At 65.1% G+C, this 53,728-nt stretch carries 52 protein-coding genes and 2 tRNA genes; 10 read left to right on the top strand and 44 right to left on the bottom strand.

Annotation, left to right across the window (positions count from 1 at the left end; translation table 11 throughout):
- Positions 1-139 precede the first annotated feature (139 nt).
- The 6 genes from pth to nhaA form a co-directional block, all read right to left on the bottom strand.
- Complete coding sequence (gene pth, locus F8D48_RS07505; RefSeq protein WP_205717352.1) at positions 140-712, bottom strand: aminoacyl-tRNA hydrolase; 573 nt, start codon at positions 710-712, stop codon at positions 140-142.
- A 192-nt stretch (positions 713-904) separates the two neighbouring features.
- Positions 905-1,870: a ribose-phosphate diphosphokinase gene (locus F8D48_RS07500; protein WP_135969821.1), complete on the bottom strand. Its 966-nt coding sequence runs from the start codon at positions 1,868-1,870 to the stop codon at positions 905-907.
- 90 nt (positions 1,871-1,960) lie between these two features.
- Complete coding sequence (glmU, locus tag F8D48_RS07495) at positions 1,961-3,337, bottom strand: bifunctional UDP-N-acetylglucosamine diphosphorylase/glucosamine-1-phosphate N-acetyltransferase GlmU (RefSeq protein WP_151430878.1); 1,377 nt, start codon at positions 3,335-3,337, stop codon at positions 1,961-1,963.
- Positions 3,338-3,401: 64 nt separating this feature from the next.
- On the bottom strand, positions 3,402-6,089 hold the full coding sequence (locus tag F8D48_RS07490) for a heavy metal translocating P-type ATPase (RefSeq protein WP_151430876.1): 2,688 nt from the start codon (positions 6,087-6,089) through the stop codon (positions 3,402-3,404).
- A 9-nt stretch (positions 6,090-6,098) separates the two neighbouring features.
- Complete coding sequence (locus tag F8D48_RS07485) at positions 6,099-6,446, bottom strand: metal-sensing transcriptional repressor (RefSeq protein ID WP_135969818.1); 348 nt, start codon at positions 6,444-6,446, stop codon at positions 6,099-6,101.
- 181 nt (positions 6,447-6,627) lie between these two features.
- Positions 6,628-8,226, bottom strand: a complete 1,599-nt coding sequence (nhaA, locus tag F8D48_RS07480; RefSeq protein ID WP_151430874.1) for a Na+/H+ antiporter NhaA — start codon at positions 8,224-8,226, stop codon at positions 6,628-6,630.
- 422 nt (positions 8,227-8,648) lie between these two features.
- Between nhaA and hpf the strand changes: the two genes are divergently transcribed.
- A complete protein-coding gene (gene hpf, locus F8D48_RS07475; protein WP_135969816.1) occupies positions 8,649-9,233 on the top strand; it encodes a ribosome hibernation-promoting factor, HPF/YfiA family in 585 nt (194 codons plus the stop codon).
- Between the two features lie 3 nt (positions 9,234-9,236).
- A complete protein-coding gene (locus F8D48_RS07470) occupies positions 9,237-9,455 on the top strand; it encodes an acyl carrier protein (RefSeq protein ID WP_028026870.1) in 219 nt (72 codons plus the stop codon).
- Between the two features lie 137 nt (positions 9,456-9,592).
- On the opposite strand, the gene F8D48_RS07465 is transcribed toward F8D48_RS07470, so the two are convergent.
- Positions 9,593-10,942 carry a bifunctional folylpolyglutamate synthase/dihydrofolate synthase gene (locus F8D48_RS07465; RefSeq protein WP_151430872.1) on the bottom strand — a complete coding sequence of 450 codons (1,350 nt, stop codon included), beginning with the start codon at positions 10,940-10,942 and terminating at the stop codon, positions 9,593-9,595.
- A 140-nt stretch (positions 10,943-11,082) separates the two neighbouring features.
- Between F8D48_RS07465 and F8D48_RS07460 the strand changes: the two genes are divergently transcribed.
- On the top strand, positions 11,083-12,006 hold the full coding sequence (locus F8D48_RS07460; RefSeq protein ID WP_170272772.1) for a magnesium transporter CorA family protein: 924 nt from the start codon (positions 11,083-11,085) through the stop codon (positions 12,004-12,006).
- Here the strand turns inward: F8D48_RS07460 and F8D48_RS07455 are convergent.
- From F8D48_RS07455 to F8D48_RS07440, 4 genes are all read right to left on the bottom strand, one after another.
- Positions 11,984-12,613 (bottom strand): uracil-DNA glycosylase, encoded by a 630-nt coding sequence (locus F8D48_RS07455; RefSeq protein WP_276490118.1) that lies wholly within the window; start codon positions 12,611-12,613, stop codon positions 11,984-11,986. The genes F8D48_RS07460 and F8D48_RS07455 overlap by 23 nt on opposite strands.
- A 196-nt stretch (positions 12,614-12,809) precedes the next feature.
- Positions 12,810-14,234, bottom strand: a complete 1,425-nt coding sequence (gene alr / locus F8D48_RS07450) for an alanine racemase (RefSeq protein ID WP_151430868.1) — start codon at positions 14,232-14,234, stop codon at positions 12,810-12,812.
- A 142-nt stretch (positions 14,235-14,376) separates the two neighbouring features.
- Positions 14,377-14,910 carry a MogA/MoaB family molybdenum cofactor biosynthesis protein gene (locus F8D48_RS07445; protein WP_151430866.1) on the bottom strand — a complete coding sequence of 178 codons (534 nt, stop codon included), beginning with the start codon at positions 14,908-14,910 and terminating at the stop codon, positions 14,377-14,379.
- Positions 14,911-14,967: 57 nt separating this feature from the next.
- The gene (locus tag F8D48_RS07440) at positions 14,968-16,224 is read right to left on the bottom strand and encodes a molybdopterin molybdotransferase MoeA (RefSeq protein ID WP_151430864.1); all 1,257 of its coding nucleotides are present in this window, start codon (positions 16,222-16,224) and stop codon (positions 14,968-14,970) included.
- A gap of 570 nt (positions 16,225-16,794) precedes the next feature.
- Between F8D48_RS07440 and F8D48_RS07435 the strand changes: the two genes are divergently transcribed.
- A complete protein-coding gene (locus F8D48_RS07435) occupies positions 16,795-17,916 on the top strand; it encodes a putative NPN-dependent ornithine cyclodeaminase (RefSeq protein WP_151430862.1) in 1,122 nt (373 codons plus the stop codon).
- A gap of 97 nt (positions 17,917-18,013) precedes the next feature.
- Here the strand turns inward: F8D48_RS07435 and eno are convergent, their stop codons facing one another.
- The gene (gene eno, locus F8D48_RS07430; protein ID WP_151430860.1) at positions 18,014-19,306 is read right to left on the bottom strand and encodes a phosphopyruvate hydratase; all 1,293 of its coding nucleotides are present in this window, start codon (positions 19,304-19,306) and stop codon (positions 18,014-18,016) included.
- Between the two features lie 117 nt (positions 19,307-19,423).
- Entirely contained in the window at positions 19,424-21,343 is a 1,920-nt protein-coding gene (locus tag F8D48_RS07425; RefSeq protein ID WP_151430858.1) for an oleate hydratase, read from the bottom strand.
- 275 nt (positions 21,344-21,618) lie between these two features.
- Here F8D48_RS07425 and F8D48_RS07420 point away from each other — a divergent pair, with 275 nt between their 5' ends.
- Positions 21,619-22,584: a DMT family transporter gene (locus tag F8D48_RS07420; protein WP_151430856.1), complete on the top strand. Its 966-nt coding sequence runs from the start codon at positions 21,619-21,621 to the stop codon at positions 22,582-22,584.
- Between the two features lie 72 nt (positions 22,585-22,656).
- Here F8D48_RS07420 and F8D48_RS07415 read toward each other — a convergent pair whose 3' ends face one another.
- The 10 genes from F8D48_RS07415 to F8D48_RS07370 all read right to left on the bottom strand — a co-directional run bounded on the left by F8D48_RS07415 (position 22,657) and on the right by F8D48_RS07370 (position 29,333).
- Entirely contained in the window at positions 22,657-23,352 is a 696-nt protein-coding gene (locus F8D48_RS07415; protein ID WP_170272771.1) for an energy-coupling factor transporter transmembrane component T family protein, read from the bottom strand.
- A gap of 359 nt (positions 23,353-23,711) precedes the next feature.
- Positions 23,712-23,945 carry a BAG1 BAG family molecular chaperone regulator 1 gene (locus tag F8D48_RS07410; RefSeq protein ID WP_135969804.1) on the bottom strand — a complete coding sequence of 78 codons (234 nt, stop codon included), beginning with the start codon at positions 23,943-23,945 and terminating at the stop codon, positions 23,712-23,714.
- A 272-nt stretch (positions 23,946-24,217) separates the two neighbouring features.
- Positions 24,218-24,892, bottom strand: a complete 675-nt coding sequence (gene rplQ, locus F8D48_RS12190; protein ID WP_135969803.1) for a 50S ribosomal protein L17 — start codon at positions 24,890-24,892, stop codon at positions 24,218-24,220.
- A gap of 12 nt (positions 24,893-24,904) precedes the next feature.
- The gene (locus F8D48_RS07400) at positions 24,905-25,855 is read right to left on the bottom strand and encodes a DNA-directed RNA polymerase subunit alpha (protein ID WP_135969802.1); all 951 of its coding nucleotides are present in this window, start codon (positions 25,853-25,855) and stop codon (positions 24,905-24,907) included.
- Between the two features lie 29 nt (positions 25,856-25,884).
- Positions 25,885-26,481, bottom strand: a complete 597-nt coding sequence (gene rpsD, locus F8D48_RS07395; RefSeq protein WP_028026882.1) for a 30S ribosomal protein S4 — start codon at positions 26,479-26,481, stop codon at positions 25,885-25,887.
- An 18-nt stretch (positions 26,482-26,499) separates the two neighbouring features.
- Positions 26,500-26,895, bottom strand: a complete 396-nt coding sequence (rpsK, locus tag F8D48_RS07390) for a 30S ribosomal protein S11 (RefSeq protein WP_028026883.1) — start codon at positions 26,893-26,895, stop codon at positions 26,500-26,502.
- 15 nt (positions 26,896-26,910) lie between these two features.
- On the bottom strand, positions 26,911-27,279 hold the full coding sequence (gene rpsM / locus F8D48_RS07385) for a 30S ribosomal protein S13 (protein ID WP_135969801.1): 369 nt from the start codon (positions 27,277-27,279) through the stop codon (positions 26,911-26,913).
- A 22-nt stretch (positions 27,280-27,301) separates the two neighbouring features.
- Positions 27,302-27,415 carry a 50S ribosomal protein L36 gene (gene rpmJ / locus F8D48_RS07380; RefSeq protein WP_016309305.1) on the bottom strand — a complete coding sequence of 38 codons (114 nt, stop codon included), beginning with the start codon at positions 27,413-27,415 and terminating at the stop codon, positions 27,302-27,304.
- 135 nt (positions 27,416-27,550) lie between these two features.
- A complete protein-coding gene (gene infA / locus F8D48_RS07375; RefSeq protein ID WP_016309306.1) occupies positions 27,551-27,769 on the bottom strand; it encodes a translation initiation factor IF-1 in 219 nt (72 codons plus the stop codon).
- Positions 27,770-28,037: 268 nt separating this feature from the next.
- Positions 28,038-29,333, bottom strand: coding sequence for a hypothetical protein (locus F8D48_RS07370; protein WP_151430852.1), 1,296 nt, complete (start codon positions 29,331-29,333; stop codon positions 28,038-28,040).
- Between the two features lie 241 nt (positions 29,334-29,574).
- Between F8D48_RS07370 and F8D48_RS07365 the strand changes: the two genes are divergently transcribed.
- Positions 29,575-29,650, top strand: a tRNA-Lys gene (locus tag F8D48_RS07365).
- 125 nt (positions 29,651-29,775) lie between these two features.
- Positions 29,776-29,849 (top strand) — tRNA-Gln (locus tag F8D48_RS07360).
- Between the two features lie 203 nt (positions 29,850-30,052).
- Here F8D48_RS07360 and F8D48_RS07355 read toward each other — a convergent pair.
- Complete coding sequence (locus F8D48_RS07355) at positions 30,053-30,484, bottom strand: universal stress protein (protein WP_151430850.1); 432 nt, start codon at positions 30,482-30,484, stop codon at positions 30,053-30,055.
- A 121-nt stretch (positions 30,485-30,605) separates the two neighbouring features.
- Positions 30,606-32,102: a helix-turn-helix transcriptional regulator gene (locus F8D48_RS07350; protein WP_240806272.1), complete on the bottom strand. Its 1,497-nt coding sequence runs from the start codon at positions 32,100-32,102 to the stop codon at positions 30,606-30,608.
- A 268-nt stretch (positions 32,103-32,370) separates the two neighbouring features.
- Between F8D48_RS07350 and F8D48_RS07345 the strand changes: the two genes are divergently transcribed.
- Positions 32,371-34,107 (top strand): FAD-binding protein, encoded by a 1,737-nt coding sequence (locus F8D48_RS07345; protein ID WP_151430848.1) that lies wholly within the window; start codon positions 32,371-32,373, stop codon positions 34,105-34,107.
- A 397-nt stretch (positions 34,108-34,504) separates the two neighbouring features.
- Here F8D48_RS07345 and F8D48_RS07340 read toward each other — a convergent pair whose 3' ends face one another.
- The 14 genes from F8D48_RS07340 to F8D48_RS07275 form a co-directional block, all read right to left on the bottom strand.
- On the bottom strand, positions 34,505-35,104 hold the full coding sequence (locus F8D48_RS07340; RefSeq protein WP_151430846.1) for an HD domain-containing protein: 600 nt from the start codon (positions 35,102-35,104) through the stop codon (positions 34,505-34,507).
- A 241-nt stretch (positions 35,105-35,345) separates the two neighbouring features.
- The gene (locus tag F8D48_RS07335; RefSeq protein WP_151430844.1) at positions 35,346-37,097 is read right to left on the bottom strand and encodes a carbon starvation CstA family protein; all 1,752 of its coding nucleotides are present in this window, start codon (positions 37,095-37,097) and stop codon (positions 35,346-35,348) included.
- A gap of 24 nt (positions 37,098-37,121) precedes the next feature.
- Entirely contained in the window at positions 37,122-37,754 is a 633-nt protein-coding gene (locus tag F8D48_RS07330; protein ID WP_151430842.1) for a DUF8052 family protein, read from the bottom strand.
- Positions 37,755-37,924: 170 nt separating this feature from the next.
- A complete protein-coding gene (locus tag F8D48_RS07325; protein WP_151430840.1) occupies positions 37,925-38,887 on the bottom strand; it encodes a putative manganese transporter in 963 nt (320 codons plus the stop codon).
- A 95-nt stretch (positions 38,888-38,982) separates the two neighbouring features.
- Positions 38,983-40,617 carry a chaperonin GroEL gene (gene groL, locus F8D48_RS07320; protein ID WP_135969784.1) on the bottom strand — a complete coding sequence of 545 codons (1,635 nt, stop codon included), beginning with the start codon at positions 40,615-40,617 and terminating at the stop codon, positions 38,983-38,985.
- A 31-nt stretch (positions 40,618-40,648) separates the two neighbouring features.
- Positions 40,649-40,936, bottom strand: a complete 288-nt coding sequence (locus F8D48_RS07315; RefSeq protein WP_016309324.1) for a co-chaperone GroES — start codon at positions 40,934-40,936, stop codon at positions 40,649-40,651.
- A gap of 208 nt (positions 40,937-41,144) precedes the next feature.
- Complete coding sequence (locus F8D48_RS07310) at positions 41,145-41,849, bottom strand: response regulator transcription factor (RefSeq protein ID WP_135969783.1); 705 nt, start codon at positions 41,847-41,849, stop codon at positions 41,145-41,147.
- Positions 41,842-43,074: a sensor histidine kinase gene (locus F8D48_RS07305; protein WP_151430838.1), complete on the bottom strand. Its 1,233-nt coding sequence runs from the start codon at positions 43,072-43,074 to the stop codon at positions 41,842-41,844. Before F8D48_RS07305 ends, F8D48_RS07310 begins: the two co-directional genes overlap by 8 nt.
- A 64-nt stretch (positions 43,075-43,138) precedes the next feature.
- A complete protein-coding gene (gene nadE, locus F8D48_RS07300; protein ID WP_151430836.1) occupies positions 43,139-43,981 on the bottom strand; it encodes an NAD(+) synthase in 843 nt (280 codons plus the stop codon).
- A 123-nt stretch (positions 43,982-44,104) separates the two neighbouring features.
- Positions 44,105-44,461 (bottom strand): hydrogenase maturation nickel metallochaperone HypA/HybF, encoded by a 357-nt coding sequence (locus tag F8D48_RS07295; RefSeq protein ID WP_151430834.1) that lies wholly within the window; start codon positions 44,459-44,461, stop codon positions 44,105-44,107.
- Between the two features lie 83 nt (positions 44,462-44,544).
- Positions 44,545-45,327, bottom strand: coding sequence for a twin-arginine translocase subunit TatC (gene tatC / locus F8D48_RS07290; protein WP_151430831.1), 783 nt, complete (start codon positions 45,325-45,327; stop codon positions 44,545-44,547).
- A 1-nt stretch (position 45,328) separates the two neighbouring features.
- Entirely contained in the window at positions 45,329-45,982 is a 654-nt protein-coding gene (locus F8D48_RS07285) for a twin-arginine translocase TatA/TatE family subunit (RefSeq protein WP_151430829.1), read from the bottom strand.
- A 21-nt stretch (positions 45,983-46,003) separates the two neighbouring features.
- A complete protein-coding gene (locus tag F8D48_RS07280; RefSeq protein ID WP_135969778.1) occupies positions 46,004-46,216 on the bottom strand; it encodes a CASC3 protein CASC3 in 213 nt (70 codons plus the stop codon).
- A 128-nt stretch (positions 46,217-46,344) separates the two neighbouring features.
- Positions 46,345-47,706, bottom strand: coding sequence for an amidohydrolase family protein (locus tag F8D48_RS07275; protein ID WP_151430827.1), 1,362 nt, complete (start codon positions 47,704-47,706; stop codon positions 46,345-46,347).
- A 149-nt stretch (positions 47,707-47,855) separates the two neighbouring features.
- Between F8D48_RS07275 and F8D48_RS07270 the strand changes: the two genes are divergently transcribed.
- Both F8D48_RS07270 and F8D48_RS07265 read left to right on the top strand, forming a co-directional pair.
- The gene (locus tag F8D48_RS07270) at positions 47,856-48,620 is read left to right on the top strand and encodes a class I SAM-dependent methyltransferase (protein ID WP_151430825.1); all 765 of its coding nucleotides are present in this window, start codon (positions 47,856-47,858) and stop codon (positions 48,618-48,620) included.
- A gap of 82 nt (positions 48,621-48,702) precedes the next feature.
- A complete protein-coding gene (locus tag F8D48_RS07265; RefSeq protein ID WP_151430823.1) occupies positions 48,703-49,569 on the top strand; it encodes a DUF5685 family protein in 867 nt (288 codons plus the stop codon).
- Between the two features lie 313 nt (positions 49,570-49,882).
- On the opposite strand, the gene F8D48_RS07260 is transcribed toward F8D48_RS07265, so the two are convergent.
- The 5 genes from F8D48_RS07260 to F8D48_RS07240 all read right to left on the bottom strand — a co-directional run bounded on the left by F8D48_RS07260 (position 49,883) and on the right by F8D48_RS07240 (position 53,624).
- Positions 49,883-50,638, bottom strand: a complete 756-nt coding sequence (locus F8D48_RS07260) for a TorD/DmsD family molecular chaperone (RefSeq protein WP_240806271.1) — start codon at positions 50,636-50,638, stop codon at positions 49,883-49,885.
- Positions 50,639-50,689: 51 nt separating this feature from the next.
- Positions 50,690-51,163, bottom strand: a complete 474-nt coding sequence (locus F8D48_RS07255; RefSeq protein ID WP_170272770.1) for a DUF4405 domain-containing protein — start codon at positions 51,161-51,163, stop codon at positions 50,690-50,692.
- A complete protein-coding gene (locus F8D48_RS07250) occupies positions 51,160-51,549 on the bottom strand; it encodes a hypothetical protein (RefSeq protein WP_151430817.1) in 390 nt (129 codons plus the stop codon). The genes F8D48_RS07255 and F8D48_RS07250 overlap by 4 nt, the downstream gene beginning before the upstream one ends.
- Before the next feature lie 64 nt (positions 51,550-51,613).
- Complete coding sequence (gene nrfD / locus F8D48_RS07245) at positions 51,614-52,891, bottom strand: NrfD/PsrC family molybdoenzyme membrane anchor subunit (RefSeq protein ID WP_151430815.1); 1,278 nt, start codon at positions 52,889-52,891, stop codon at positions 51,614-51,616.
- 112 nt (positions 52,892-53,003) lie between these two features.
- Positions 53,004-53,624: a 4Fe-4S dicluster domain-containing protein gene (locus F8D48_RS07240; RefSeq protein WP_151430880.1), complete on the bottom strand. Its 621-nt coding sequence runs from the start codon at positions 53,622-53,624 to the stop codon at positions 53,004-53,006.
- Positions 53,625-53,728: the final 104 nt, after the last annotated feature.

Genomic DNA, 53,728 nt, shown 5'->3' with positions numbered 1-53,728 from the left:
GCGCGGGCGGGATGACGGGGCTCCCGAGGAGTACGGGTCCGGCATCGACTGGAACGAGTTCCACATGCCAACCCGGTACAGACAGTGAATAATGCTAAGAGCACACTTTTTGAGCCTTAACCCGCAAGGGGGCCCTTCGCTAGTTGTACTTCTGCTGGGTCTTCTCCAGGCCGTTGCCCATGAGGAAGAGCACCGCCTCGGCACCAAGGGCCACGGCGTGCTGGAAGGCCTCGGCGTCGTCCTTCCGCGGCTGGGAGAGCACCCAATCGACCACGGGCTTGCGCCCCGGCGGCCGCCCGATGCCGATGCGCACCCGATACCAGTCGCGGGTGCCTAGCTTGTCGCCGATGGAGCGCAAGCCGTTGTGTCCGGCATGCCCCCCGCCGAACTTCACCCGAATGGTACCCGGATCGATATCCAGCTCGTCGTGGATGACGATAAGATGGTCGGGCGTCACTCCGTAGGTTTTCATGAGCGTCTTCACCGGACCGCCCGAGGTGTTCATGTAGCTCTGGGGCTTGGCGAGCACCACCTCTTCCCCGCGCCACTTCCCCTTGGCCGTGAGCGCCCCGCCCTCGGTCTTCCAGTAGCGACAGCCCAGCTCATCGGCCAGCGCGTCCACGGTGTCGAACCCGGCGTTGTGCCGCGTATGCTCATATTCCGCGCCTGGATTTCCCAGGCCAACGATCAGGAATGTTTTCTTTTCTTCCACTTTTTCTCGAATCTTTTTGTCGCACTGGTGGCGCTGAAAACAGCGAGGGTCCGATAGGTGCCTGGAATTGTGCTGAAGCGCGGCCGAGCGGCCTTCGCGCCGCGAGGGAAAGCGCTAAAGTGCAAGGCCAGGTGCCTGTCGGAGCCGCAGCGTCGGCCCGTCCGCCTGTCCGCCAGGACGGGCGGAACTACGTTATTCGAACAACTTACCGATGGAGCCGTTGTTGTACACCACATTGATGGTGCGGGCGAACAGCGGGGCGATAGAGAGCACCTTGATCTTGCCGGTCTGGCGCGCCAGCGGTACGGGCACGGCGTTGGTGACCACCACTTCCTCGATGCAGGAGTTCTCCAGGCGCTCGTAGGCCGGACCCGAGAACAGGCCGTGGGTAGCGCAGGCGTACACCTCGGCGGCGCCCTTGGCCTTCAGCGTGGCGGCCGCGGCCACGAGAGACCCGGCCGTGTCGATCATATCGTCGTTCAGGATGCAGATCTTATCGGTCACATCGCCAATGAGCGCGGTGATCTCGGCCTGGTTGTGCTTGGGTCGATCCTTGTGCATGATAGCCAGGGCGCAGTCCAGAGCCGAGGAGAACTTCTTCGCCGCCTTGGCGCGTCCCACGTCCGGGGACACCACGCAGAGGCGCTCGGGGTCGAAGTTCTTCGCGCGGAAGTAATCGACGAAGATGGGCATGGCCGTCATGTGGTTCACCGGAATGTCGAAGAAGCCTTGGATGGCATCCTGGTGCAGATCCACCGTGATGACGTTGTCGATGCCCGACACCGTGAGCAGATCGGCCACGAGCTTCGCCGTGATGGGCTCACGCGGAGCGGCCTTGCGATCCTGGCGGGCGTAGCCGTAATGGGCGATGACCGCCGAAATGGAGCGAGCGCTCGCGCGCTTGGCGGCGTCGGCCATGATGAGCAGTTCCATGAGGGCGTCGTTCACATCGAAGCCCTCGGCGGCGCAGACGGACTGGATGAGGAACACATCGGCCCCACGGACGGATTCCTGGTAGCGGGCGTAGATCTCGCCGTTGGCAAACTTCTCGTGCTTGATGTTGCCAAGGTTCACGTTCAGATTCTTGGCGATCTCCTCGGCCAGCTCCGGATTTACCGAGCCAGAGAACAGGGCCATGCGCTTGGTCATCTCGGTCATGTCAGAATGTCCCTTCTGCAACAGATTTCGACGGTTGGGCCTATTGTAGTACGGCCGGACGCCCCCGCCGAGGCAAAACCGGCCCGTACCCTATTTCTTCTTCTCGATGGGATGGGCCGCCACCCACCCTTCGATCTCGGACTGGCGGGCGCGGCCGAGAGCGAGGGCCCCCGGGCTCACGTTCTTGGTGATGGTGGATCCGGCGCCCACGAGCGCCCCCTCCCCGATGGTCACCGGGGCCACGAGCATGGTGTCCGATCCCACAAAGACCCCGTCCTCGATGACAGTGGCGTGCTTGTTGGCGCCGTCGTAGTTGCAGGTGATGGTGCCGGCGCCGATGTTCACGCCCTCGCCGATGGTGGCGTCGCCGATGTAGGAGAGGTGCGGCACCTTGCTGCCCTTTCCCACCGTGGACTTCTTGATCTCCACATGGGTGCCGGCCTTGGACCCCTCGCAGAGGTGGGCGCCGGGGCGCAGATAGGCCCGCGGCCCGCAGGAGGCGCCGTCGTCGAGGCGGGCGCTCACGGCCACGGTCTCGTCCACCGTGCAGCCGGCACCCACGCACGTGTCGGTCAGGCGCGTGTTCGGGCCGATGAGGCTGTCTTCGCCGATGGCGGTACGGCCCATGAGAATGACGTTGGGCAGCACCTCCACATCGGCGGCAATGGTCACCTCGGGGCCGATATAGGCCGTGGCCGGGTCCCACAGGGTGACGCCGGCGGCCATATGGGCCTCGTTGATGCGGCGCTGCATGACACGGGTGGCCTCGGCCAGCTGCCCGCGCGAGTTCACCCCCAGGCACTGCTCGGCGTCGTCGGTCTTGTAGGCCAGCACGGGCCGTCCCGCCTCGCGGGCGATGGCCAGCACGTCGGTGAGATAGAACTCGCCCTGGGCATTATTCGCGTCCACCTGGGCCAGGGCCTCGAAGAGGGCGGCGGCATCGAAGCAGTAGAAGCCCGAGTTGCACTCGGTGATGGCGGCCTCCTCGGCCGTGGCGTCCTTCTGCTCCACGATGCGGGCCACCTCGCCGGCCCCGTCGCGCACGATGCGGCCGTAGCCGAAGGAGTTCGCAAGCTCCATGGTGAGCACCACCACCGCGGCGTTATGCTCGGCGCGCAGGGTGCACATCTCGCGGATAGTGTCGGGGCGGATGAGGGGGCTGTCGCCGGAGAGCACCACCACGGCGCCGTCGAAGCCGGCGAGCGCGTCCTTGGCCGCCAACGCTGCGTCGGCCGTGCCCCGCTGCTGCGTCTGCACGACCACCTCGGTATCGCCCTCCACAAGCGGTGCCACCTGCTCGCGGCCATGGCCCACCACGGTGACAACGCGGTCGGCCCCTGCCTTCTTCGCCGCCTCCACAGCCCAGCGCACGAGCGGCCGGCCGAGCACCTCGTGAGCCACCTTCGGCTTCTTCGACTTCATGCGGGTACCGGCCCCCGCCGCCAGGATAATCGCAGCAGTTTCCATGCAACGCCTTTCTATGTCCCCGGGCCTTCCCGCCCGCACTTTTCGCATAGGGCAAAGTATAGCGCTATTTGAAGCGCTTCAAGAGCAGGGAGTTGCTCACCACGGACACGCTGGACAGGGCCATGGCGGCGCCAGCCAGGGCCGGGGCCAAGATGCCCACGGCGGCCAGCGGGATCATGATGCAGTTGTAGATGAGGGCCCAGAACAGGTTCTGCTTGATCTTGCGCATGGTGGCACGCGACAGGCGCAGGGCCACGACGAGGTCGGACAGGCGGTTGCGCATGAGCACCACGCTTCCGGCGTCCAGCGCCACATCGGTGCCGCTCGCCATGGCCACGCCGATATCGGCGGCAGCGAGCGCCGGGGCATCGTTGATGCCGTCGCCCACGAAGGCCACGACGGCGGCCTTTCTCGGCGCGGTCCCAGGCTCATCTTTGCCGGCCGCTCCCGCGACAGCCTCCAACTCGGCCACAGCGGCTGCGCCCTTCACGTCGCGCACGCAATCGGCCTTCTCAAGGGGCTTCACGCCGGCGAACACGTGGCCGGGCGCAATGCCCACTTCCTCGGCTATGGCGCGGGCCGTGGGCGCGGCATCGCCGGTGACCATGTAGGAGGTCACGGAGAAGTCGCGCTGCAGGGCAGCCACCGTGGCGCCCGCATCGGACTTCGGCTCGTCGCGAAACTGGATACGACCAGCTGCCGCGCCATCGATGGACACCACCGAGCCGGCACCGTCGCCGTTCGCGCCCACGAATACCTCGCGACCTTCCACGGCTCCGCGCACGCCCTCGCCGACCACGGCCTGAAAGCTTTCGGCCGGGGGAAGAGGGGCCAGCCCGCGCTCCTCTGCATAGGCCACCACGGCGCGGGCGAGGGGGTGCTCGCTCTTCGCCTCCAGCGCGGCGGCCAGCCGCAGAGCATCGTCGGGCACGTCGCAGGCCACCACCGCCGGCTCGCCCACCGTGAGCGTGCCCGTCTTGTCGAACACAGCGGCCGTGAGGTTGCCCATGGTCTCAAGCACCGTGCCGTCCTTGATGAGCACGCCGAGCTGGGCACCCTTGCCCATGCCCACCGTGAGCGCCGTGGGCGTCGCCAGGCCGAGCGCGCAGGGGCAGGCCACACAGATGACCGCGATGGCCGGCATGAGCGCCCGCACCACGCGCTCGTCAGGGGCAACTGGCGCGGCGAAGAACCATACGGCGAACGTGATGGCCGCGATGATCAAAATAGCCGGCACGAACACCGCCGCGATGCGATCGGCAATGCGCTGGATGGGCGCCTTGGTGCCCTGGGCGTCCTCTACGGCCCGTACGATGCGAGCGAGAGTGGAATCGGCCCCTACACGCAAGGCGCGCACCGTCACCGACCCCGTGGTGTTCTGGGTACCGCCGGTTACGGCATCGCCCGCGGCCTTCACCACCGGCAGCGCCTCGCCGGTGAGCATGGACTCGTCCACCTCGGTGGACCCCTCGGTCACCACGCCGTCCACGGGCATCTTCTCGCCGGGGCGCACGAGCACGGTATCGCCCGCCACTACCTGAGCGAGCGGCACTTCGCGCTCCTCGCCGCCGCGGAGCACGCGGGCCGTGGGCGGGGTTAGGTTCATGAGCGACTCGATGGCCGCATTCGTGGCCCCCTTCGCGCGGCTCTCCAGCATCTTGCCCAAAAGCACGAAGGTAATGAGCATGGCGCAAGTCTCGAAATAGGGCATGCCCTCGTTGATGGCCAGGGCCTCGTGGCTCGACCAATCGCCCGTCACCACGGGCAAAAACGTGATCCACAGCGAGAAGAGGAACGCGATGGAGGTGCCCAAGGCCACGAGCACGTCCATGTTCGCCGAGCCTCCCTTGAGCGAGCCCCACGCGCCCTTGTAGAAGCGCGCGCCGCAGCCGAACTGCACGGGAACGGTCAGTGCCAGCAGCAGAATGTTCGCCGCGAACATGGCCTGCACATGGGTGGGCTCGGACACGAACAGACCCGCGAGCGCGCCGCCTGCCCCCATGTGCCAGCCGGGGATCATGCCAACGACCACGATGACGACGGTGAGAACAGCGGAGATACCGAACACCTTGCGGTCGCGGGCAGCTCGGGCCGCCTCGCGGGCACGGCGGCGCTCGTCCACCAAAGGCGCGTCCTCGGGAATGAGCTCGGCGGTGAAGGCAAGGTTGTCGAAGACGGCGAGCATGTCGTCCACGCTGGCCTGGGCCGGATCGAACACCACGCGACCGGTGTTGTTCGCGAGGTTCACGGCCACGTCGATCACGCCGGGCGTCTTGCGGTAGTGGCTCTCGATGGAGGCAGCGCAGTTCGCGCAGTGCATGCCCTCGATGGCCAGGCGAATGGCGGCCTCCGCGGACCCGTCGGCGCCGTCGGCGGCAGGCGCCCCTTCGCCGTCGGGCACCGCGTGCGTTTTCGCGGCGGCCCCCGTTTTCCGCACCTCGGCTTCCCCCTGAGCCTCAGCAGCCTCGGCCGCCTTCTTCGCCGCCCTCTCGGCCTCATCGGCGGCGATGTCGGCCGCGAAGGGGTGCGGGCCCGCCTCGGGCATGACGGCCACCTTGAAGTTGGTGTCGTCGAGGGCGTGCAGCAGATCGTCCACGGTGATCCGACCCGCGTCGTAGGTTACCTCGGCGCTCTGGCCGACCAGATCCACCGTCACCGCCGCCACGCCCGACAGCTCCTCGTAGTGCCGCGCCACATTCGCCACGCACTTCTCGCAGTGCATGACGGCCACGGCCAAACGCTGGGTTTCCATGAATGCCTCCTATTTCGCGAAGCGCCGCATGAGCGCCATCACTTCGTCGATTACCTCGTCGTTGCCCGCGCGCACCTCTTCCACCACGCAGGTGCGCATATGCTCGGCCAGAAGCATCTCCGACACGCGCCGCACGGCCGATTCGGCCGCCGCCAGCTGGGTGAGCACATCCCCGCAGTAGCGGTTGTCCTGAACCATGGCCTTCACGCCGTTGAGCTGCCCTATGGCGCGATTCAGGCGCCGCTGCACGTCGGCCTGCAACGCATCGGACCGCGGCGTGGCCTTATGGCGGCACCCGCATTCCCGCACCGGCTCGACCAAGGCGGCTCCGCCGAGGCCCTCGCCCTTCTCTTCCATCTCTGCTCCTTCGGTTGCTGACTCCGTTTTCTGGTTTATACCCCCTAGGGGTATTTTCTGTCAAGGGCTGCCTCCCTGTGCGGCAAGCATGCGCCCCGTGTCCGAAGCGAGCGCCAACGAAAAAGGGCGCCCCTGCAGGAGCGCCCTCACAAATTGAGTCAACCGACGGAACTCGGCCGCCCTACGGCCGCGTGCCCGTCACATCCTCCGCCTCCTCGGCCTCGGCGCGGGCCGTCTCGTGGATGACGAACTCGGCCACCCCGCCCTCGGCCTCGAGCACCTCGCGCACATCGTCTACCACGTCATCGTCTCCGCAGGCGAGCACCAGGTCATCGGCCACATCGGCCGCCTCTTCCCCGGCAGTCTGGCGCACCACGTCGTCAAGAAAGGCCGACACGTACGAGATACCCTGGCGCTCGGCGGCCTTGGCCTGCATGAACAGGAACACGAAGCCGATGACGCCGGCCAGAAGCGACGCCGACAGGATGCCGATCTTCGCATCGGCGATGAGCACGGCCTCGGGGAAGGCCAGGTTCGCCACGAAGATGGCCATGGTGAAGCCCACACCGCCCAGAATGCCGGCGCCCAGCATATGGATCCAGTTCACATGGTCGGGCAGATTCGCGATCTTGAACTTCACGGTCAGGAAACTGAACAGCAGGATGCCGATGGGCTTGCCGAGCAGAAGGCCGAAGAACACGCCGAAGAACACCGGGCTCGACACCATGGCCAGCACATCGCCGCCGAGGAAGCTCACATCGGCGTTGGTCAGCGCGAACAGGGGCAGCACGGCGAAATACACCCACGGGTACAGCATGTGCTCGAGGCGCGTGGCCGGGGGCACCACCTGCTTGGCGACGCTGGACAGGCGGCTCACGGTGAACATGTAGTCCTTCTGGAGCACCACCGGCTGGCTCTCCACGAAGCTGTCGCGGGCCTCGCGCACCCGGTCGCCCGACCAGGTCATGAACTTCTGCAGATCGACGCGAGATCCGGTGGGAATGGTGAAGGCCAAAAGCACGCCGGCGATAGTGGAGTGCACGCCGGACATGAACACAGCGAACCACAGCAGGCAACCGATGAGCAGATAGGGCGCCAGGGAGTATACATGGGCCCGGTTCAGCAGCACGAGGGCCACGAGCACCACCGCCGCCACGGCCAGCCACATCAGCGAGGGGCTCTGGCCGTAGAAGATGGCGATGACGAGAATGGCGATGATGTCGTCGGCCACAGCCAGGGTAGAGAGGAACACGCGCACGCCGTTGGGCACGCGGTTGCCGAGGAGTGCCATGATGCCCAGGGCAAAGGCGATGTCGGTGGCTGTGGGCACGCCCCAACCGTGGGACGTCTCGGGGTTGGCGGCATTGAAGATGGAGTAGATGACGATGGGCGCCAGCACGCCGCCCATGGCCGCGATGATGGGCAGGGCCGCCTGGCGGATGTTCGTCAGCTCGCCGACGGTCATCTCGTACTTGATCTCCAACCCTACGAGCAGGAAGAACACCGCCATAAAGATATCGTTGATGATGTGGGCCAAAGACATCTCGCCGATAAAGCCGCCCACGCCCACTACCACATGGGTGTGCCAGAACTCCTCGAAGGGCTCGAAGGCCGGGGAATTCGCGATGACGAGCGCTACGATAGCGGCGGCGAGCATGATGGCCGCAGCCTTGGTAGACGAGTTCGTAAACTGGATCACCTTGAGCCAGCGACGCTGATGGCCCTGGACCTCGTCGATGAAAATGTGGTGGGGATCGGGGTTCTTCGCAGTGGGTTCCATACTCACATCCTCAGGTTCTCGTTTTGGGCTGCCCGTGGGTCGGCCGCGCATATATCTGTTTATTGTATCGCTTTTCCCCGCGCCGACGACCAAAAGAACGACCCGTTGAGGGGCCGTCACGGCAATCTCCATGCAAAACTAACGAGACAACGGCCGCATGAAAGTCTGCCGGCCGCAAGGTCAGACGCTGCCGTCTGACCTTGCGGCCACTGAGCTGCGGCAGCGCTCGGAAGCGCCCATCGGACGGGAAACGTTTTCCTGCAACCTCAAATTGCCCGTCGATTCCGACCCAAAGTGCGCTATGCTGTTTTCTCCGGTTGGCAGCCCTCCCGCCGCCGCGCTTTCGTCACGCAACTGGCGAGACCGACGCACCGAAGGCCTTCCAATCGAATCTGTAGGCCACGAATTAAAGAGGTGGAATCATGACGATCACCGTGTCCGGACGCAAAATGCCCGTCACCGACGCCCTTCGTCAATATGCCGAGGAGAAGGTGGGCAACGCCATCAAGGCCGTCGACGCCGACGCCGTATCCACGGAAGTTGTCTTGTACACTGAGAAGAACCCGGCCAATCCGCTGCCGGCCATCTGCGAGGTCACCGTTCGCATCAAGGGCCATATCGTGCGTGTGGAAGAGAGCGAAGAGGACATGTACGCCGCCATCGACGTGGCAGCCGCCAAGGTTGCCCGCCAGCTGCGCAAGTACAAGACCCGCGTGCTGGACAAGAAGGTCCGCGCCACCGAGCGCATCGTCGATTACGCCCACGAGGACGCCCACCCCGAGAGCGAGCTGGATCTTGACCGCCTCATGGACGAGCTGGCCGACGACGAGATCGTCCGCCGCAAGGAGACGGAGTTCACGCCCATGACCGAAGATGAGGCGCTCATCCAGATCGATCTTTTGGGCCACGACTTTTTCGCGTACACTGATCGTGACACCAACCTGGTGCATATCTTGTACCGCCGCGATGACGGCGGCTACGGCCTGCTCACGCAAAAGGAGGATTAGTTCATGGCAACTATCGACACCATCGCCGGCGTTCTCGAGAGCAACCTCGACATCGACCCCGCCACCGTCACCCCTGAGGCGACTTTCGAGTCCCTCGGCATCGACTCCCTGGACATGGTCGAGCTCATCTGCGACCTGGAGGAGGCCTGCGAGGTCGACTTCGGCGAGCCGGAGGGTCTCGTTACCGTAGGTGACCTGGTGACCTACATCGACTCCCTGTAAGTCGCGCGACACAGCATCGCACCCAAGCCCCCGCAGCTTCGGCCGCGGGGGCTTTTCGTTTTCCGAGCTATAGCCCCGTTTTCCAAAAGCCTGTTTCCGTGCAGCAGACTCCCCCTTCGGAAACCAGGGCGCCCAAGCTACCGACATCCCGACGCATTCCCGAGGTCGGCAATGGCATAGAGAGTCCCGAAGGCCACGGCTACGCCTTCGGAGCCTGCTGCATCCCGCGCAGCGGCAAGGGCGGCGGCCGGGCTGGCGCAGATGTTTACCGGCACGACACCGCCGCGGGAGGCGACCGCTCCGCTGCGAGCTTCCTCAGCCAGCACCTCCCGAACGCATGCAGCCAGCTCGTCGACCGCCAGGGCCCGGGGATTCTCCGGCGCATACACCGAGAACGAGGCGGCCCAGGGCGCCACGGCACGCACCATGGCCGGATAGTCTTTGTCGGCCAACACGCCCAGGGCGAAGTGCACCGAGCTGCGCCCCGCCTCGCCCAGCAAGTCCGCAAGTGACGAGGCCAAAGCCTCGGCTCCCTGGGGGTTGTGGCCACCATCGACGATGGTGAGCGGGAAGGTGTCCGCCACCTCGAAGCGCCCGGGCCAGCGGGCCGCCGCGATACCAGCGAAGTCGGCCCCATCGGAAATGGCCCAGCCTCGGGCGCGCAGCTCCTCGCACGCCGCAAGGGCCAGCACCGCATTGAAGGGCTGGTAGCTGCCGAGCAGGTGCGTCTCGAAGGGCCGCCCGCGATAGGAAAACCGCCGCAACGGCACGACGCCTTCGCCCCCGGCCCCCGCAAGCGGCTCCACCGCCAGGTCGGCGAAGTCGGGGCAACGCAGTTCGCAGCCCCGCTCGGCGCACACCGCCTCGATGACAGCCATGGCCTCGGGCTCCTGGGGCCAGCTGACCACTGGCACGCCGGCCTTCACGATGCCGGCCTTTTCCCCGGCGACAGCCGCCAGGGTGTCGCCCAGCAGATCGGTATGGTCCAGCCCGATGCGGGTGATGATGCTCACCTCGGGCGCGTCGATGGCATTGGTGGCATCCAAACGGCCGCCCAGGCCCACTTCCAGCACAACGATATCGCAGGCCGATGCCCGAAAGTGCTCCAGGGCCACGGCGGCCATCAGCTCGAATTCCGTGGGATGATCTCCCGTCGCGGTCTCTATGGCCGCGGCAGCGGGACGCACAACAGCCACGGCCCGAGCCAGCTCCTCAGCAGTGATGTCGGCTCCGTTCACGCGAATGCGCTCTTCGAAGCGCAGGATATAGGGGCTTGTGAACAGCCCCACGGTGTAGCCGGCCTCCTCGAGGATGCGAGCCAGATAGGCGCAGACCGACCCTTTTCCGTTCGTGCCCGCCACGTGGACGAAGCGCAGATCGTCCTGAGGACGGCCCAAGCGCTCCAGCAGGTCGGTCATGCGCTCGAGCCCCAAGCGCGATGCCTGCCAACGGGGCGTATTGATCCAGGCGACGGGATCGAAGGCCATAGGACCACCTTTCTTCGCGAAGGACACAGCGCCGCAGCGCCGGGCCACAAACAAGTGACAGATAGCCGCACGGGAACGGTTACCGCGCGGCTCATTCTATACTAGGGAACCGGAAGCGACGGTGCCGCGAGGAGGAAATGATGGCCATTGTCTACGAACTGAACCAACCCCAGCCCCTCCGCACTCCGAGCATTCGGGCGAATCCCCGCCCGCCCCTCGTGAAGGTCATCACCTCCCACGAGTTCGACGCTTTGCCCAACATCTCCCCGGAGGGCCGTAACGGCCTGGCGGCTCTGGAGCCGGCCGAGATGAACTTCGTGGAGCTGTACCCTTCCTTCGTCATCGGCTCTTTCGCCGTGCCCGACAAGACCGACCCCACGGCCGATCCCGACCGCATGTCATTCTATCTCGACGCCGACCGGCTCATCTTCATCGACGACGGCACCGTAGCCACCGATATGCTGGCCAAGGTGGCATCGAGCGGCATTCTCACCAAGGCCACCACCTCGCACTGCCTCTACGCCCTCATGAAGACGCTCATTGCCGACGATTTCACCTGGTTCTCCCTCATGGAGGATGCCATGGAGAAGATCGAGGAGGTCATGCTCGATCACAGCGAAACCGTATCGTCCCAGACCATCATGGGCTATCGCCGCGCCGCCATGCGCATGGGATCGTACTACCAGCAGATCGCCGTCATGGCCGATCTGATCGCCGACAACGAGAACAAGGTGATGAGCCGCGAGGAAGCCCGCGCCTTCAGCCACGTGGCCGCCCACGCGAACCACCTGGCCGATCGGGCCGAGACCCTACGGGAGTACAGCCTGCAGCTGCGCGAGCTGCACCAGACCCAGATCGACCTCAAACAGAACTCCACCATGCAGATCCTCACCATCGCCACGGTGATGTTCGCCCCGCTCACCCTGGTCACCGGCTGGTTCGGCATGAACCTCACCGTGCTGCCGGGCCTCGACTGGCCCTACATGGCGGCCACCATCATCACGCTCGCGCTCGTCATGATCGTGGCTATGGTGCTGTTCTTCAAGAAGAAGAACTGGCTGTAGCCGCCCGTCCGTCGGGAGCGGACAGAAGCTCGCCCAAGGTGGCGAAGTCGTTCTCCAGGGCCTCGCGCTTCTTGCCGTCGTAGAGGGCGGCGGCCGGGTGGAAGATGGGGAACACCTTGAAGCGGCCGGCCCGTTGCAGGGTGCCGTGGAGCCGCGTGATGCCCACGTCGGTCTTCAGGATGAACTTCGTGGCGAAGTTGCCCAGCGTGACGATGAACTCCGGGTCGATGGTGCGGGTCTGCTCTCGGAGGAACGGCGTGCAGGCCTGGATCTCCTCGGGGCGCGGATCGCGATTCGAGGGCGGCCGACATTTCAGTACATTGGCGATGAACACCTCGTCACGGGCAAGCCCGGCGATGGCCAGCAGCTCGTTGAGGTACTTGCCCGCCGCGCCCACGAAGGGCTCGCCCTGCAAGTCCTCGTTCTTGCCCGGGGCCTCCCCTACGATAAGCACCCGCGCCTCGGGATTGCCCACGCCGAACACGGTCTGGGTGCGCCCCTCGCACAGCGGGCACTGCCGGCACGCCGCTACCTGCGCCCGCAGCTCATCAAGGGGGATATGGGGATGCTGCCGAGCGGCATTCGTCTGGGAACTCGTCATATCCATTAATGCAATCCTCTCTCACAGGTTCGCCTCGGGAGGCGGCACACTCTTTCGTCGGGCGATGGCAAGGGCGCGGCCCCAGCCCTGAGGAAAGCCGCGGCCGCCGGCCGATGACCGTCCGCGCCGCCTTGTGCTCGAAGGCAAGCTTTGGAGCGCGGAGGCGGGGGCCTGTCGGAACCGCAGCATCGAGGCCTCGAATTTATATATAAATTCGAGGCAGGCGCGAACAGCCGAACCCTATGGCCACCTCGTGCTGGATGGTGCCCAGAGTCTCGGCCATCTCGTCGATGGTGACGGCCGCCTCGCCCTGCTCTCCCACGATGACCACCTCGTCGCCGATCTGGGGATCGACGGCGAGGCGCTGGCGCAGATTCACCTCGAACATGCACTGGTCCATGCAGATGTTCCCCGCCTGATGGAAGCGGCGGCCGCCGAGGAGCACGTCAGTGCGATTGGAGAGCCCGCGACGCAAACCGTCGGCATAGCCGATGGGCAGAGTGCATATCTTCACCGAGCCGGGGCTGCGGTAGTGCAGCCCGTAGCTGACCCCCTCGTTCACGGACACGATCTTCACGTCGGTGATGCGGGCCTTCACGGCCATGGCCGGCTTCAGATCGATGAGCGGGTAGGCCTCCGGGCAGGGATAGAAGCCGTAGAGCGAGATGCCGAGGCGCACCATGTCCAACTGCACCTCCGGGTAGCGGATGGCCGCCGCGGAGTTGGCCGCGTGCACGATGCCCGGGTTCAGCCCCGCGGCCCGCAGGGCGTTCACCGCCTCGGCGAAGCGCTTCACCTGGCGCTCGAAGTCGATGGTGCCAGGGCAGTCAGCGGTGGCGAAGTGCGTGAAGGTGCCCTCAAGATCCAGGGCCCGATGGAACGAGATCTGCCGAGCGAATTCCACCACCTCGTCCCAACGCACGCCAATGCGGTTCATGCCCGTGTTAACCTTCAGGTGGAACGGAGCTCGCAGCCCGAAGGCATCGGCGGCCTCGGCATAGCGGATGGCGAACTCGGCGGTATAGACGCTCGGCATGATCTTGTAGGCCAGAAGCAGCGGAATGGCCGTAGCCGGGGGCTCGGCCAACACGAGCACCGGGGCGTTCACATAGGCCTCGCGCAGGGCGATAGCCTCGTCCACCGTGGCCACGCCCAGGTACTCAGCCCCGGAATTCAGGGCCGTCTTGGCCACCTGCACGGCCCCATGGCCGTAGGCATCGGCCTTTACCACGGCCATAAGTCGACAGCCGGGACGCAGGCGATGCTTCACCGTTGAAGCGTTGTGGCGGATGGCGTTCAGATCGATCTCCACCCAGGACCAGCGCCGATCGGTCTCGGGAATATGGGCGAGCTTGTCGGGATCGAAGCGCGGGGGGCCAGCCGGAGCCGTGCCGCTCTCGGCGAACTGCAGCACATCGGAGGCCGGCGCCATGCGCCCCGCAGCCCCCCGGTCCACCGCTCCCGCGGCCGGACCTGCCGGTGCCCAGCCGCCGACCGCAGAGCGCTCCTGCTTGCGGGCCGCAAAGGGCGTGTCGTCATAGCGGGAACTGCGCAGGGCGTCGCCCGCCGACACGAAATTCGGGTCACGGCGCGAAAAGCCCGTAAAGCCGTTGGGAAGATCTGCCATGAAACGCCACCTCGAAATCGCACCGGGAGCCTGTGTTATCGGGCCCCAGTATAGCGCTTATCGCCCCGTGCAGCGACGGGCAACCGCCATCTTCACGGCACGGGGGCGCAACAGGGCGCGGGCGCTTTTGCGCGAGTGCCCCTTATCCGAGCTCGCCTCGCGCTGCCGCAGCAGAGAGTTTTTCCGAGAGGCTCTTCTGCGTGTCATGGCCGCCTCCAGCCATCATCTTCACGGCGTGGGGCAGCGCCGCCACGATGCCCTCCCAATTCTCGGTGGCCGCCTTGGTGGAACCGGGCAGGTTGATGATGAGGGTGCGGCCCCGCTGGGCGCAAATGGCCCGGGACAGCATGGCGTAGGGGGTGATCTTCAGGCTGTGGACGCGCATGGCCTCGGCAATGCCCGGCACCTCGCGGTCGGCCACGTCGCGGGTGGCCTCGGGGGTCACGTCCCGCAGCGAGAGGCCGCTGCCGCCGCAGGTGAGCACCACGTCGGCATCGGTGTGGTCGCACGCGTCCAGCAACGCCCCGGCGATAAACGGGCGCTCGTCTTTCTCCACGACACGGCGGATGCACTCCCAGCCCTCGGCGGCGATCAGCTCTTCCAGCCTAGCCCCCGCCTCGTCAGTCTCCAGGGTGCGGGTATCAGAGCAAGTGATAATGGCGAATTTAATGGTCATGGGATTCCTTTCCGTCAGCCTTCCCTCTTCAACGGAGCCGCGACGGGCACAGGCAGGCTAGAGACAAACCTCTTCCGGCACATCCAGCAGGATGCAGTCTACCATGGTTCCCGCCGGCTGGGGCTCGCCGCCCTCGGGCATGATGGCCATGCAGTTGGTCTTCTGGATGGGCCCGAACAGACCCGAGCTCTGGTTCTTAGCCGGCGTCACCTCGAAGGCGCCGTCATCGGCGCGGGTAAGGGTGCCGCGCAAGAAGATACGGCGCGGGTCGCGGTTCTTCTCATCGGCGGTCAGGCGCGCTCGAACCACCGGATGATCGAGGAAGCCGTAGCCCTGCATGGTACGCAGGGCCGGGCGGATAATCAGCTCGAAGCCCACGTAGGCCGCGGCCGGGTTGCCCGGCAGGCCGAAGACCGGCGTGCCATTCACCAGCCCGAAGGTTTGGGCCTTGCCCGGGCGCATGTTCACCGTGGCCATGAGCAACTCCCCCAGATCGGCCACCACGGGCTTGATGAAATCGTAGTCGCCGTTGGCCGCCCCGCCCGTGGTCACCACGAAGTCGTACTCTTCCGTGGCCGCGGCCACGGCCGCGCGCAGAGCCTCGTAGGTGTCCTCCACGATGGGAAGGATATGGGGCACCGCGCCGGCCCGGCTCGCGCAGGCGGCCATGGCGTAGCTGTTGGAATTGCGGATCTTGCCGGGGCCAGGCACCTCCGCAGGGGACACGAGTTCGCTGCCCGTGGCGATGATGGCTACCCGGGGACGGCGGCGCACCGGCACCTCCAACACGCCGCAGCCGGCCAGAAAGCCCACGCCGGCCGCGCCGACGACCTCGCCGGCGCGCACGACCACCTCGCCGGCCCGAGCCTCCTCGCCGGCGGGGCGCACATTGGACCCCACCTTCGTCGGCGCCGCAAAGGACACGAGCGATCCTGCATGCCCGTCGCCTTCCACCACGGCCACGATCTCATATTTCACCACGGCATCGGCATCGTCGGGCAGGCAGGCGCCGGTCATGATGCGCACGCACTCCCCCGCCCCGATGACGCCCTCGAACACATCGCCGGCGCCGATCTCGGCGATCACGCGCAGGACCACGGGCGCCTTCCCGTCGGCCGCCTCGATCTCGGCGGCCCGCAGGGCGAAGCCGTCCATGGCCGAGTGGGCGAAGGGGGACACGTCGATGTCGCTGGTCAGATCGGCCGCGGCCACCCGACCCACGGCATCCAGCAGCCCCACGGTTTCCACGGCCATCGGCTCCACGGCGCCGCACACGAGCGCGCGGGCCTCTTCCAGCGAGATCATATCCTTCACGTCAGTTCCCTTTCTCCTCCTCAAGCGCTCGCGCGGCTGGGCACGCCAACCCGGGCACGCTGCGCCATATTTCCGCGCTCTATTATAACCGTCCGAGGATAAACCTGCGCGAAAGAGAGCGCGTTTTCAGAGCGACCGCGATTCCGAACGATCGCGATTCCGAGCGATCGCGATTCCCGTCGCGCCGATTTTGCGCAGTAAACTCCGCGAGATAGACCCCGGCGCAGCCTTGCTCGTACCGAAGAGAGCTCCTTATTTGAGAAATGCCTGTTCAGCTTCATGGCTAATTGGCCGTATAACGCCTTATGCCGCCCCGTTGCCCCTCGCGCATCTATTTCGCGGAGTTTGCTGCACAAAATCTGCCCCTTCGGAAACAAAACTACCCCTTAGCCGACCGACAGCCCGTTGCAGAGTGATTATCCGCGACACAAGCGTTCTCGCTGAAGCCCGAAATGCCAGAAGTCCCGGACGGGCGCGGCGCCGTTGTGGAGAACAGCGGCCTGGCCCTCGGAAGCGTTTCGACCGCGCTACAATGAGGATACCGAAACCGCTTCTGAGAGAAGGCCGCCCATGGATTTCGCGCCCACCCCCTATACCGCCCCCGACTTCTCGCTGCCGCACCTAGTTGCCGCGCCGAACGCGGCCCTCGTACCCGCGCCGAAGGATTTCGTGGCCCCCGAGAACTACCACGCCATGTCCATCTATCCCGAGTACCTGAAAATCGACGGGGAATGGGTGCTCGCCCGGGACTCCCGCATGGACTGCGTGGCGGTGGTGGAAGACGGCGCGGTGTTCGTGCGTGAATTCCGCCACATCCGCGCCGGCGACCTGATCGCCTGCGGGCGCACCGAGAACGGTGAGGAGGGCATCCTCGTGTACACCGAGGGCTTCCGCAGCTTGACCGCAGCCGAGAACGGGGCGCCCCACCCCGGAGGCCACGACAACTTCGCCTTCCGTCTCGGCCGTAGTCGCGAGACGGCCTTCTCCCGCGACTACGACGAGCTCTACGAGCTTTTGCGCCACGAGCGCGACCACGGCTTTATCGTGTGGGTCATGGGGCCGGCCTTCACGTTCAACGGCTTTTCGCGCGATGCCTTCGCCAAGATCGTCGATGCCGGCTACGCCGATGCGGTGTTCGCCGGCAACGCCCTGGCCACCCACGATTTGGAAGGGGCCTACTTCCACACGTCGCTGGGCCAGGACATCGAGACCCAGGAGAACCGCCCCAACGGCCATTACCACCATCTGGACACCATCAACCGCGTGCGCTATTGGGGAAGCATCGAGCGGTTCATCGAAGAGGAGGGCGTGCGCGACGGCATCATGGAGGCGCTTGTGCGCAACAACGTGCCCTACGTGCTCGCCGGCTCCATCCGCGACGACGGGCCCTTGCCCGGCGTGTTCGGCAATGCCTACGATGCCCAGGATGCCATGCGCGACCACATCCGATCGGCCACCACGGTCATCTGCATGGCCACCATGCTGCACACCATCGCCACGGGCAACATGACCCCGAGCTACCGGGTGCTGCCCGACGGCACCATCCGCCCCGTGTACTTCTACTGCGTGGACATTGCGGAATTCGCCGTGAACAAGCTCGTGGACCGGGGCAGCCTCGCCAGCCGCGGCATCGTCACCAACGTGCAGGACTTCATCGCGAACATCGCCAAGGGTTTGGGGCTGTTGGGGTAGATTTCCCGAGAACGAGAGCATTCTGCGAAGAAAACGCTCCCCGCTGGAATGCGTCCGGCAGGGAGCGTTTTTCAGTAAGGTGAGTTCCGACGGCAGCTTAGCGCTTGATGTTGTAGAAGGCCTTCATGCCGGCGTAGACGGCCTGGCCCTCCAACTGCTCCTCGATGCGGATGAGCTGGTTGTACTTGGCCACGCGGTCGGAACGGGCCGGGGCGCCGGTCTTAATCTGGCCGGTGTTCAGCGCCACGGACAGATCGGCGATGGTCACGTCCTCGGTCTCGCCGGAGCGGTGGCTCATAACGCAGGCATAACCGGCCTGCTTGGCCATCTCGATGGCCTCCAGGGTCTCGGTGAGGCTGCCGATCTGGTTCACCTTGATGAGGATGGCGTTGGCGCAGCCCAGCTCGATGCCCTTGGCCAAACGCTTGGAGTTGGTCACGAACAGGTCGTCGCCCACCAGTTGCACGCGGTCGCCGATGCGCTCGGTCAGCTTCTTCCAGCCGTCCCAATCTTCCTCGGCCATGCCGTCCTCGATGGACACGATGGGGTACTTGTTCACCAAGGCCTCCCAGTAGTCCACCATCTCGTCGCTCGTGAGCTCGCGGCCCTCGCCGGCCAGCACGTACTTGCCGGTCTCGGCGTTGTAGAACTCGGTGGACGCCGGATCCATGGCGAACAGGATGTCGGTGCCGGGCTTATAGCCGGCGGCCTCGCAGGCCTGCACAATGTAGGCCAGGGGCTCCTCATTGGTCTTCAGGTTGGGGGCAAAGCCTCCCTCGTCGCCCACGCCGCCGCCAAGGCCGGCGTCGTGGAGCACCTTCTTAAGGGTGTGGTAGATCTCGGCGCACCAGCGCAGGGCCTCGGCAAAGGTTGCCGCGCCCACGGGCATGATCATGAATTCCTGGAAGTCCACGTTGTTGTCAGCGTGCACGCCGCCGTTCAGGATGTTCATCATGGGCGTAGGCAGAAGGTGCGCGTTGGCACCGCCCACGTACTTGTACAGGGGCAGCTCGGCGGCCTCGGCGGCAGCCTTGGCCACAGCCAGCGACACGCCCAGGATGGCGTTGGCGCCCAGAGCGCCCTTGTTCTCGGTGCCGTCCAGGGCGATCATGGCCGCGTCGATGGCGCGCTGGTCATCGGCCTCGAGGCCGATGAGCGTCTCGGCGATCTCGCCGTTCACGTGGGCCACAGCATCCAGGGTGCCCTTGCCCAGGTAGCGCTTCTTGTCGCAGTCGCGCAGCTCCACGGCCTCGAAGGCGCCGGTGGACGCCCCGGAGGGAACCGCCGCGCGACCGAAGGAACCGTCCTCCAGCACGACCTCCACTTCGACGGTGGGATTGCCGCGGGAATCGAGGATCTCGCGCCCGTACACATCGATGATGACGCTCATGTAGTGCCTCCTTGCAGGTAATGTCGACGCTGTTGTTCAGCGTTTCCCATCATACCATGCAAAGCGCCCCGCGCGAGAACGCATCTGCGCGGGGCGCACAAAACCAAGGCGCTGCCCCTAGTGGATGCCGGGCCACACCGCCCCGGGGTCGGGCGCGGGCGCATCGCGGTTCTCGTCGGTGGTGGGAATGACGCCGTACTCCTTCAGCAGCCCGTAGATATCGGTGTGCTCGATCTCCTTCAGGCCGCGGGACAGCAGCAGCTTCTCCAGCACGTTCATATTCATGTCCGTGGCCGGCTTGCCGTCGCGCAGCAGCACCGTGGCGTTCAGCAGGCAGCGCAGATCGTAGGCGCTCCCCCACACCTCGGGCACGCCGCGGTCGATATCCAGCAGCGTGTACACCGCCTCCATGCCAGTGCGCATGGAGTACTCGGTGGTGAAGATGGTATCGCGGGGCGTTTCGGCGAACTGGCCGATGAAGGCGAAGTTCACGGAGCCCTCCGGCACCACGAGCGGGCGGTCGCCGTCGGCGCGGGGCATGAAGAAGGCCGTGATGTAGGGCATCATGCAGGGCACCGTGTTGGCACTCTTCTCGGCCAGCTCCTCGATCTGCTCCTCGGGCACGCCCAGGTGGTACAGCCATTCCTGGCAGATCTCACGCCCGGTGCAGTCGCGCATGGGCTTCTTCACGTAGTTGCCGTCCACGGAGGTGAACAGGCCGTAGAGCCACACGCACACGGTGCCGGGTTTCTGATCGCGGAACTGGGGCTGGCGGTTGATGGTCCAGGACAGCAGCCAGTTGGAATCCCGCACCGACACGATACCGCCGGTCACCACGCCGCCGGAGAGCGGATCGCGCTTGCAGATGGCCTCGATGTAGGGCAGGATCTTCTCGTCCAGCGTGGTCACCGTGGCGCTCTCCCAGTTGCTCTTGGCCGGGTCGCCGCAGAACTTCTCAGGACGCCCGAAAGCCGGCGACTGCGCGGCGATGCGCTTCCACAGATCCCAGCCATCCCCGGGCGTCAGCTCGGGGGCATAGCGGGCCGGCGTGTTCTGGCTGCCGAAAGAGGAATGGGCCACCAAGCTGCCCGGGGTGATGAACACGAGGTCATTCTCGGTCAGGGAGATGACCTGCTCGCGGATGCCCGCCGGATCGGGGGCCTCATCCCCCGGCAGCCCCTCCACGGCGCCGATGGCCTCAGGCTCGTCCTCTACCAAAAAGCGGATCTCGGTGGCCACTTTGCGGTTCTCGTCCTTCGCTCCATCGCAGGAGAAGCGCACATCGGTCACATGGGTGTCGTAGCGGAAGTCCACCCCGTGGCCCTTCAGGTAGTTCACCATGGGCAGGATCATGGACTCGTACTGGTTGTAGCGGGTGAAGCGCAGCGCCGAGAAGTCGGGCAGGCCACCCACGTGGTGCACGAAGCGGGTGATGTAGCGTTTCATCTCCAGAGCCGAGTGCCAATTCTCGAAGGCGAACATAGTGCGCCAGTACAACCAGAAGTTCGAGTTCAGCACCTCGTCGGAGAAGTACTCGGTGATGACCTTGTCCTGAAGGTCCTCCTCGGGGGTGAAGAACAGGTTCATAATCTCCATGCAGGCTTTGTCCGACAAATCGAAGCGGTTGTCGGTATGGGCGTCCTGGCCGCGGTTCACCGTGGCGCGGCACAGGGAGTAGTTGGGGTCGCGCTTGTTCAGCCAATAGTAGTAGTCGAGCACGCTTACGTTCGGATCCTCGATGGAGGGAATGTCGCGGAACAGGTCCCACATCACCTCGAAGTGGTTGTCCATCTCGCGGCCGCCGCGCATGGTGTAGCCGAGGCTCGGGTAGTCCCAGCCATCGCAGCCGCCGCCGGCGCGAGGCCCTCGCTCCAAGATATGGATGCGCTCGCCGGCCATCTGCCCGTCGCGCACGAGGAAGCACGCGGCCGCCAGGCCCGCCAAACCGCTGCCCACGATGTAGGCCGACTTGCCATCCACCCCCTCGGGCTTCAGGGGATGGGCGAAGGCCTCGTAGTTGCCGCTGGAATAGTACATGGCACGTCCTCTCTAACGCGGTTTTGCCGTTTACCCTATAGTGCCGTGCCCGGGCAACCCGCGCCCTCGGCGGCCCCCGCTCGTTGCCCCCGTGTTGAGAAGCGGTAACGGGAACGGACCGCGGCCAAAGGCAGCTTCGTCCAACATCTCCTCACCCGCAACTCCGTCACGCCGACCCGCTTGCCCCCTCATTCCGCCGCCCCACCCCAAGCTGCAACCGATCGACCGCGTTGGTCCCTGGCACCCCGCAGCTGACCCTCGTATAATGGCGAGCCATGGATACCACGCGACAGACCAAACGGAGCCTGCCGAGCTTCGTGTACAAACTCATGCTGCTGGCGGCCACCGTTATCTGGGGGTTTGCCTTCGTGGTGATGAAGGACGCCGTTGACGTGCTGCCGCCAGCCCAGCTCATCGGCGTGCGCTTCCTGCTCACGGGCCTGCTCATGGCCGCGGTGTTTCACCGTCACCTGCGCGGCAGCCTGAATGCCGGCTTCCTCGGCGCGGGGCTCGCACTCGGCGCGGTCACCTTCCTCGCCTTCTGGGTGCAGACCGTGGGGCTTACCGACACTACCCCGGGCAAGAACGCCTTCCTCACGGCCACCTACTGCATTATCGTGCCCTTCATGCTGTGGGCTGTGGCCCGCAGGCGGCCCACCGTGGCCAATGTGGGGGCAGCGGTGCTGTGCGTGGCGGGCATCGGGCTCGTGTCCGTGGCCGCGGACACCCTCACCATCGGCTTCGGCGATCTCATGACCCTGCTGTGTGCCGTGTTCTTCGCAGCCCAGATCATCGCCATCGCCCGCCTCTCCCAAACCTACGACGTGCTGGGGCTCACGGTGTACCAGTTCCTCTTCGGCGGCGTGTTGGGCCTTCTGCTGGGGGCGGCCACCGAGCCCTTCCCCGGGCTCGCCGCCGTGGCCAATGCCGATTTCCTGCTGAACCTGGCCTATCTCGTGGTACTCGCCTCGGGAGTGTGCTATGTGCTGCAGAACGTGGGCCTCGCCCACGTGCCCGAGGCCCAGGGGTCGCTGCTGCTGTCTTTGGAATCGGTCTTCGGCGTCATCGCCAGCGTGCTGCTCTGCGGGGAAGTGGTCACGGGCCGCATGATGCTCGGCTTTGCCCTCATCTTCGCTGCCATCCTCATGAGCGAGCTGGCGCCCCAGCCCGAGAAGCGCGAAGCGCCCACCGAGACGGCCCCTACGCCCGAGCTCGAGGAAAGCCCGAGCGCAACCCCGTAGGGAAAGGTCCGCGCCCTTTCCGCTCGGCACCGGGCGCGCTCCGGCCGAGGCCGCCCCGCAGCCCGCAGGCTCTCAGGGGACGAGCGCAACGGCGACGCACAGGGCGATGCCGACAAGGAGCACAACGCCGTCGCTCCTACGGAAGCGCCGTCCATCAAGGGTCGTGGGCTCCGTAGAGGCCCCGAAGCAGCGAGCATCCATGGCCGCAGCCAAACGGTCGGCGCGACGGAACAGACCGACGAACAGCGGCACCATGAGCCCTCCGTAGGCCGCAAGCCGCCCCCTCAGCCCTCCCCCTTGGAAGGAAGCGCCCCGCGAGGCCTGGGCAGCACGCACGCCGACCAGCTCCTCGGCTGTCAAGGGGATGAAGCGCAGGGCAATGGAAAGGGCCGTGGTTACATCCCGCACCGGCAGGCCCACGCGACCCAGCGGGGTAAGCAGTCGCCGCAGGGCCTCGGAGAGCTCGGTGGCCGTGGCCAGCGACACTAGCACGAGGCTTCCCCACACGAGTAGCAGCACCCGGGCCGCCACCACCGCCCCAGCCATCCAGCCGAGGCTCACGCTGTTGTACACCAGCAGGAACGCGGCAATAACATAGGCCGGGGCACCGCCCTTGAGCACCGCGACCCACCGCACCCGCCCGAGGGCCATGACGACCGCAAGCAAAGCCGCGGCCGCAGCGAGGGCACTCAGGCTGTGGACCCAGAAGAGTGCGACCGAAAAGGCCATGAGGAGCGCGATCTTCACGCGCCCGTCCAGGGTGCGCACAGAACGCGGGATCCGCGAGGGCGATGTGCGAAGCGATACCATGGGCGCAGTATGACAGAAACGGCGATTCCCAGAGCCCCCGGCACCGGGGCAGTCGGCCACGGCCCTGCTGACAACGTCGTTTTATGCTAGCGCACAAAACGATGCTCGGCACTCCCTTCTCCCAAACCCCGCCCAGCATCCTCAAACGCAGGAAACCCCTTCCGCCCGAAAGGGGTTTCCCATGCTACAGATGGTATGGGCGGCTCGTTGTTAAGGAGCGGGTCGCCGCGCATCTGGCCGTTCGCGCACGATCGAGGGTTGAGTTAGCGAAATCCCCGATTGTGTCACGCGGCTCGTCGGTACCGCGTCTGTATGCGCTACAGGGCCTCGCCGATGCCGGCCGTACCGATCTTGGCCTGATCGAACTCGAAGGCCGTCTCGGCGGCCTCGGCTGCGGCCTGCTCGTTGCCGAGCGCATCCTCGAACTCCACCGACGAGGTGGCCTCGGCGGCCACTTCCTCCTCGATGCGCTCGAGGTCGGCCACCGCATCCTCGGTCTTCGCGGCCTCGGTCTCGACGAACTCCTTCATCAGGGTATCCTTGTCAGCCATGATCCGGCTCCTTTCAATCTGAGAAGATCTCCGTGAACAGAAGGTGTAAGAGCAAGATCTCGTGCCCTTGCATCGCCTATTCTATGGGCTGCACAGGCCACGGAAAGCTGACTGCACCGATAGTAATTGAGCAGTTGTACACGCGTTGCCCGACTGAAATAAAAGAAGACGACCGCCCGTAAGCGGTCGTCTTCCCTATAGAACGATGATCCCAGCGGCCGGCTCATGCGGCTGTCCGGCGCCAGGTGCATCCGAACGATCTGGCAAGCAGCCTACTTGACGTCGGCCTGCTCCTCCTCGATCTTCTCGGCGTCGACGGTCTCGGCCTCCTTGGCAGCCTCGGCCTCAGCCTTCTCGGCATCCTCGCGGGCCTCCTCGACGGCCTCGGCCTTCTCAGCGGCATCCACGGCCTCGATCTGCTCCACGGTGCCGTCGTTCTCGAAGCCCAGATCCTCAGCGAGCTCCTCGGACTTCTCGGCCTTGGCCTCCTCGGCCTTCTCAGCCTTCTTGGCCACCTTCTTGGGGGCAGCCTTCTTCGAAGCGGCCTTCTTGGCAGCAGCGGCCTGGCGCTCGGCCTTGGGCACGCAGGGCTCGGTCACGAGCTCCATAATGACCATGGGGGCGTTGTCGCCCTTGCGGGGACCCAGCTTCATGATGCGGGTGTAGCCGCCGGGACGATCCTGCCACATACCCTGGGCGACCTTCTCGAAGATCTCGCGCACGAGCTCCTTGTCGTTCAGGTAGGCGATGGCCAGACGGCGGGAATGCAGGTCGCCGCGCTTGGCCCAAGTGACGATCTTATCCACATCGGGACGGATCTCCTTGGCGCGAGCCTCCACCGTCTTGATGCGGTCGTTCAGGAACAGAGCGGCAACCAGGCTACGCTTCATAGCCTTGGTGTGGCTCCAGTCGGTGCCGAGCTTCCGCCCCTTCTTGTTGTGTCTCATATCTCGTGTCTCCTAAAGCTTCAAATTGAGGTCCATGGAAATGAGCTTGTCCTTCACTTCCTCGATGGACTTCGCACCAAAGTTCCGAATGTTCAGCAGGTCGTTCTCGGAGAACTCGACGAGCTGGCGCACGGAGTGGATGCCCGCGCGCTTCAGGCAGTTGTAGGAGCGGACGGACAGATCCAGGTCCTCGATCTGCTTGTCCAGCTCGGCGTTGGACTCCTGACCCTCCGGCGCGAAGATGGACGGGGCCTCGCCCTCCTCTTCCTCGCCCGTGGCGGCCAGGGCCAGAAACGCCCCCATGTACTGGTTGATGATGTTGGACGCGCGGCACACGGCCTCGGTGGGGTCGATGGAGCCGTCGGTCTCAACTTCCAGAACCAGCTTGTCGTAGTCGGTGCGCTGACCCACGCGGGTGTCGGTCACGTTCATCGTGCAGCGACGCACCGGCGAGAACAGCGAGTCAACGTGGATGATGCCGATGGGATCCTCCGTGCGCTTGTTGCGCTCGGCGGACACGTACCCGCGGCCCACCCCGATGCGGATAGTCATGTCCAGCTGGCCGCCGTCGGCCACCGTGGCAATGACGTGATCCGGGTTCACCAGGTTGAACTGGCCGGGCACCTCCAAGTCGGCACCGGTCACCGTGCAGGGACCCTCGGCGAACACGTGCGCGGTCGCCTCGTCGGCCTCGTCGGACACCTGGGAGAACACCAGGCCCTTCACGTTCAGCACGATGTCGGTGATGTCCTCGATGACGCCCTCGGCGGTAGTGAACTCATGCTGCACGCCCTCGATCTGGATAGCGGTGGCCTTCGCCCCGTCCAGCGAGGAGAGCAGAACGCGACGCATGGAGTTGCCCAGGGTGTTGCCGTAACCGCGCTCGAGCGGCTCGACGATGTAGCGGGCAACGGTGTCGTTGACTTCCTCCGTAGTAACTGTAGGCCTCATGAACTCTGTCATGTGTGAGTAGCCTCCTTAATGAGCCGCGATTATTTCGAGTACAGTTCGACGATGAGCTGCTCGTTGATGTCCAGATCGATCTGGTCACGCGTCGGGAGGGACAGCACGCTGCCCTGCAGCTTCTCGATGTCGATCTCGAGCCAGGCGGGCACCTGCACGCGCTCGTTGGAGACAAGCGCGCTCTTCACGACGAGAAGCTCCTTGGCCTTGGGAGCCACGGAGACGAGCTCACCGGCGCGCACACGGAAGGACGGGATGTCCACGCGGCGGCCGTTCACGCAGATGTGGCCGTGGGTCACCATCTGGCGGGCTTCCTTGCGGGTGCGGGCGAAGCCCAGGCGGAAGACCACGTTGTCGAGACGGGTCTCCAGGATGGTCATGAGGTTCTCACCGGTCTGACCCTGCATGGACTTGGCGCGCTTGAAGTAACCACGGAACTGCTTCTCGAGCACACCGTAGATGAACTTGGCCTTCTGCTTCTCGCGCAGCTGCATGGCGTACTCGCTCTCCTTGCGACGACGCTTCGGCTGGCGGATGGATTCCTTCTTGCTGGAGTAACCGAGCACCACAGGATCGATGCCCAGCTGACGGCAGCGCTTAAGAACCGGAGTTCTATTAATTGCCATAATGTACGATCCTTTCAGTTACACGCGACGACGCTTGCGGGGACGGCAACCGTTGTGCGGGATGGGAGTGCAGTCCTGGATGGAGGCCACTTCGAGGCCGGCAGCCTGGAGAGAACGGATAGCGGTCTCGCGACCGGAACCCGGGCCCTTCACGAAGACGGCGACCTTCTTCAGGCCGTGCTCCATAGCCGTCTTCGCGGCGGCCTCGGCGGCCATCTGCGCGGCGAACGGCGTGGACTTACGAGAGCCCTTGAAGCCCACGGTGCCCGCGGACTGCCAGGAGATCACGTTGCCCTGGGGATCGGTGATGGAGACAATGGTGTTGTTGAACGTAGACTTGATGTGAGCGGCGCCCACGGCAATGTTCTTACGCTCGGAGCGCTTGATGCGCGTACGTACTTGCTTCTTAGCCACGGTTTGCTTACCTCACTACTTCTTCTTGCCGCCGATTTGCTTGCGCGGACCCTTGCGGGTACGAGCGTTCGTGTGCGTGCGCTGACCGCGAACGGGCAGGCCGCGACGATGACGCAGGCCGCGATAGCAACCGATCTCCATGAGGCGCTTCACGTTCTGCGAAACCTCGCGATGCAGGTCGCCTTCGACCTTGAGGTTCTGCTGGATGTAGTCGCGCAGCTTCGCGAGGTCTTCCTCGGAGAGGTCCTTCACGCGAATGTCGGGGTTCACGCCGGTTTCGGCGATGATCTGCTTGGCCGTAGTGAGGCCAATGCCGTAAATGTAGGTCAAGGCGATCTCAATGCGCTTATTGCGGGGAAGATCGACACCAACGAGACGTGCCATGTTTCTTAAGAGTCCTTTCTCCCTAGCCCTGACGCTGCTTATGGCGCGGATTCTCGCAGATGACGAGGATCTTGCCATGGCGTCGGATGATCTTGCACTTGTCGCACATCTTCTTGACCGAAGGACGTACCTTCATATCACTTTCCTTTCGGTATGCGGATCGTTCTATACGTGCACGCCCAGCCGCTGGCGATTGTTTTCTCAGCTGTGACCCCGCGCGAAGGATCCGGGTCTTCGCGGGAGCGTGCGCCCGATCGGGCCGTCTGGGAAACTACTTGAAGCGGTAGGTGATGCGGCCGCGGTTGAGGTCGTAGACCGACAATTCCACCGTGACACGGTCTCCGGGCAGGATCTTGATGTAGTGCATGCGCATCTTGCCGGAAATGTGGGCGAGAATGGTATGACCGTTCTCAAGTTCCACCTTGAACATCGCGTTGGGCAGGGCTTCGAGCACCGTGCCCTCGAGTTCGATTACATCTTCTTTAGCCAAAAGTTGCTCCTCCAAGCGGACTGATAAAGCAGCAGCGCAAAATGGTAACAAAGATGCAAGTAAATTTGAAGAGAAATTTCGCACAAGGGCGTAAAAAACCAAAAAGCGGGTTTGGCTTTGAAATGACCTGCTTGTCAGGCCTGCGGTCGAGCCGCGCAGCTCTCGGAGATCACCCGGAGCCGCCAGGTATTATTCGCGCTGCCAGAGCGCCGCCGCCTTGTCGGCAAGAGGGAATGATAGCACAGCCTCCGAGGGGATGCAAGCTTCCCTACTCCCCCACATACTCGCGCTGGCGGAGCCGGGCCAGCTGCAGGCCGCGGGCGACGAAGCCCTGGCCGAACTTCTCGCGGATGATCCAGGCGTAACGGGTCTCGGGCTCGTCGAACTTGCGGCGCTGGAAGGCGAGGCAGTCGTGCACCGATGCGCCGAAGTCGGCGTAGAACTCCTCCATGGCGGCAATGACGCGCTTCGCGGACTTCACCACGGAGTGGGCCGCGCCGTCGGGCATGACGATCTTCACGGTCTTCAAGTCGTAGTGCGCGGCGTTCTTGAAGTTCTGCACGGCTTGCACCTGGTCCTTGGGCGACAGGCGCGGGCCCTCCACCGAGGCGGCCCATACGAGGAACAGCTGGCTGAACAGCACATCCCGCTCGTCGATGCCGGCACGCACGAGGGGGTTCAGGTCCACCATGCGCAGCTCGATGTGGCTCACGCCTTCCTTCAGCCCCGCAAGGCTATAGGGGCCGAAGTTCTTCAGGCGGATGGGATAGTACAGCTCCGAGGGATAGCGGATCATGCCGCTGTCGATGTAGGCTTGAATGGAATCGGCGTAGGCCGCGGCGCTGGTGTAATCGAGCACGGGCGCGAAGAAGTTCCAGTAGCCGAGCTCGGAGCAACGCACTGTGGCCAGACCCTGGAACAAGTCGCCGCCGATCTTGCCCTTCTCCACGTAGGAGGAGTCCATGACGGGGCTGGCGGCCATAACCGCGGTGAGGATCCAGCCCCAGGTGACGCAGTTCTCGGCCAGGCGCACGTAGAACTGGTCGCGGTAGGCCTCGAAGCTCTGGGGCGCATCGGCACTTTCTGCGCAGGCGAGCGCATAGTCGGCTCGCAGCAGCTCATCGCCGAAGGAGTAGTTGATGTGAATGCCCGAGAAGGCCATCTTGTAGCGGCCGTAGCGGTCGGAGAGGTACTCGCGGTAGGCGGTCTTGCCGGCGTCGTCGCCGAAGTACTGGGCGATGGGAATGTCCTTCTCCCCCAGGATATAGGGCGGGTTGGAAAAGGGCCAGAGCAGCTCGCGCTCGAGCAGATTCGCGATGGCCCGCTGCACGAGGGCGTTGTAGTGCTCGAGCGACTGCACCGCCTCGGCCGGCGTGGCGCACACCGGCGTGTTCACTTCCACCTGGTTCTCGGAGAAGTCACGCACGATATGCACATCGTCGGCGAAATCAGCCGGCGTGTGAGCCAGAAAGCCGCCGCCGTCGATGCGCAGGGATTCTTTCTCCAGCCCGAAACCGCCTTCCAGAAGATGGGCGCGGACCGATTCGTCGTGGGCATGCAGCATGGTTGCCTCCCAAGGGCGCGTTGGCGGAGTCGAGCCCGCCAAATCTGATGTTCACGCTTAAGTTTACCAGTTACGATTTATGGCCACGGAAACAACAGCGCAATGCCATCGATCGGTCAACGACGCTGCGCTGATACAGGCAGCCCGCCTCCCACTGAGAAGAAAACGACAGTTCTCGTAGGTCTCTGGCATTGACCGCATCCCGCGCGAGCGGTAAACTATACGCTTGCGTGAGAAGTACGGGCCTTTAGCTCAGTCGGTAGAGCAGGGGACTTTTAATCCCAAGGTCGCGGGTTCGATCCCCGCAGGGCCCACCATCTTCTCGCCTGGTCGCAACCACGACCAGCCGTCCGTTCACTGGTGTCGCGAGCAGCGGGATTCCCACCGTTTCCCCCATCTCGTCATCCGGCCGCGTAACTCGCACGGACATTCGATACGGCACTGGGGTATCGTCCAACGGCAGGACTCTGGTTTTTGGTACCAGCTACCTAGGTTCGAATCCTAGTACCCCAGCCACTTTCTTCCCCTGTCAGAAACGCGCGCATTCCCAATCGTGCGAGACGAGAATTCGGACCGCAGCGCTCCCGGGCGTCCTTCTCGGTTTTGGCCCACCACCATGAACAGCGCAGGAGCCCGCTGCGGCCATGGCCAAATACAGGTTCGCGCGCCGACGAAGAACGCGCTCGCGCAGAAAGCGGCTACGGCAGCAGGGGCAGGCATTACTGGCACACGCTTTCTTTCGCGATGAGCACGGTGACGGGCGATTCCTTGGTCACTGCGTAGCTGACGCTTCCGAGGAAGCCCTTCACGCCGCCCTGACCGCGGCTGCCCATGATGATGAGGTCGCAGCCCTCGTCCTTCGCGCAGTTCACGATGAGGTCGGCCGGCGAGGTGCCCTTGAGCACCTTCACCTCGGCAGGGTTCGGCAGCTCGGCGGCGACAGCCTCCAGCTCCCGGCGGATGGCCATGGCGTCCTCCACCATGACAGTGGCCATGCCGGCAGCCGCCGAGCCCGAGGAGAACAGGCGCATGACGTGCACGAGCACCACCTCCGCGGCAGGGTTCGACTGGGCGATCTCGCGCATGACCTCCAAGGCCTTGCGGGAGGGAGTGCTGCCGTCATAGGCCACGAGGATCTTATGGCACCACATGGGGGCATCCTTTCTGTCGGCACATCTGATAGGCGGGCTGTCAAGTCCTGCGACCATTGTAGACCCGTTACGATGGCCCCGCGGCTTGTTCGCAAAGTTGTTGAAAAGGCGCACCGGTTGCTTAGGCGCCGCTCTCGTCACTGTAGCCCTCCACCACGTCGATCAGCTCTTGCTGCGAGTGGACTCCCAGCTTCGCGTAGATGTTCTGGACGTGGGTCTTCACCGTGTTGCGCGACAGCACCAGCTTCTCCTGGATGTAGGGGGCGTTGCGCCCGTGGGCGAGCAGTCCGAGAATCTCGCCCTCCCGCGGGGTGAGGCGGAAGGCGCGGGCCACCTCGTCGCACGACGCCGCGAGCGAGCCGGAGAAGGCCGCCCGAGTCTCCCCTTCCCCGTCGCCACGGTCGACATCGGCGGTAGCGGCGGGCGCGGCGGCATCGGAGGGAGACGCCCCCACGCGCAGGGCCACGACCGGCTGCACCCCGTCGATAGTACCCTGGAAGCTGAAGCCCTTGAGCGCGGTGAGGTTCACGGCGACGAAGCCGAAGAGCACGCCGGCCACAAGCGACGAGATGCCCAGGCTGTCGGGCACCGCATTGGCCCAGTGGCCGAACGTGGCCCCGCACAACAGGCCGAAGGAGGAGGCCGCCCGCCCCCAGGCGAGCACTGCGAGGGCGTTGGCCGGGTTGCGGGCCCCGATGGAGGCCAAGGCGAACCACATGAGCACCTCGAAGCATTCGCTTCCCGCGAACAGAAGGCCGTTCACGAGCGAGGCGTGGGACACATCCGCGCGCCCGTTCAGCACGATGATGGTGAGGAAACCCGCCACAACGAGCAGGGCGGCCGCCTCATAGAGGATGTCGGCGCGCGGCTGGCGGGGCATCAGCGCCAGCACCAGCAGCAACCCCAGGGGAATGATGCTGAGCATGGTGGTCTGGGGGATTCCGTCGACGGACTCGAAGGTGAGGGCGAAGCCGTAGGCGATGCGGAAAACGAAGATGGCCGCGAACAGCACATGGGCGAACGGCAGGTAGGAGGCCGGCTCGGTGATGGACGCCTCGCGGGCCGAAGTCGCCTCGGTCATGGCGTGGAGCACGCCCAGGGCGAGGGGGCGACATGCCGCGTACATCACGAAGATAAGTGAAACCAGCACGGCAACAGCCGCGTCGTAACCGATGAAGGAGAAGGGAATACGCAACAGGTAGCTCAGACCGAAGGCCAACGCGATGCAGAGCATGCAATCACGCCGCTCGAGCGCGCACAGCGAGATGCCGGCAAGCACGACAATCCAACGCGATCCCGCCGAGCGTAGGCAGACGCCCGCGATGAGCGCAGCTGGACTCCCCTGCCATAGTCCGATCAAAATGAGCATGTAGCCGAGCGAGTAGGAGGTTAGCGCCGCAGGCGTCAGGACACCCTCATTGATGGATGTCGGCTTGTTCAGGGCCACGATGGCTAAAACGACCAAGGTGACCACAGCCACCGTCGAGGAGATGTCGCGCGCCTCGGGCGCGATGCCGATGAAATGGGGGTACAGGTACACGTTCGTGAGCCACGTACCGAACACCTCGGCCGTCAGCGCCACGAGACAGCGCAGCCATGGGCCGCGAACCATTTTCACCGAACTCAAGGCGCCCCTTCCTCCCCTTTGGCTCCCACCAGCCAAGCGTAGCTCATCTCACCCCCTTTTGACAAGGTAAAACATCGAATCTGGTACCAGGAGGGTGAGAAGATCCACGCTGTTGGAAACCATGAAAATGGTACCGCCCTGGCGAAGACACGGGGTTTCGGAAGACTCATGATGCACTCAGTTGATGCGGCGGCCCCACGGGAGAGGGCCGCGGGCGTCCTACAGGGCGCCGAGCATCCCGAACCCAAGGAGGGACCGTATGAAATCTCTGAACGCCAACGTTTCCCGTCGCAGCTTCCTCACCGGCGCCACCGCCGCCGGGGCCCTGGCGGCCTTCGGACTTGCCGGCTGCGCTCCCCAGGCCACGAGCGCCGCGACCGACGCCGCGACCGACGAGGACAGCACCGAGCTGGCCTCCACCGGCAGCGACTGGCTCGGAAGCGCCCCGGAGATCACCGAGGGCGATATCGTCGAGACCCGCGACACCGAGCTGCTCATCGTGGGCGCCGGCAACGGCGGCATGGCCGCGGCGGCCACCGCGGCCGATCTGGGGCTTGACTTCACCTTGTGCGAGAAGACGGGCTCCGTGCAGCGCACGCGCCACTGGTTCGGCGCCATCAACACGATGTACACGAAGGCCGCCGGCGTAGAGATCGACACGGCCAAGCTGCTGAACGAGTTCACCCGCTACGCCTCCAACCAAGCCGACCAGCGCGTCGTACGCGTGTGGATCGACGAGAGCGCCGAGGTGACGGAGTGGCTCGACCCCATCCTCACGGCAGCTGGCATGACCTGCGCCTTCGACAACAACGTCGACCACGCCACCGGGGGCACCGACTTCAACATCTTCCCCATGGAGCACTACTACTCCGGCAAGGACGCGGCCGGCGAGGCACTCGAGCGCAACAAGGTGCTGCTCGCCTACATCAACGAGCGCGGTTACGACGTCACCTACAACCACAGCCTTGCCAAACTCGTGCAGGACGAGTCCGGCAAGGTGACCGGCGCCATCTTCGAGACCCCCGACGGCTACGTGCAGATCAACGCCGCGAAGGGCGTGCTGCTCACCACGGGCGGCTACGTGTCCAACGCCGAGATGCTGCACGCCTGCAACCCCATGGTCGAGCGCTGCGTGACGCTGCAGTACGGCTCCCCGAACAACACCGGCGACGGCATCCGCGCGGCCATGCACATCGGCGCCCAGAAGGACGCCATCGGCGCGCCCATGATCTTCGACCGCGGGGCCGTGCTGCCCGGCGAGAACGCGGGCATCGTGAGCGAGCCCGGCGAGCCGGCCACCTTCGTCGGCACCGACAAGCAGTTCAACCTCGGCTCCCAGCCCCTCATGAAGGTGGCTCGCGACGGCAAGCGCTTCGTGAACGAGTCGACCCCCTACGACTTCTGTTGCTTCGCCGCGGCGGCCAACGAGGGCGGCGTGTTCTGCCAGGTGTTCGACTCCAACCTGAAGGAGGACGTGAAGCGCTTCAACACCATCGGCTGCTCGCGCCAGACCCAGCAGCTGCTGGCCAAGGAGGCCGATACGCCGCTGGACGAGATTTACGCCGACCAGCTGGAGAAGGGCACCATGGTGAAGGCCGACACTCTGGACGAGCTCGCCGACAAGCTGGGCTTTACCGGCGAGGCCAAGGAGGCGTTTCTGGCTGAGGCCGACAAGTACAACGGTTTCTACGACGCGCAGAAGGACAGCGACTTCGGCAAGGAGGCCTACCGCCTCTCCGAGCTGCGCACCGCGCCCTTCTACGGCATCTGGTACGGCGGCTCCATCCTGACCACGGTGGACGGCCTGCGCATCAACGCCGATATGCAGGTGCTTGACGCGGAGGGCCATGCCATCGAGGGCCTCTACGCCGCCGGCGACTGCTCGGGCAGCGTGTTCGCCAACAACTATCCCGAGTACATCGTTGGCTGCGCATGCGGGCGCACCATCACCTTCAGCCGCCACGCCGTGCGCCACATGGCCGGCGACATCGCCTAAGCGGGAACTGCGGGCAGCAGGCGCCCCCTCCCTCGCCAGCTGCCGCTTCCATAGAAAGAAGGCTCAGCACGCGGCTGAGCCTTCTTTCATATATGGAACAAATGTGCTATAATCGCTTATAGAACAGGTGGTAGGGTTGCCTCTGAGTTTTCTGGAGGTACCTATGGTTACTTGGACAGATCTGTTTGCATTCTGCCTCGTTGTAATAGCGGCCATCAGCCTGGCGCTGGAACTGTCTCGGCGCCGGAAAGAGTAAAGCCGCCCCCGCCTAAGCGGAAGCGGCCCCTCAGCACAATTACGCAAGTATTGTGAGGCGGCCCGCCGTAGCCGCGGCGACCACCTGTTCTTCATTATAAGAGCCGTCGAGCGAAAGTCAACAATCTTCTCCGCGATGCTCCTACTCTGCGACGAAGGTGTCGCGGTCGGGAGCGAAGGACTGCATGGCCTCGATGGTGCGGGCGAACAGCTCGTCCAATTCCCAGCCGAGCATCTCCGCGCCGCTCGCGATGACCTCGCGGTTCACGCCGGCGGCGAAGCGCTTGTCCTTGTACTTCTTCTTGAGCGACTTCACGTTGAAGTCCATAACGCTCTTGCTCGGGCGCATAACGATGGCCGCGCCGATGAGCCCGGTGAGTTCCTCGGTGGCGAACAGGATCTTCTCCATCTGCAGCTCGGGGCGGGGCAGTTCGGGGTTGAAATCCGACGTGTGCGACTGGATGGCGCGGATGAGCTCGGGGGTGCCCCCGGCCTCCTCGATGAGGGGCGCGGCGAACAGCGTGTGCTTCTCCGGCTCGTCGTCGTGCTCTTCCCAATCCAAGTCGTGCAGAAGGCCCACGATGCCCCAGAACTCCTCGTTTTCCGGATCGTACTCGCGGGCGAAGTAGCGCATGGTCTGCTCCACGGTCTCGCCGTGCTCGATATGGAAGGGATCCTTGTTGTGGGCGGCGAGCAGCTCGAAGGCATCCTCGCGGGTCATGCCGGCGGAAAGTGCGCTCACAGGCGTCTCCTCTCGTCTCGTGTTTTCGCTTGGGAACACTATAGCGCCTCCCATGGCGCGCGACCGTTGGAATTCGCCCCACAAAGAGCAGGGCGCCGCTGGAGATACCTCCAACGACGCCCCGAAAACGTTGCGCAGGGCGGGCACCCGGCACCATGCCGGAGAGGTCCGCACTCGAGGAGAGCCCCCGCGCTTAAGGGGCGGGCCGTACCCGATAAGAGACCCGCACCCGAACCGCTTTCTAAGCGGCCCGCTTCTTCCCGAAGATGGTTCGCGCCCCCTTCACCGCCAAGATGACAGCGAACACCATGAGCAGAAGGCCGATGACAAGCTGCAGCACCGTGGCTGCGTCCACCGTGCCGGCGACGATGAGGCCGATCTTGCCCCACACGGTAAGCGCCAGCGAGCACAGCGTCACCACCATCATGAAGGCCATGGGCAGGTAGAACATCTTGTTGTTGCGGCCGGCGTTGCCGAGCCACGCGCACACGGCGAGCAGACCCAGGGCGGCCAAAAGCTGGTTGGCGGCGCCGAACAGCGGCCACACGAGCTGGTAGCCGGTCAGTCCCAGCCCCACGCCGAAGACCACGGTGATGATAGTGGCCACCCACGGATTGGTGAGCACCGCGCGCCACCCGGTCAGCTCGCTCATCTCCATGCCGTGGGGGCAGAACAGCTCCTGGAACATGTAACGGCCCAGGCGGGTGGCGGTGTCGAGCGAGGTGAGGCAGAACACCGATACGGCCAGCACCAAAAGCGCGTAGGCAATGGACTCCACCCCGGCCAGGCCGGGCACGCAGGCGAGCATCTGGGAGAGGCCCGCGGCGAATACCTGGGTCGGCGAAGCGTAGGTGCCGTCCATGTAGCCGGCGAACACGAAGGCCACCGCGCACAGCGAGATGACGGCGACGAGGCACTCCAGCAGCATGCCGCCGTAGGCGATGGGCTGGGCCTCGGCCTCGCGGTCGAGCTGCTTGGAGGTGGTGCCGGAGGCCACCAGGCTGTGGAAGCCCGAGATGGCGCCGCAAGCGATGGTGATGAACAGGGCCGGGAACAAAAAGCCCGAGGCGGCCACCTTGCTCTCACCCGCCGCGGCGGCAAAGCCGGTGAACGCCGGAATCTCGAGCGAGGCGGCATCTCCCGTCAGGCCGGCGCCGATGATGCCGACGAGAGCCAGGGCGATCATGCCGTAGAGCAGGTAGCTCGACAGGTAGTCGCGCGGCTGGAGCAGAATCCACACCGGGGCCACCGAGGCCAAAAGGATGTAGAGGCCCACAATGAACATCCACGTGGTATTGTCCAGCGCGATGACCGGCAGGTTGTAGCCAATCGCCACCACGACCACGATAATGGCGATGGCCGAGACGATGTTGGCCGCCGCGGGAATCTTGCGGCCGCGGGTAACGAGGCCGTAGATGACGGCCACCACGATGAACAGCACCGAGATCATGGCCGTGCGCATGTTCGCCATGTTGGCCGCCTCGGCTGCAGCGGCCTTGGCGGCGTCATCGAGCGGCACGGGCGCAACGGCAAAGGTGCTCGCCACGATGGAGGCGAAGGCGGCCACCACCAGGATGAGCGTCAGGTAGGCGAAGATGCAGAACAGCTTCTTAGCCGTATCATCGATATTGTGGGCGATAACGGTGGCGAGCGTCTGCCCCTTGTGGCGGATAGAGGCGAACAGCGCGCCGAAATCGTGCATGGCACCGAAGAAAATGCCGCCGATGAGCACCCACAGAAGCACGGGCACCCAGCCGAAGATGGCAGCCTGAATGGGGCCGTTAATGGGGCCTGCGCCGGCAATGGACGAGAAGTGATGGCCGAGCACCACGTAGGGCGGCGCGGGCACGTAGTCCTTGCCGTCCTCCAGCTCATGGGCCGGCGTGGGGCGGTCGGGTTTCACGCCCCATTGGCGGGCGAGCCAGCCGCCGTAGAAGATGTAACCCGCGACGAGCACGACGATGGCTACAATGAGAATGACCAATGCATTCATTCCTGTCCTTCCTTTCCTTTCCCTTTATCTCCCCACGCGCGAAACCCTCACGGCCGACGCCTCTGCCGCCGGCGCCTCGGCATCAGCTACGGAACGGTCCGCGACCGCCGCCACGGGTGCGGTCTTTCCGTCCTCCGCCGCCGGGACATCTTCGGCAAACGCGTTCGCCGCCAAGGTTTCCACGAGTGGCTTTCCCTGAGTATTGGCCCGCACGCGGCGCGCCGACAGATCGACGACGGCCAGGCGCATATCGGCCCATCCCTTCAGCCCGAAGGCGAAGTTCTTGCGAAACCGGGCCCGGCGCACGAGAGCCGGCACGGCTTCGTCCACCCTATCGGCCACCACGACCAGCGACAGGTACGAGCTCATGTGGTCGGAAGTCAGCTGCACCTTGGCCAGGGCCTCGTGGGTCATGAAGTGCAGCAGGTCGTTCAATTCCGCCTCGGTCAGGCAAGCCGTCGGCCAGAAGAACAGATACTCGTGACTGGAAGCCTCCCACAGCTTCGCTCGCTTCACGAGCACGTACTGGGAGGCTGATGAGTGGAATTCGGCATAGCCGGGAAAGACGCGGCCCGCGAAGCAGTGGTCGCGCTCAACATCGAACCACACCTCATGGGCGGCGAGAAGTCGCTCGATGACTTCCTTGCGGCCGGCCATGACCATCGCCTTCTTCCCAAAAAATGACCCTGCAAAATGAACGTAACGAGATTAGTACGATCTCGCCACCAGCGCAAGGAGTTATTTTGGCGAATTGTCAGTTCAGGGGAAAATCCGGCCCCGCCGCCAACCCGCCTTCGCCCGAGCGAAGGCGGCCTGTCGCCCAAACCTCAGAACACCACGCCCAGGGCGTTGCAGACGAGCCCCCAGAACACGCCGATGACGTAGAGCAGCGCGATGATGGCCGCATTCTGCCGCCAGGGACGGTTCGCCCGCACGAGCACGAGCAGGCCCACGCCGGCCGACACCAGAAGCCCGGCCAGCATGGCCCCGGCTCCCAGCACCCCCTCCACGTACAACTGGGCGATGACCACGCTGGCAGCGCAGTTGGGGATGAGCCCCACGAGCGCCGTGGCGAAGACCGAGAAGGCGGGATTGTCGCCGAGGAGGCGGGCCAGGGCCTCCTCCCCCACCGTCTCGAGCACGATGTTCAGCACGATGGTGATGACGAAGATGAACAGCGTCACCTGCACGGTGTGCTTCGTGGCGCTGAGGAGGATGCCCTTCCAGCCGTGGCCGTGGCTATGGGTGTGCTCCACGTCGTCGTGGTGCTCGTAGGCCCGCTCGGGAGCGGCCTCGCAGGTGCGGCAGTCGTGGTTGCAGCCGCACTGGTCCTGCTCGCACAGCTCGTGGATGCGCAGGCGGTCCTTGTCGCGGCGGCCCAGGCGCAACACCGCGTCCACCACAAAGCCCATGACCATGCCGATGACCACCTTCGCGCCCATGATGGAGAGGATGGTATTGCCCGGCACCGCCTCAGCTAGGAAGATGGGCAGCATCTCGTCGGAGGTGGACAGAAACACCGCGAACAACGTGCCGAGCGTGATAACGCGGCCCGCATACAGCGTGGCTGCTACGGCCGAGAAGCCGCACTGGGGCACCACGCCGAGGAAAGCGCCCACGATGGGACCGGCCGCTCCGGCGTGGCGGATGGCATTTTGGGTTCTCTCGCCCGTCTTGTGCTCGAGCCACTCCATGGCCAAGTAGGTGACCCACAGAAGCGGGATGAGGTAGAGGGTGTCGGCCAGCGAGTGCTCCAGCACATGCTCGGCTATGTGCATGATTTCTTCCATAGGCTCATTGTAGAAGAAAGGCGGCCCGAGGGCCGCCTTTCTGCGAGTTAGTTTGTTGAGCGGTTACTCAACCGAAGACCCGGGGGCCTGCCGGCTTAGTACATCCCGCCGCCACCGCCCATGGCACCGGCCAGAGCGCTCAGATCGGGACCCTCCTTGGGGATCTCGTTGATGGTAGCCTCGGTGATGAGGATGAGAGCGGCCACAGAGGCTGCGGACTGCAGCGCGGTGCGAGTCACCTTCACCGGGTCGTTCACGCCCATCTCGATCATGTTGCCGTACTCGCCGTTGGCGCAGTTCAGACCCTCGCCGGCCGGCAGGCTCTTCACCTTCTCGACCACCACGGAGCCCTCGAAGCCCGCGTTCTGGGCGATGGCGCGCATGGGGGCCTCGATGGCCTTGCGGATGATGTTGATGCCGACTTCCTCGTCCTTGTCAGCGGCCTTGACGGAGTCCAGGGCGCCGATGGCGTCCACCAGGGCCACGCCGCCGCCGGCGACGATGCCCTCCTCCACGGCCGCTCGGGTCGCCTGCAGGGCGTCCTCGATGCGGGACTTCTTCTCCTTCAGCTCGGACTCGGTAGCAGCGCCCACCTTCAGCACGGCCACGCCGCCGGACAGCTTCGCCAGGCGCTCCTGGGCCTTCTCGCGGTCGAAGTCGGAGTCGACGCGCTCCAGCTCGGCGCGGATGATCTGGATGCGGTTCTGGATGTCTTCCTTCTTGCCGGCGCCGTCCACGATAAGGGCGGTGTCCTTGGTGACCTTCACGGTCTTGGCGGTGCCGAGCATCTCCATGGTGGCATCGGCCATGGTCATGCCGAAGTCCTTGTCGATGACCTGGGCGCCAGTGACCACGGCGATGTCCTCCAGGATGCGCTTGCGACGATCACCGAAGCCGGGGGCCTTGATGGCCACCACGGACAGGGTGCCGCGCAGACGGTTCAACAGGATGGTGGAGAGAGCCTCGCCCTCCACGTCCTCGGCCACGATGAACAGCGGGCGGCCAGCACGCATGACCTCCTCCAGCAGCGGGACCATGTCCTGGATGGAGTTGATCTTCATATCGGTGAGCAGCACGAAGGGATCCTTCAGCACCGCCTCCATCTTCTCCATGTCGGTGGCCATGTAGGGAGAGATGTAGCCGCGCTCGTACTGCATGCCCTCGACGATCTCCATGTCGATGCCGAAGATGGTCTGGGACTCCTCCACCGAGATGGCGCCGTCGTTGCCCACAGCGTCCATGGCCTCGGCGATCTTGTCGCCGATGGCGGCGTCGCCGGCGGAGATGCGGCCGACGTTCGCGATCTGCTCCTTGGTGGACACCGGAGTGGCAGCGGCCTTGATGGCATCCACGATGGCGTCGGTGGCCTTCTCGATGCCGCGGCGGATGCCGAGGGCGTCAGCGCCGGCGGTCACGTTCTTCAGGCCCTCGGAGACGATGACGTCGGCCAGCAGCGTGGCGGTGGTGGTACCGTCGCCGGCCACGTCGTTGGTCTTCACGGCCACTTCGCGCACCAGCTGGGCGCCCATGTTCTCCACGGGGTTCTCCAGCTCCACTTCCTTGGCCACGGTCACGCCGTCATTGGTGATGAGCGGGGCGCCGTAGGACTTCTCCAGGGCGACGTAGCGGCCCTTGGGGCCAAGCGTCACCTTGACGGCATCGGCCAGCTTGGACACGCCCGCGGCCAGAGCGGAGCGAGCGTCGGTATCGAACTTGATTTCCTTAGCCATAAGTTCGCGTTCCTTTCGAGTTCTCTTCTATTTATTCAACCACAGCGTAAATGTCGTCGGCGCGCAGGATGAGCACGTTCTCGCCGTCCAGGGCGATCTCGGTGCCGCCGAACTTACCGTAGATGACCTTGTCGCCCACCTTCACGGGCATGGGGATCAGCTTGCCGTCCTTGTCCATCTTGCCCTCGCCCACGGCGATGATGGTGCCGGTCTGCGGCTTCTCCTTGGCGTCGGAGGCCAGGAAGAGACCGGACGCGGTGGTGACCTCGGCCTCGTCCTGCTTCAGGATGACGCGGTCGCCCAGAGGCTTCAAATTCATAGCTTGCCGTCCTTTCAATGGTTTGCGTAGTGCGGGTGCACAACCTCTCATTTAACCACTCGATCGGGTTAAGTGCTAGCACTCCGCAACTACGAGTGCTAAACAGGAAGACATCATAACAGCAACGCCGGAGAAAACAAGGGGTGCGGGAAGGAAAACTTGAGTTTTTTCCACTCAAGTTTCCTATGATTACAGCTTTTATCAGGGATTACCGTGATGCCGGGGAAACAAGCCCCGTCTCGTAAGCGAACACCACGAGCTGAGCCCGATCATGGGCGTCGGTCTTCGCCATGATGCGGGCCAGGTGGGTCTTCACCGTAGCCGGCGAGATGAACAGCTCCTCGGCGATCTCGTCGTTGGACAGACCGCGAGCCACCAGCATGAGAATCTCGCGCTCGCGGTCGGTAAGGCTGCCCAGCGCCGCTCGGCGCCCGTCGGCAGTTTCGGCGCTCCCCCAGCCGCCCCGGGGGCGAGCGGCCACGAAGGTCTCCACGAGCCGGCGCATCACCGAGGGCTGGATGAGCGCGTCACCGGCGGCCACCACGCGGATGGCGGCGGCGATGTCGTCGGGGTCGGCGTCCTTCAGCAGAAAGCCGCTCGCCCCTGCCCCCAGGGCGTCGTAGACGTACTCGTCGATATCGAAGGTGGTGAGCACCAGCACCCGGGTCCGGGCCAGCAGCGGGTTGGCCGTGATGGCGCGGCAGGCCTCGATGCCGCTCATCTCCGGCATGCGAATATCCATGAGCACTACATCGGGCCTGAGGCGCTGGGCCTCTTCCACAGCCTGGGAGCCGTTTCTGGCCTCGCCGACGATCTCGATGCCCTCGTAGGTGGAGAGGATCATCTTGAATCCCGAGCGCACGAGGTCCTGGTCGTCCACAACGAGCACGCGAATGGGCTCGGACTCAGTCATGGGTCTCCTCCTTCGAAGCGAGAGGAACGGCCGCGGCGATGCGGAAGCCGCCCCAAGGACTCTCGGTAGCGGCGAAGGTGCCGTGGAGCAGTCGGACGCGCTCGGCCATGCCCACCAAGCCGTGGTGGCCGCTTTCCGCAACCGACCCCGGGCCGCGGCCGTCGTCGTCCACCACGAGCCGAGCCACAGCGCCGTCCTCCACCGCAAGGACGATGGCGGCCCGAGCGGCCCCGGCATGGCGCACGATGTTGGTGGCCGCCTCTCGGGCGATGCCGAAGAGGGCCACGTCAATGTAGGCCGGCACGCGAGCGCGGTCGTAGCCCTCCATGGCCAGAGAGGTTTCGATGCCGGCCCCTTCCAGATAGCCCACGAGATCGGCCATACGGTCGGTGCCCTCGGTGGGGGCGGTCTCAGCCGGGCCCTCCCCGCTGCGCAGCACGCCGATCATGGCGCGGATCTCCTCCAGGGCCTCCTTCGCCGTAGAGCGCACCTCGGCGATGGCCGCTTGAGCTGCCACCGGATCGCGCTCCACGAGCCGCTCGGCCGCGGCGGCCTGGATGCTCACCGCCGACAGGGAGTGGGCCGTGATGTCGTGGACCTCCCGGGCGATGGACACCCGCTCGGCCTCGAGACGGCGGCGCGCCTCGGTCTCGCGGGTGCGCTCGGCCGCAGCGGCCCGCTCCTCGATGGCCCGGGCGCGCTCCTGATGCTCGCGCAGGGCGTAGCCCGCGAAGGCCGCAGCGAGCCCCAAAGCCCCGTTCTGGAAGAGGGTGAGCTGGGTCAGGATGCGAGACTGGTCGGGCGGGGGCGGCGCCACAAGCAGCAGGACGGCCAGCAGGGCGAAGGCCACGATTGCCTCGCCCCGGGGACGGCTGGCGGCCAGGGTGAACAGGGCCACAAGCGGCCCCACAACCGACAGGGCGATGCCGTTGAGCTGGGACTGGAGCAGCGCCCAGGCCACGATGCACCCGACAAACGCCACCCAGGGCAAGCGGCGCCGAACCACAAGGGGCGCGGTGGTGAGCGCGATGGCCCCTAAGGAGAAAGCCGTGGGCACCATGACCTGAATACCCATGAGCCGACGCATGAACTCGTCGGGAATGAGCAAGTTCACCGCCAGAGTGAACTGCAGGCAGCCGAAGCCGAAGGCACCGAGGGCCACCACCACGTCGATGAGCCAGTCGGTGGCGGTGAGTTTCTCGGTCTTTCCCAGCAGTGCATCCATGAGTACCATGGTAAACGAGAGCGGCCCCGGGCGCCATACTCCCGCCGGGGTAGTTACGAGGGCGTTATTCGTAGAAGGCCGCGGCGGGGTACGGAGGCTCCAAAGCCCGCTTGAAGGCGTTGGCCGCCGTGCGGGCGAGCACGTCGTCCACAAGGCGCCGAGTCGCTTCGGTCTCGCGTCCCTCGGCCACGAGGACTGCAGCGACGGCCTCAGGGGCCCGCCCATGCTCCACGGCGGCCACGAGAATGCGATCCAGGGTGGCGTAGTCGATGCCGAGGGACTTCTCGTCCTCCTGGTCGGGCGACAACTCTGCCGAGGGCGGCTTCACGAATACGTTCACGGGAATGGGGCCGACATCGCCGGCTTCCACGGCTCGGCGATTACGGGCCCGGGCCATGGCAAACACATCGGTCTTATAGACGCCGCCCAAGGGGGCGAAGGCACCGGCCGTGTCGCCGTAGAGGGTGGAGTAGCCCATGGCCGCCTCAGACTTGTTCCCCGTGTTCAACAGCAGCCATCCATGGGCGTTCGACAGCGCCATGAGACATACCATGCGACAGCGGGCCTGGGTGTTCTCGGCGGCCAAGCCCGCAAGCTCGCCCCCGCAGGCCCGGCCGAGAACCGTCTCGAAGGCCTCGAAGGGCTCGCAGATGGACACCGTATCTGCGGCGATGCCGAGGTTGGCAGCCAGGGCGCGGGCATCGGTGAGCGAGGATTCGCTGGAATAGGGCCCCGGCAGCATGACCCCGTGCACGGAGTCGGTACCCAGGGCATCGACGGCCATAACCGCCACAAGAGACGAGTCCATGCCCCCCGATAGCCCGATGACCACATCGGTAAAGCCGGCACCGCGCACGAAATCACCCAGGGCGGCCGTGCAGGCATCGTACATCTCCAAAGGCTCCATGGATCTTCCTTTCCGATTCGGGCGCAGCTCGGGCCAGCGCCATCGGCGGCCCTGTCCCCCGTCCTAGCGAGGGCGCCGCCCCATACTATGGCAGCCCTATGTTTCCACGGGATTGCCGAGACCCTAGGATTCCGGTAAGTCCACCTCGATGGACTCGATGGAGAGCTCGCGCCCGGCCACCAGCTCGGTGGCGAAGGAATCGCAAGCGGGGCACAGCCGGCTGTAGAGGTCGTGCTCGAACTCCTCGCCGCACTCCAGGCAGATGCTGCGGGGACGCACCATAGTCAGGTCGAGCACGGCCCGCTCGGTGAAGGGATCGGCTGCGGCCAGGGCATCGAAGGCGAAGAAGAGGGCGTCCTCCACGGCCTCGTTGGCCTCGCCGATGGACAGCTTCACGGACAGCAGCCGCACGGCCCCCGCTTCGCGGGCCGCCTTCACCGCCGCATCCATGACGCCGGTCATGAGTCCCAGTTCGTGCATGTGCTTCCCTTCCCGATTCGTTCCGCGGGCCCGATGCAAAAAGGGCGGGGTCTCCCCCGCCCAAGAGCGCCAAAATCCGCTTGCTACGCGTCTTCCTCGTCCGCAAGGCGCTCGTTTTGGGCCTTGATGCGGCGGCTCAGCACCACCCGGGCGATGAGCAGACTGCCCTCGTAGAGCACCACCAGAGCCGCGAACATGAGCAGCATGGTCACCGGCGACGCATCGGGGGTGGCCATGGCGGACACCACCATGAGCACCACGTAGACCATGCGCCAGCTGCCTCGCAGCTTCTTATAGGGCACCACATCGAAGATAACCAGGTAGAAGATGACCAGGGGAAGCTCAAAGGCAAAACCGAAGGCCAGCTCGAACTTGATGATGGTGTCGATGTAGGACGACATGCGCGGCAGGGCATCGCCGAGGCCCATGGCCTGGTCGGTGAGCCACTGAAATGCCGGATTCAAGATAATGAGGTAGCAGAACACCGTGCCGAAGATGAACAGGGCCACAGCGGCAGCGAACGTGGGGATGAACCACCGGCGCTCGTTGGGCTTGAGTGCCGGCAGGAAGAACGCGAGAATCTGCCACAGAATAACCGGAGCCGTGGCCACGATGGACACCCAAATTGAAATTTTGAAACGGGTGGAGAACGCCTCAAAGGGATCGATGGCGATGGTCTGGACGAACCCCTCGGCATTGGTAGGAAGAAACTCCGCGATGGGCATGAGCAGGAACTGACCGATGGTGGGCGTGGCCATATAGAACACGACGACGGCCACTGCCAGGCAGGCCACAATGCGCACGAGGCGCATGCGCAGCTCGCCCAGATGGTCGAAAAGCGGCATGCGTGCCGGTCCGATAGGCATGCTAGTTCTCCTTCTTCTCGGCGGCGGGCATATCGGCAGCCGGGGCGGCGGGTGCCGCATCGGCTGCCTCGGAGACGGTCTTGGCGGCCGCTTCGGCCTTCCTCTTCGCCTCGGCCTCGGCCCGCTTGGCAGCAGCTTCGGCCTTGCGGGCCTCAGCAGCAGCCTTGCGCTCCTCCTCGGCCTCCTTCTTGGCCTTTTCAGCCTCGGCCTCCTTCTTGGCCTGGCGCTCCTTGTCGTAGCGGGCCTTGCGCTCAGCGAAGCTCTCGGGCTTGGCCGGAGCATCCCCTCCCTGCTCGACCTTGGCGGCAGCTGCGGCCGCGGCGCCGGCGGCGGCAGTGGCGGAGCCGCTCTTCTTCGCCGCCTGGCCCGCCTTCTTCGTGGCGGTGCTGGCGGCCTTCTTGGCGGCCGTGGCCCCCTTGCTGGCCTTTGCGGCCACGTCGTCCAGGGCATCGAGCGGGTTCTTGAAGGGATCCTCGGCGTCCTTATCGAACACCATCTCGCCCTTCAGCACGCCGCTCATCTCCTCTTGGGCGCTCCTGAATTTCGCGATGGCCTTGCCGATGGTCTTCGCCATGGCAGGCAGCTTATCGGGCCCGAAAATGAGGAACCCAAACAGCAGGATGAGAAAAAGCTCGAATCCGCCGATTCCAAACACGTCGCGATCCTTTCTACAGCCCTACAGCGAGAGCACGGTCAGGGCCATGGTGGGAATGCCGAGGGCGAGCACCAGGATGACGCAGACCACAACGGTGAAGATCTTCTTCGTGCGCGCCCTGGCCTCGGCGGCCTCCTTGGCGCGACGCTCCCGCTCCTCGGCCGCGCGAATGCGCTCGGCCTGCTGCTTGCGGGTGATGTTCTTCGACCCGGTCTTGTTCTTCCTCTGGGACATCGCTTGCGCTCCTCGATTCCATCTCTCTTGGCAAATTCGCCATTATCGCAGATTGCGCCGCCGAGCGCCAGAGAAAACCTCCGGCGCCGGGCGGCGCTGCATGATCTCCACGGGCCGTCGGGAGAAACCTAGGCCTCGGGACGCAGCTTGCTGCGAATCTCGATGACTCGGGCGATGTTCTTCGCCACCTCCACCTTCACGTGCCAGCGGTTCTTCTCGTAGAGCACGTTACCGTCCACCATGGTCATGAGCACGTCGGCGGTGGTGCAGGTGTTCACGACGGCGGCCACGGGGTCGGTGGTGAAGGACTGGTGCGAGCTGGACAGGTCCACGGCGATCATATCGGCGCACTTGCCAATCTCCAGCGAACCCACCTTGTCGGCCAGGCCGAGGGCCCGAGCGCCGCCGAGGGTGGCCACCTCGAGCATGGTGCGCGCGTCGAGGAAGCGGCCCGGGTTCACAGCGCGCTGGAGCAGCATACCGAGGCGCATCTCGGAGAGCATATCGGTGGACTCAGTGGCGGCCGGCGAATCGGTGCCGATGCCGACGCGCAGGTCGGCGCGGATGAACTCGTCGAGGGGCGCGATGCCCATGCCCAGCTGAGCGCAGGCCCGGGGGCATACGCAAACGGCCACGTTGTAGTCGCGCAGCTTCTTCAGATCGGCGTCGTCGACGCAGACAGCGCCCACGATCATGACGTTGGGGGCGTCGAAGGCGCTCCAGTTCAGGGCGTAGCGCACGGGGCTCACGCCCGTGGGCAGCCAGGGCGGGATCTCCACATAGCCGCGCTTCACGTCGCCGCCGTGCACCTGGAAGGGCGAGGAGCCGTATTTAACGAAGTCGCATTCCTCGCGGCTGCCGGCGAGCCACATGGCCACGGGCAGGTCCTCCTTGGTGGCGAACTGGGAGACGGCCGTGAGCGTGGCCGGGTGGTTGGTGAACAGGGGCGCCGGCGCGATGCCGATGGTGACGCGGTCGGAATCCACCTCCTCGCGCCAGTGCAGAATGTCCTTCTGGGCCAGCTGCATGGCGGCGTTGATGCGGTCGCGGTCCATGGCGGCCACGGAGCGGTAGATAACCGAGCGCAGTCCGAGCTTGTTCACGGCGGTGCAGGAGGCGCCGGTGGCGGTGATATCGGCCACGGTGGTGATGCCGCTGGATAGAGCGTCCAGACCGCCGAGGATGGCCGAATCGAACCAGTCCACTGCCTCGAGGCGGGCAGATTTGCGGGCCACCTCGGAGAGCCATTCCACATAGGGGACATCGTTCACCACGCCGCGCAGCACCGATTGCTCGAGGCGGGTGTGCAGGTCCACCAGGCCGGGCATGATAGCGGCCAGGCCCTGGTCGACGACTTCCTCGTCGGGGTAGCGCAAGCGCAGCATGTCGGCGCTGCCGATGTCGCGGATGATGCCGTCGCGCACGAGCACCGCGCCATCGACGATGGGCTCGGAGGTGACGGGCAGGATGTACTGGGCACAGAGGAGCATGGTGCCTCCCTTCTTGCGAGGAGGGGTACGCGATCAGCGACCCATGATAGCATGGACGGCGGCCGCGCACGGATACGCAGGGGGGATTTGCGGCGCGGGGGGCGTATACTGAGGGCCGAACGTTGAGCGAACCGCAAGGAGTTCCTTCCATGAGCATTGACACCGCCACCGGCCTTGAGGCGCCCCCTGAGTTGTCCAGCGAGCGCGTGCGCGACATCTTCTCCGCCATCGCCCGGAAGTACGAGCGGTTCAACGCCATCTCCAGCTTCGGTGCCTACAAGCTGTGGCTGGCCGGCATGATGCGCCAGGCCCCCATCGCCGAGCACCACGACGTGCTGGACATCGCCGGGGGCACCGGGGACGTCACGTTCACTGTGGCCCGCACCAAGCACCCGGCCCACATCCAGTGCACCGACCTGGTGCCCGAGATGCTGGATGTGGCCCGCATGCATGTGGACGAGGGCGACGGTGCCGGCGTGCCCATCGACTTTCAGGTAGTGGACGCCCAGGATATCCCCTATGCGGACGCCGCCTACGACGTCATCACCATGGCCTACGGCATCCGCAACATGCCCGATCGGCCCCGCGCCCTGGCCGAGATGTTCCGCGTGCTCAAGCCCGGCGGCGCGCTGGTGTGTCTGGAGTTCTCCACGCCACCGAACAGGATCTGGCGGGCGCTGTACCACTTCTACCTGCGCCACCTCATCCCCTTCTGGGGCGGGCTGATCACCGGCGACAAGGAAGGCTTCGTGTATCTGGCGAAGTCCATCCGCGCCTTCCCCGATCAGGAGGGCCTGGCCGCTCTTATGGGCGAGGCCGGCTTCACCGACGTGACCTGGAAGAACTACACCGGGGGCATTGCCGCTGTGCACGTGGCGAGAAAGCCGGCTTCGGGCACGAGCGGGCGCTCCTAGGAAGGACGCATGCCGCCCGCTGAAGGCTCCGCGAGCGCGCGCAAGGCCGGGCCCGCGCCGTCCGCCAGAGAAAGGAGGCCCCGTGTTCGGGTTCGTCGTGGCTGATGCAGCGGCTCTTTCCGAGGAAGAGAAGGACCGCTACCGATCCGTCTATTGCGGGCTGTGCCTGTCTCTGCGCGACCGGTACGGGCAACGGTCGCGAGCATGCCTGACCTACGACCTCACCTTCTTCGTGCTGCTGTGCAACTCCCTGCACGAACCTGTTGAAACGCGGGGCGCGAGCCACTGCGTGATGCACCCGGCGCCGGCCGCAGCACGCCCCTGGTCGCGCTCGCCGTGGACCGACTACGCCGCCGACCTTTCCGTGGCGCTCGCCTATCACAAGGTGCTCGACGACGTAGCCGACGACGGCGCCATGGCCGCCCGCGCCGCCCGACGGTTGCTGGCCGGAGCCTACGAGCGGGCCCAGCAGCGCATTCCCGATGCTTGCATCGAGATCGAGGGGGCAATGGCCGCTATCCGGGCCATCGAGCAGGACGCAGGGGCCGCCCCCGACGGAGCGGCGCGGGAGTTCGGCGCGCTCCTCGGACGCCTCTTCGCCCGGGACCATGGGTTCTGGGCACCCGACATGGAGGCGCTTGGAAGCGGCCTCGGGCGGTTTATCTACCTCATGGATGCCGCCGTGGATTTCGCCGACGACGCCCGCACCGGCAGCTACAACCCCTTCGTCGCCCTGGGGTCGGACCCCGAGGCCATGACTGGCACCCTGGCCCTGGCCGCCGCCGATGCCGCCGAGCCCTACGAGCGCCTGCCCCTCGTGCAGGACAAGCACCTCATGGATTCCATCCTGTACTCGGGCATTTGGGCGCAGTTCAACAAGGCCTATCCGACCGAAGAGAGCGCCTCCGGCCCGGACAATGGGGAATCCGCAGGCGATTTCCAGCTGTAAGAGGTCGATCAACGGCTTCGGTCAATGAGAGCTGCGGATTCCGCATAAGATCTTGAGTTATGAGCGCCTCGGGACCCTGATTGATTGCCGCAAAAAAGCTTTGTCGCAAGCAGCAATGCCATGACCAGGCATTATGAAAGCGCTGACTCCCGAAGACTCCTTCAGCAAAAAGTCGGGACGCCCATAACTCAAGATTTGCTGCAAAAATTACGGGCCGCGCCAACCGAAGGCCTGCGTCAACCATAAGTCGTCGCAGGCCTTCATCGCGGTTATGTACGCAAGGGCTAAGCCGTCAGCGCGGCAACGGCTGCGCCTACTTGATGAACGCCGCGAGCAGGCTGGCGGCCTGCCGATAGAAGGGAACGCGCGACTCCTCCTGCACGGCCGCGGCGAACTGCGGCATCCACTGGCGGGCGTGCTCGGCCACAAACTCGTCCCAGGCCGCCTCGGGGCTGCCGCCGGGCAGGTCGGCCGAGGCCACCACGTCGCCGGGCTCTCCGGGGTCCTCGAACTCCTCCAGCGTATCCTCGTCCTCCACCACGTCCTCGACCGCGCTCGCGTCGCCCGCGATGCCCTCGGCCTCGGCGGCGTCAGCGGCGGCGCGCAGGGCCAAATACTCCAGCAGCTCCAGCTCGGTCCACACGGCATCGAGCGGCTCGTTGGTGCCCTCGGGGCGGCCCAGGCCGCACGCCTTGCAGAAGCGCTCCACCGCCATGGAGTGCGGGTTCACAAACAAAAGCGGCTGCACGCCTTCGGCAGTCGCGCGCCACACGCCCTCGTAGGGACTGCACGCCGCCTGCGGGGCGCCTACGAACAGGCGCGTGGCCTCGGGGCGCAACTCCTGCTGAATGTCAGCCGGATCGGCCAGGGCCGCGGCCTCGGCGGCTCCGGGCGCAGCGGCCGCAGTCCAGTTGACGCCGAGCACGGCGGCGATCTCGTCAGCGGCCTCGCCCCACTCGCCCGAGGCAATGGCCTCGGCGAGCACCTTGTCCTCGGGATAGCGGAACGACAGGGCCAAAAGCTCGCACATCGCCGCGCGCGCCTGCCACATATCAGCGGATACGGTCATGAACATCCTCCTTCGCTTGATTTGCTTGAAGGCAGTATAGCGCGAAAGCCGCTAACCGACCTCGAAACGTTCGTCTTCCAAGACGATCCCTGCGCCGCTCTGCGAGCTTTGCGCCTCCAGTGCACCCCGCCGAACCCAGGCCCACACCATTGGCGCGCGCAGCACCACATGCACGACGAGCGCCGCCAAAAGCACCTTGGCCGAGAGGGCGTGCAGCGGATCCCAGAAGTGGTAGCCCTCGGCGTACAGGCCAAGCGCGGGCAGCACGTCGCCCGACACCATAACCCCCGACAGGGCGCACGTCGCCAGGGCCACCAGCAGGACGCCGTTCAGGACCGCGCGACCCCAGCGACCGCGCCGAAAGGCCAGAAACCCGTCGGCGCTCGCCACGATATGGACTGCCATGAGCGCTGCCGCGCCGAGGCCCACGTACTCGTGCACGGGAATGCCCGTGAGCACTGGGTTCGCTGCCACCAGGTACGCTGCCAGCACTATCAGATCGAACACGACTCTCGCACGATTCACGACGCACCTCCTCTTGCCGGGCGCGCGCTGGCGCGCCCCGACCGCCGCACCAAAAGCCATAGCCCCAGCACGAGCACCGTGGGCATGAGGATCCACATGTTCAGGCTCGCATCCGACGCCTGGTGATAACGGCCCGTGAGCGAGTCCCACGCATGACACTCCACCGAAGCGCAACTGGCTTCGGGGCAAACCATCTCGTGCACACCGTCGGGCTCGGGAACGGCGTCGAAGCCGTGGCACTTCCCGCTCGCGCAGCCTGCGGCCGGGCAGGCAGAATCGGCCGCAATGGGACGCAGCCCGCTTCCCGGAGATACGGCAAAACCGGCAGCGGCCACCACGACGAAAACCGCCAGCAGCACAACGGCCGCCATAAGCCTCTTTTTCATAACCACCCTTCAAACGAAAAAGGCCCGCGCCGGAGGGGCGGCGCGGGCTGCATGCAGAGAGGGCCTACTTGTCGTCGGCCGGGCGCAGGGGCAGAAGCTTCACGCCCAACAGGAACACCAGCACGCCGAGGGCGGCCACGCCGAGCGCCACCCCGAACTCGAGCGGCGTGGGCCAGTAGACCATCGGGCCGTAGATGCCCGACAGGCCCGCGTCGAAGGCGGTGTGCTGCATGGGGGTCAGCGGGCCGGCCATGTCCAGGTTGGGCAGCTGGAAACCACCGACCAGCAGCTGCACACGCTTGCAGAAGATACCGGCGATGGCGAGCAGCGAGCCGGCCACCAGAAGCGCGTTGGTGCGCAGCACCGGGGTGAAGCAGATGACGGCGCACACCGCACACCCGATGACCTCTACCCAGAAGTAGGGCGCGAGCGGGCCGGTTGTCAGCATGGCCACTACTTCCAGGCCCGACCCGGCGGGGAAGCCCTCGGTGAGCAGGTCGCATCCGAAGAAGTACAGATCCACCATCACGAAGGCGCCGAGCAGCTTGGCGAGCTTCACCAGGTTGGCCTGCTCCCACTTCAGGTAGCCCGCGGCGCGCAGGGCCACGGCCACGCAGATGACGAGCGCTGTGCCGCACACCAGCGCCGAGGACACGAACCAGGGGGCGAGAAGCGCGGTATGCCACATCTCGCGGCCGACCTGCAGGCCGAAGATCCAGGCGGTCACCGAGTGCACGAGCACTGCGCACACGAGGGCCACTACCGAGATGACGCGCAGCGCGGTATGGCTCATCTTGCCCGCGTCGGCGCGCACCTGCGCCCACAGGTACACGCAGGACAGGATGAGGTAGGTACCTAGCACCAGGATGTCCCACATGAGCGGGCTGCCCAGGTTGGAGTACGCGAACAGCTCCCACAGGCGCATGGGCTGGCCGAGGTCGACCACCACCATACCGATGGCGGCCACGGTGCAGGCGATGGAGCTCATCACCGCCACCTTCGAGATGCCGCCGAACCCGGCGACGCCAAAGGCCTTGGGCACCGACGAGATGATGAGGCCGCCAGCAGACAGGCCCACGAAGAACATGAAGGACGTGATGTAGAGGCCCCACGAGTTCAAGTTGCGCATGCCGGTCTGCACCATGCCGCCGGAAAGCTGCATCGCCCAGAGCACGAGGCCAGCCACCACCACGACAGCCGACACGCCGATAGCGATGTTCAGCCCGCGGCTGCCCCACGCGACGGCCTTGGCGCCAGTCGCCTCGCGGGTTTTCGAGCGGCCTTGGGCCGCACTGAAGTCAAGGTCGTCATCTAAGACGGCCCCAGAAGAGAAATCAGTCATGAGAATCTCCTAGAGGTAAGCGGGCGAGGCAGCGAGCCCCGCCCGCGTAAGTTTGCGATTCACGCCGCGTCACGCGACGAGCGAATAAAGCGTCAAGCGTGCACGACAGCCGCTACACCAAGTAGTACACCGAGGGCTTCGTCCCCTCTTCGGGAAGAAGCTGCTTGTATTGGCGCGAGGCAATGGCCTTCGAGACATCCGATTCGGGATCATCCAAATCGCCCCAGATCCGGGCACGACCCGGACACGCCTTCACGCACTCAGGCTCCCCATCGCTTGCAACTCGGTGCCAGCACATGGTGCACTTCTCCACCGTATGCCGCTGATGCGCCGGTGAATCTTTCGCGCCCAAGGTATAGTCAAGCATATACTCGGGTTCTTGCCAATTGAAAGATCGAACACCAGTGTAAGGACACGCTGCCATGCACATGCGGCACCCAATGCACTTGTCGTAGTCCTGGCGAACAATACCCGTAGCTTCATCCTTATAGGTAGCTCCCACCGGGCATACCTTTACGCAAGCAGGGTTTTCGCAGTGTTGACAGTTCACGGGCAGATAGTCGATGGAATTATCGGGGAACGATCCTTTGGGGATGTCCATTTCGTTGCTGCCGCCGTCAGTCAGGATGCGGTTCCACCAAATCTCGTTAGGAAGGTTATTTTCGATCTTGCAGGCCACGGCGCAGGTGTGACATCCTATGCACCGCTCTGTGTGAGTTAACTTTGTCCGGATTCCGGGTCGCTCCCCTGTGCCACAGGAAGAGGGCCCCTCCTGTATCCTCTCGGGTTGTCTAGGCCGGAGACGGAGAGGAAGGACCCTCCATGCGCGATCATACC

The organism is Adlercreutzia muris (assembly GCF_008831045.1).
In the GTDB taxonomy this organism is placed as follows: Bacteria; Actinomycetota; Coriobacteriia; order Coriobacteriales; family Eggerthellaceae; genus Adlercreutzia; species Adlercreutzia muris.
Note: the sequence above shows the minus strand (reverse complement) of the source record. Positions and strands in the feature narration are given on the sequence as shown.

Bases quoted from the DNA above. Each gene is read 5' to 3' on its own strand.
- F8D48_RS07435 (WP_151430862.1), top strand. From the start codon at position 16,795: ATGGATTTCGCGCCCACCCCCTATACCGCCCCCGACTTCTCGCTGCCG.
- F8D48_RS07330 (WP_151430842.1), bottom strand. From the start codon at position 37,754: ATGGCCGGCCGCAAGGAAGTCATCGAGCGACTTCTCGCCGCCCATGAG.
- F8D48_RS07500 (WP_135969821.1), bottom strand. From the start codon at position 1,870: ATGACCGAGATGACCAAGCGCATGGCCCTGTTCTCTGGCTCGGTAAAT.
- tatC (WP_151430831.1), bottom strand. From the start codon at position 45,327: ATGCCTATCGGACCGGCACGCATGCCGCTTTTCGACCATCTGGGCGAG.
- F8D48_RS07325 (WP_151430840.1), bottom strand. From the start codon at position 38,887: ATGGAAGAAATCATGCACATAGCCGAGCATGTGCTGGAGCACTCGCTG.
- F8D48_RS07370 (WP_151430852.1), bottom strand. From the start codon at position 29,333: ATGCTGCATGCCCACGACGAATCGGTCCGCGCCCATCTTCTGGAAGGC.
- F8D48_RS07420 (WP_151430856.1), top strand. From the start codon at position 21,619: ATGGATACCACGCGACAGACCAAACGGAGCCTGCCGAGCTTCGTGTAC.
- F8D48_RS07460 (WP_170272772.1), top strand. From the start codon at position 11,083: ATGGCCATTGTCTACGAACTGAACCAACCCCAGCCCCTCCGCACTCCG.
- rplQ (WP_135969803.1), bottom strand. From the start codon at position 24,892: ATGAGACACAACAAGAAGGGGCGGAAGCTCGGCACCGACTGGAGCCAC.
- rpsM (WP_135969801.1), bottom strand. From the start codon at position 27,279: ATGGCACGTCTCGTTGGTGTCGATCTTCCCCGCAATAAGCGCATTGAG.
- eno (WP_151430860.1), bottom strand. From the start codon at position 19,306: ATGAGCGTCATCATCGATGTGTACGGGCGCGAGATCCTCGATTCCCGC.
- nadE (WP_151430836.1), bottom strand. From the start codon at position 43,981: ATGGAGCCTTTGGAGATGTACGATGCCTGCACGGCCGCCCTGGGTGAT.
- F8D48_RS07485 (WP_135969818.1), bottom strand. From the start codon at position 6,446: ATGGAAGAGAAGGGCGAGGGCCTCGGCGGAGCCGCCTTGGTCGAGCCG.
- F8D48_RS07345 (WP_151430848.1), top strand. From the start codon at position 32,371: ATGAAATCTCTGAACGCCAACGTTTCCCGTCGCAGCTTCCTCACCGGC.
- F8D48_RS07400 (WP_135969802.1), bottom strand. From the start codon at position 25,855: ATGACAGAGTTCATGAGGCCTACAGTTACTACGGAGGAAGTCAACGAC.
- F8D48_RS07410 (WP_135969804.1), bottom strand. From the start codon at position 23,945: ATGGCTGACAAGGATACCCTGATGAAGGAGTTCGTCGAGACCGAGGCC.
- F8D48_RS07250 (WP_151430817.1), bottom strand. From the start codon at position 51,549: ATGAAAAAGAGGCTTATGGCGGCCGTTGTGCTGCTGGCGGTTTTCGTC.
- F8D48_RS07280 (WP_135969778.1), bottom strand. From the start codon at position 46,216: ATGTCCCAGAGGAAGAACAAGACCGGGTCGAAGAACATCACCCGCAAG.
- F8D48_RS07470 (WP_028026870.1), top strand. From the start codon at position 9,237: ATGGCAACTATCGACACCATCGCCGGCGTTCTCGAGAGCAACCTCGAC.
- F8D48_RS07275 (WP_151430827.1), bottom strand. From the start codon at position 47,706: ATGCTCCTCTGTGCCCAGTACATCCTGCCCGTCACCTCCGAGCCCATC.
- F8D48_RS07310 (WP_135969783.1), bottom strand. From the start codon at position 41,849: ATGACTGAGTCCGAGCCCATTCGCGTGCTCGTTGTGGACGACCAGGAC.
- F8D48_RS07455 (WP_276490118.1), bottom strand. From the start codon at position 12,613: ATGGATATGACGAGTTCCCAGACGAATGCCGCTCGGCAGCATCCCCAT.
- F8D48_RS07465 (WP_151430872.1), bottom strand. From the start codon at position 10,942: ATGGCCTTCGATCCCGTCGCCTGGATCAATACGCCCCGTTGGCAGGCA.
- F8D48_RS07425 (WP_151430858.1), bottom strand. From the start codon at position 21,343: ATGTACTATTCCAGCGGCAACTACGAGGCCTTCGCCCATCCCCTGAAG.
- alr (WP_151430868.1), bottom strand. From the start codon at position 14,234: ATGGCAGATCTTCCCAACGGCTTTACGGGCTTTTCGCGCCGTGACCCG.
- rpsD (WP_028026882.1), bottom strand. From the start codon at position 26,481: ATGGCAATTAATAGAACTCCGGTTCTTAAGCGCTGCCGTCAGCTGGGC.
- F8D48_RS07295 (WP_151430834.1), bottom strand. From the start codon at position 44,461: ATGCACGAACTGGGACTCATGACCGGCGTCATGGATGCGGCGGTGAAG.
- glmU (WP_151430878.1), bottom strand. From the start codon at position 3,337: ATGGAAACTGCTGCGATTATCCTGGCGGCGGGGGCCGGTACCCGCATG.
- F8D48_RS07490 (WP_151430876.1), bottom strand. From the start codon at position 6,089: ATGGAAACCCAGCGTTTGGCCGTGGCCGTCATGCACTGCGAGAAGTGC.
- nhaA (WP_151430874.1), bottom strand. From the start codon at position 8,226: ATGGAACCCACTGCGAAGAACCCCGATCCCCACCACATTTTCATCGAC.
- hpf (WP_135969816.1), top strand. From the start codon at position 8,649: ATGACGATCACCGTGTCCGGACGCAAAATGCCCGTCACCGACGCCCTT.
- F8D48_RS07355 (WP_151430850.1), bottom strand. From the start codon at position 30,484: ATGTGGTGCCATAAGATCCTCGTGGCCTATGACGGCAGCACTCCCTCC.
- nrfD (WP_151430815.1), bottom strand. From the start codon at position 52,891: ATGACTGATTTCTCTTCTGGGGCCGTCTTAGATGACGACCTTGACTTC.
- F8D48_RS07270 (WP_151430825.1), top strand. From the start codon at position 47,856: ATGAGCATTGACACCGCCACCGGCCTTGAGGCGCCCCCTGAGTTGTCC.
- F8D48_RS07335 (WP_151430844.1), bottom strand. From the start codon at position 37,097: ATGAATGCATTGGTCATTCTCATTGTAGCCATCGTCGTGCTCGTCGCG.
- F8D48_RS07260 (WP_240806271.1), bottom strand. From the start codon at position 50,638: ATGACCGTATCCGCTGATATGTGGCAGGCGCGCGCGGCGATGTGCGAG.
- F8D48_RS07305 (WP_151430838.1), bottom strand. From the start codon at position 43,074: ATGGATGCACTGCTGGGAAAGACCGAGAAACTCACCGCCACCGACTGG.
- rpmJ (WP_016309305.1), bottom strand. From the start codon at position 27,415: ATGAAGGTACGTCCTTCGGTCAAGAAGATGTGCGACAAGTGCAAGATC.
- groL (WP_135969784.1), bottom strand. From the start codon at position 40,617: ATGGCTAAGGAAATCAAGTTCGATACCGACGCTCGCTCCGCTCTGGCC.
- F8D48_RS07315 (WP_016309324.1), bottom strand. From the start codon at position 40,936: ATGAATTTGAAGCCTCTGGGCGACCGCGTCATCCTGAAGCAGGACGAG.
- F8D48_RS07445 (WP_151430866.1), bottom strand. From the start codon at position 14,910: ATGACCATTAAATTCGCCATTATCACTTGCTCTGATACCCGCACCCTG.